The following is a 57671-nucleotide window of genomic DNA, read 5'->3' as shown; positions in this document are numbered from 1 at the left end:
GAGCAGCATCATTCTCCCGCAATTCACACCGGTTGGTCTCGTTTTCTGGATACCGGTGACCACGCCCGATCACGGCGGACCCAGTACCCCCACACCGACCAGGATTGCGCTGTTCTTCTGGATCGAACTGCCCGCGGACGGCTGCTGGCTGAGTATGCGTCCGACATTGCCCGCGTCGAAGGTTCCCTGCGGTGACTGGCTGATCTGGCTGGTGCTGCCAGTCCAACCTTCCGCGCGCAGCTTCTCCACCGCCTGCGAGACGGTGAGACCGACCAGCGACGGCATCTTCAGATCGCCCGCGGACACCTGGACGGTAACCGTGGAGCCCTTCTCCGCGTTGCTGCCGCCGGCCGGGCTGGAGGCGACCACCTCGCCCTTCGGCTTCGAGGACTGCACCTCTTGCACGACGACCTTGAAACCGTTGCCCTCGATATTCGGCTGAGCCACGTCGATCGTCTGGCCGACGACGTAGGGGACGCGAACCGCTTCCGGGCCGGTGCCGATCGTGACGACGACTTCCCAGTCCACGTCGACCTTCGAACCCGGCGACGGATTCTGCTCGATCACCTGATCCTTCTCGGCGGTGCTCGACGGTTTGCGCTCGATGTTCGAGTTGATCCGCAGGCCTTTGGAATTCAACACCTGCTCGGCCTGCTCCTGGGTCAGCCCCGTGAGCTTCGGCACCTGCACTTGGGCGGGCCCGGAGGACACCTGAACCGTGACGGTGCTTCCCTCGTCGATCCGCGAGCCGCCCAAAGGTTGGGTCGCGATGACGTTGCCCGTGGCGACCTTGCCGTCGGGCTTCTGCTGGATCGCCACCGTGAAGCCGAGCTTCTGCAGCGCGTCCTGCGCCTGTTGCGAGGACTTGTTGGACAGATCGGGAACGGCTACCTGGTCCGGCCTGCTGCCAGGCCCGAGCAGCACCCAGAACAAAGCGAACGCCACGGCGACGGCCGCGACTGCGCCGAGCGCGATGTAGGCGGTTCGGCGCTGGCCGTTCGGTTCGGCCGGGTCCTGCTCTGCGGTGTCGTCGTGGCGTTCGACGGTGCGGTAGTTCCGCGGCGGAGGCTCGTCCGCGCTCATGAAGGTGGTGCGGTCCTCGTCGGTCATCACCATGGGGGCGCTGGGCTTCTGGCCGCCGAGTACCCGGATCAGGTCGGCGCGCATCTCGGCGGCGGACTGGTACCGGTTGGCCGGGTTCTTGCTCATCGCCTTGAGCACGACCGAGTCCAGCTCGCGGGGCACCCCCGCGTGCACGTGCGAGGGCAGCCGCGGATCTTCCCGGACGTGCTGGTAGGCGACGGCGACCGGGGAGTCACCCGTGAAAGGCGGCTCCCCGGTGAGGATTTCGAACAGCACACAACCCACGGAGTAGACGTCCGAGCGGGCGTCCACCGTCTCTCCGCGCGCCTGTTCCGGCGAGAGGTACTGCGCGGTGCCGATCACCGCCGCGGTCTGCGTCATCGGGTTGGAGCTGTCGGCGATCGCGCGCGCGATGCCGAAGTCCATCACCTTCACCGCGCCGGACCGATTGATCATGATGTTGGCGGGCTTCATGTCGCGGTGCACGATCCCGGCCTTGTGGCTGAAATCCAAGGCGGCGCAGACGTCAGCGACGACTTCCATCGCTCGGCGCGGCGGCAGCGGCCCCTTGCCGCGCACGATGTCACGCAGTGTGTCGCCGTCGACGTACTCCATCACGATGTACGGCAGCGGGCCGCCGTCCACCTCGGCCTCACCGGTGTCGTAGACCGCGACGATGGCCGGATGATTGAGTGCGGCGGCATTCTGCGCTTCGCGCTTGAACCGCAGGTAGAACGTGGGATCGCGGGCGAGGTCCGCCCGCAGCACCTTGATCGCCACGTCGCGGCTCAGCCGGATGTCGCGGGCCTTGTGCACCTCGGACATACCGCCGAACCCGATGATCTCGCCCAGCTCGTAGCGAGACGAGAGATTCTTCGGGGTCGTCATGGCAGTCCTTGCGAAGAAGTGGCGGATCCGCTGCGAGTGGCCGAGGGCCCCCGGGCACCGGGAATCTCCGGGAATGGTAGGTCGAGAGTCGGGATGCGCGGGCGCGTTGCGGTGGCAGTGGGCGCGGTGGTCGTCGGCTTCGTCGTGCTCGGTGCCGTGGTGGTGGGCGGCGCGGTGGTCGTCGTCGGCTCCGGTGTCGTGGTCTTCGGCTCGGTGGTGGTCGGTTCGTAGGTCTCGGTTTCCACCGGCGCGGGCGCGGGCTTGGGGGTGGTCGTGGTGGCCACCGGCGGGACCGGCTTCGGGTTCGGTGCGACCGTCGCGGTCGGCGACGGCGTGGAATCCGGATTGGTGTCGCCACCGAAGAGCAGGTAGGCCGTGAGCGCGGCGAGCAGGACGGCGCCGATGCCGAGCCCGGTCAGCCATTTCTGGGCAGTGGTGAACCGCTTGTCGCCACCGGGCGGTCGATCGCCCGCCGTGCCACGGCTCAGCACGGTGGCCGGAGCCGCGATCGTGCCCCCGCGATTCGCCGCGCCCACCGCGCCGGCCGCGGGCGTCGAGTAGCGCACCGTCGCCCCGTCGAAGTCGGGTGGCGTGGAGGGGATCACGGCGGTCGGGCCCGGCGGGAGCACCCGCGTGGCGCCGGTCAAGGGCGCGGCGGGATGGGTACCACTCGGCGGCGGCGGACGCCGGCCCGCGCGCACCGCGGCGACCGCGTCGGCGAACTCGCCGCCACTGGCGTAGCGGCGCGCCGGGTCCTTCTCCATCGTGATCTCGACCAGTTCGCGCACGTTGCCGGGCAGATCGGCCGGCATCGGGGGCGGCGTCTCACGCACGTGCTTCATGGCGACGGTGAGCGCGCCGTCGCCGGTGAACGGCCGCTGGCCTGCCAGCACTTCGTAGCCGACCACGGCGAGGGAGTAGACGTCGCTGGCCGCGGTGGCGTCCTCGCCGACCGCCTGTTCCGGTGCGATGTACTGCGCGGTGCCCATCACCATGCCGGTCTTGGTCACCGGGGAGGCGTCCACCGCCTTGGCGATACCGAAGTCGGTGATCTTCGCCTGACCGGTCGGGGTGACCAGGATGTTGCCCGGCTTCACGTCGCGGTGCACCACGCCCGCGCGGTGCGCCACCTCCAGGGCACGGCCGGTCTGCTCGAGCAGGTCGAGGCCCTGGGCGACCGATAGCCTGCCCAGGCGGTTGAGCACCGTGTTCAGCGGCTCACCCTGGACGAATTCCATGACCAGGTAGGCGATCTCGCTGCCCTGCGGGTCGATCGTCTCGCCGTAGTCGTAGATGCCCGCGATGCCGGGGTGATTCAGCTGGGCGGTGGTCTTCGCCTCGGTGCGGAATCGATGCCGGAACGTCGGGTCGGCCGAGAACTCCGACTTCAGCACCTTGACCGCGACCCTGCGGTCCAACCTGGTGTCCAGCGCTTCCCAGACCTGGCCCATGCCGCCGGTCGCGATCAGTCGCTGCAGCCGGTACCGGTCGGCGATCATCGCACCGTTGTTCAGCATCGAGGTCCCCGTACCTTCACTCGCACATCCATATCGTTCAGCCCCCTCGAAGACCGGCGTCGAGAACCGCGCGAGCCACCGGCGCGGCGACCGAGCCACCGGTCGCGGCAAGCGCCCGGTCCCCACCGTTCTCCACGATCACCGCGATGGCGATCTTCGGGTTCTGCGCGGGGGCGAACGCGATGTACCAAGCATGCGGCGGCGTGTTGCGCGGGTTGCTCCCGTGCTCCGCGGTGCCGGTCTTGGACGCGATCTGATAACGGGTCTGGTTACCTCCAGAGGTGTTGCCCTCCGACGCGATCATCAGGTTGGTCACGGTCGACGCTACATCGGCGCTGACGGCTTGGCCGACCGAGACCGGCTTGGTCTTCGACAGCTCGCTCAGATCCGGGCCCTGCAACTGATCCACCAGGTAGGGCTCCATCCGGACGCCGCCGTTGGCGATGGTCGCCGCGACGACCGCGTTCTGCAGCGGGGTCAACGCCACGTCGCGCTGCCCGATGCTGCTCTGGGCCAGGGCGGCGTCGTCGGAGATGGTGCCGACGGTGCTCTCCGCCACCGGCATCGGGATCCCTCGGTGCGGGCCGATGCCGAACGCGGCCGCCTCGTCCTTGAGATTCGCGGCACCCACCTTGACGCCGAGTTCGGCGAACGCGGTGTTGCACGAGCGACGGAACGCTTCGAACAGCGAAGCTGTCGGGTTGGGACCGCACGTGGAGCCGTTGTAGTTCTCCAGCGTGGTGCTGGTGCCGGGCAGCGTGATGTTCGGCGCGGCGGTGAACTGGTCGTCGGGAGTCGCGGCGCCGTTGGACAGCGCGGCGGCGGTGACCACGACTTTGAACGTGGATCCGGGCGGATAGGTCTGCGAGATGGCGCGATTCAGCATGGGGTGGCGCGGATCCGCGCTCAGCGTTTCCCACGCCTGGGTGCCGCGCGCACCGTCGTGCCCGGACAGCAGGTTCGGGTCGTAGCTGGGCGTGGAGACCATGGTCAGGATCTTGCCGGTGCTCGGCTCGATCGCCACCACCGAACCGGTGTAGCCCTTGCTGGTCATCTGGTCGTAGGCCACCTGCTGCATCAGCGGGTTGAGCGTGGTGACCACGTTGCCGCCGCGCGGGTCGCGGCCGGAGATGAGGTCGACGAGGCGGCTGCCGAACAGTTGACTGTCGGACCCGTTGAGCACCGAGTCCTCAGCACGTTCCAGTCCGGTGCTGCCGTACTGCATCGAGTAGAAACCGGTGGCGGGTGCGTACGCCTCCGGCTCGCTCGGGTACGTGCGCAAGTACTTGTAGCGGTCATCGGTCGCGACCGAGCCGGCCAGCACGGTGCCGCCTGCCGAGATCTGCCCGCGCTGGCGGGCGTACTCGTCCAGCAGAACCCGGGAGTTGCGCGGATCGGAGCGCAGGTCGTCGGCCTTGATCACTTGGACGTAGGTGGCGTTCGCCAGCAGTGCGACGACCATCACCATCACCGCGATCGCGACTCGGCGTAGTGGAGTGTTCATGTCAGCGGCCCCGCCTCCGGTCGCCCGCCATCGCGCCGCAGCAGTTCGGTCTGCGCGTCGGCGATCGGCGCCGGTTCCTTCTTGCGCACCGGGGCGGGTGCGCGGGCGGCGTCGGAGATCTTGATCAGCAACGCCAGCAACGCGTAGTTGGCCAGCAGCGAAGACCCGCCGTAGGACATGAACGGGGTGGTGAGACCGGTCAGCGGAATCAGCTTGGTCACACCCCCGACCACGACGAACAGCTGGATCGCGATGGTGAACGACAGGCCGGCCGCGAGCAATTTGCCGAAGCTGTCGCGCACCGCGAGTGCGGTGCGCAGCCCGCGCACGACGAATACCAGGAACAGCGCCAGCACCGCGGCGAGCCCGATCAGGCCGAGTTCCTCGCCGATGGTGGTGACGATGAAGTCGGTCTTGGCGAACGGCACCTGGTTCGGCCTGCCGCTGCCGAGGCCGGTCCCGGCGAGACCGCCGGTGGCCAGGCCGAACAGCGACTGCGAGATCTGATAGCCGGTGTTGTTGTAGTCGTCGAACGGGTGCAGCCAGGTCTCCACCCGGACCCGCACGTGGCCGAACAATTGATAGGCGAAGACGAATCCGAGCGCGAGCAGTCCGCCGCCGATGACCAGCCAGCCGACCCGTTCGGTGGCGATGTAGAGCATCACGAGCACCGTGCTGAAGATCAGCAGCGAGGTGCCGAGATCCTTCTCGAACACGAGCACGCCGATGCAGACGACCCAGACGGCCAGGATCGGTCCGAGGTCGCGGCCGCGCGGGAACTCCATGCCGAGCACATGGCGACCGGCGGCGGTGAAGATCTCGCGCTTGGCCACCAGGACCGAGGCGAAGAAGATGATCAGCAGGATCTTCGCGAACTCACCCGGCTGGACACTGAACCCGGGCAGCCGGATCCAGATCTTCGCGCCGTTGGTCTCGGAGAACGCGCTCGGCAGCAGAGCCGGAATGGCCAGCGCGACAAGGCCGATGAGGCCGAGGGTGTAGCTGTAGCGGGCCAGGGTGCGGTAGTCGCGCAGCGCGATCAGCAGCGTGATGAACACGAGCGTGCCCAGCGCGGTCCACAGGATCTGCTGATTGGCGTCGGGGGAGGGGGTCGCCCACGAGTTGTAGGCGGCGGTCTGCTGGTCGGCCAAGTCGAGCCGGTGGATCAGCACGAGACCGAGTCCGTTGAGCAACGCCACGATCGGCAACAGCAGGGGGTCGGCGAACGGGGCGAACCGCCGCACGGCCAGGTGCGCCACCGCGAACAACGCCAGGTAGGCCAAGCCGTATTTGGCGATATCCAAGGTGATCGACTGTTCCTGACTGGCCTCGACCAGGAACAGGGACACCGTGGTGATCACCGCCGCCGCCCCGAGCAGCAGAAGTTCGACGTTGCGTCTGGTGCTCGGCGGTGGCGCGGGAGCGAAGCCGCCCGGGGGACTGGGAAAAGCCCCAGCCGACGGCGGTGCCGGCGCGGACATCAGTCCGTCACCCGGCAGTTCTCCCCCGCGGTCTGGGGGGCGGGCGACGCGCTCGACGGCGGGACAGGAGCCTCCGACTTCGTCGGTGTCTTGATTTCGGTGCCCCTGGCGTCGCCCTGTTCCGGCGCCGGCGCCGGAGCCGGCGCGGGCGCGGGCGCGGCGGTGGCCGGAGCGGGCTGAGCGCCGTTGGGCGCGGGGGCCGGGGTTTCGGCAGGCGACGGGACGACACCCGGCTGCGGCGCCGATTCCTTGACCGGGCACGGCGGCAGCAGTTCTCGCTGGGCGAGGTAGGTCATCGAGTCCCTGGCCTTGTCCAGCGAGCCCGGCGGCAAGCCCTTGTCCACCTGCTCGCGGCCGGTCTGCTTCAGATCGGTGACCTTCAGCGGCTTGCACGCCGACGGCAGACTCTCGCCGGGGTCGGTCAGGGTGAGTTCCCCGTTGCGGGTCACACATCCGACGAGATTCACGTCGTGGATCGAGTAACCGAGGATCGAACCGGGCAGCCCGCGCAGGATCACCACCGAACCGTCGTCGGCGCCGACGTAGTAGTTGCTGCGGATCATCTTGTAGCCGACCACGAGCCCCACGCAGACCGCGACGATGAGCGCCAGCGCGAGCACGATCCAGCGCAACCGGTGCGACTTCTTCGCGGGCGGCTCGGGCGCGGCGGCGGCCCGGCGCGGCGCGGCGCGCGGCGGGCGCAACGCGGAGGCCCGGCCTGCGGCGGTGTTCGGCGGCGGCGTGTCCTCGTCGACGCCGGAGGCGGCGCCCGCGACGATCGGGTGGCTCTGGCCGTAGTCCAGGTCGATGACATCGGCGACGACGACGGTCACGTTGTCCGGACCGCCGCTGCGCAACGCCAGCTCGATGAGCCGGTCGGCGCACTCGTCGGTGCTGCCCTCGCGCATCGTGTTCGCGATGGTCTCGTCGCTGACCACGTCGGAGAGACCGTCGGAACACAGCAGGTAGCGGTCACCGGCGCGCGCTTCGCGCATGATCAGCGTCGGCTCGATCTCGTTGCCGGTGAGCGCGCGCATGATCAGCGAGCGCTGCGGGTGCGTGTGCGCCTGCTCCGGTGTGATCCTGCCCTCGTCGACCAGCGATTGGACGAAGGTGTCGTCCCGGGTGATCTGGCCGAGCTCGCCGCCGCGCAGCAGGTAGGCGCGCGAGTCGCCGATGTGCACGAGGCCGAGTTTCTTGCCCGCGAACAGGATCGCGGTGAGCGTGGTGCCCATGCCGTCGAGCTCGGGCTCCTCCTCGACCTGATCGGCGATGGCGGCGTTGCCTTCTCGGGTGGCCGCGTCGAGCTTGCCGAGCAGATCGTCGCCGGGCTCGTCGTCGTCGAGGTGGGCGAGCGCGGCGATCATCAACTGGGACGCGACTTCTCCCGCGGCATGGCCGCCCATGCCGTCGGCGAGTGCGAGCAGCCGGGCGCCCGCGTACACGGAATCTTCGTTGTTGCCTCGGACGAGACCGCGGTCGCTGCGCGCTGCGTAGCGGAGAACAAGTGTCACGATCGCAGCTCGATCACTGTTTTGCCGACACGGACAGGCGTGCCGAGTGGAACACGGACGGCGGTGGTGACTTTCGCGCGATCGAGGTAGGTGCCGTTCGTCGAGCCGAGGTCCTCGACGTACCAGTCGTCACCACGCGGAGACAGTCGCGCATGCCTGGTCGAGGCGTAGTCATCGGTGAGTACCAGCGTGGAGTCGTCCGCACGCCCGATCAGCACCGGTTGGGTGCCGAGCGAGATGCGAGTGCCGGCGAGTGAACCCTGAGTCACCACAAGAAATTTGGCGCCCTTCTGGCCCCGGCTGAAGGAAGGCAGCACCGCGGAACCGCGTGCGGCCCTGGGCTGGATCCGAATGCCGGATGCCGCGTAGATGTCGCTGCGCAACGTGCGCAGCACAGCCCACACGAACAACCACAACAGCAGAAGGAACCCCGCACGGGTCAGTTGCAGGATCAGTCCCTGCACGGCGCTCCACCTCCTGTTCGACCGTGTACGTCGGTGCCGTAGGTGCGGTTCGACCACCCCCACCAGCCTGCTGGTCTTGCCGGCCCCGGTGTCGGCGCCGCGCGTGTGTTGGCAGCATCATAGGGCCGTCGGTCGATTTCGATCACGATACGACCGACGATTCCCTCGAGAGCCATGTCGTGACCTGCACCGCGAGCTTACGGGATCAGACGATACGGATCAGGATCTCGGAGTGCCCGGCACGGATGACGTCACCGTCGGCGAGCTGCCAATCCTGCACGGGGGAGCCGTTCACCAGGGTGCCGTTGGTGGAGCCGAGGTCGGACAACATCGCGGTCTGCCCGTCCCAGCGCACCTCGATGTGCCTGCGAGAGACGCCTGTGTCGGGCAGCCGGAAGTGCGCGTCCTGGCCGCGGCCGATGATGTTGCTGCCTTCCCGCAGCTGGTAAGTGCGGCCGCTGCCGTCGTCCAGCTGAAGCGTCGCCGAATAGCCCGAACCGGCCTGCGGGGCGGCGCCGTAGCCTTGCCCGCCCGCGTAGCCCTGCTGCGCGCCGTACCCCGGTTGCTGCGAGTATGCCTGACCGTAGCCGCCCTGGTCGTCCTGAGCGTAGCCGCCTTGGTCGGCGTAGTTCTGATCGCCGTAGCTCGGATCGGTGTACCCCGACTGCCCGTAGCCGGGCTGACCGTACCCTTGCTGGCCGTAGCCTTGGTCGGCGTAGCCCTGCTGGCCGTAGCCCTGGTCGCTGTAGCCCTGCTGGCCGTAGGCCTGGTCGCTGTAGCCCTGCTGGCCGTAGGCCTGGTCGCCGTAGCCTTGCTGGCCGTACCCGCGCTCGCCGTAGCCGCTCTGCTGGCCGTAGCCGGACTCGCCGTAGCCGCCCTGCTGGCCGCCGTAGCCGGACTCGCCGTAACCACCCTGCTGCCCGTAGCCCTGGCCACCCTGCGGGTAGTCGTAGCCGTTCTGATAGTCGCCGTAACCCTGCTGCGCGTCCGGAGCCTGGTAATCCGCCCCGTATGCGCCGCCACGGCCGTAGTCGTCGCGGTACGCGCCGTTCTGCGGGCCGCCGCGTCCGGCAGGCGGTGGAGCGTACCCGCGGTTGCGTGGATCGGACTCCGCGGGCTCACGGCTCGGGTCGTAGCCTGAGTTCTGCGTCATGGGGCCAGCTCCTGGTTGCGGGTGTGCAGGTCGTTGTGGCGGTGATTCGGGGCCGCGAGCCGCGCTGGCTCTGTGTCCGGCGTCGGGATCGACGCGGCCACTCGCCCTGAACTGTCCGGTGTGCAGCGTAGGTGATGCCTCGAACGCCACGTGTACTTCGCCGTAGGTCTGCCAGCCTTGCTCGCGGATGTAGTCCTGTAGATGTTTGGCGAATGCGCGGGTGGTGAGGTCGTGGTCGGCATCCAACTGCTGGTGATCGGAGGTGTTGATCGTGATCACATAGCTGTTGGGTGCCAGCAGGTGCCCGCCGCCCAGGTCCTGGACATGATCGGCGGCCTCGCGTTGCAGCGCCGCCTCCACCTCCTGGGGTACGACACTGCCGCCGAAGACTCTGGCGAACACGTCACCGACGGCGCCTTGCAGGCGACGCTCGAATCGCGAAACGATGCCCATCTCGGCCTCCCTTCGGTGCGCGTCTCTTCCTGATTCGTAACAACGACACGCGTGTATGGCGTGTCGTTAATCGACCACGTTCATTGCATGATATCCACGATCGTCCACACCTGTAACTCTTGGCGACGGCCCCAGGTTCCCGGACCCGTTCAGCCCCCCGGTCAGGCCTCTGAAATGGCGATTTCGTATCCAGCGCGCGGCCGTGATACTGTCTCCCAGTCGCTCGGGCGAGTGGCGGAATGGCAGACGCGCTGGCTTCAGGTGCCAGTGTCCTTCGGGACGTGGGGGTTCAAGTCCCCCTTCGCCCACAATTTCGACGCAGGTCGGGGGCATAACCAACAGGTTATGCCCCTTCTGCGTCCACACAGCGGTCCACAGGGAATCTGAGGGGATTCGGCCTGAGTGCAAGGGACCCGTGCTTCGTGGCGACTACACCCCGCATTCGCGTCCGCAGGATGGCTCTACCTACTCGCAGGTGCGCTACCGCATCATCCGTGACAGCAAAGCGGTACAGACGTCCCAGAGTTTCGACGATCATGCTGCCGCTATTCGATGGGCGCGGCTGCTCGACCGCGTCGGCCCGGCCGAGGCCGAGCGCGTCCTCGCCGCCCAACTCGGCGCCGTGCTCGACACCATCACATTGAAGGTATGGCTTCACCGATACGTCGACAGCCTCGGTAAGAGTGTGGACGAGGAGACCAGGCGCAAATACCGGCGCATGATCGACCGCGACATCGTTCCCTTCTTCAACGGGGAGCACCTGACCGTTGAAGGTGTGACCCCCGAGCTCGATGCCGCGTGGGTCGAGTGGCTCGAAACCGAGTTCGACAATGCGCCGAAGGCCATCCGTAATAAGCACGGCCTGCTGTGCGCGGCGATGGGTGCGGCGGCCCGGCAGCGGCCGACTCCTTTTATCCCGTGGAATCCGTGTGCCGAGACCAAGTTGCCGAAGTGCTTCGGCGCGCGAGGTCGACCACCTGAGCGAGGACGAATACGAGCTCATCGAGCAGCTGCTCGCGCCGTTCTGGCGCCCGTGGTGGGAGTTCGACGTGCTGAGCATTGCCCGGCCCGGCGAGCAGGGGGCGCTCACTGTCGGCGACATCGACCGCAACACCGGCGGCGTCTCGATCACGAGAGCGTGGAAGTGGGCCAACGGCCGGATGCGCCTAGGCGACCCGAAGACCGAGCGCGGCGGTCGCACGACGTTCGTTCCGCTCGAAACGGTCGCGCAGCTCGACCTCGACCGCCCGGCCGACGCCTTCCTGTTCCTGACGCCGAGCGGATTACCGGTGACCTCGGCGCGGTTCTGGCAGCAAGGCTGAGCTCCGGCGGTCGCCCGTCTCGAGGCGCTCGCCGCGGGCGACCGCGCACCGTTCACCGGCGCGGCCGGTTGGGAAGGGCTGTCGTTCGACGAGCTGCGCCGCCGCTACGGGCACCTCGTCGGCCGCCTCATGTCCAAGCGCCTCACCCCGTATTGCACGAGGCATAAGGGGATTTCGTGGCGTCTGCAGGACGGCGAGCCGATCTGGGTCGTATCGCGCGACGCGGGCACTCGTCGATCGCGATCACCGATAAGCGGTACGGGCGCATCTCGGCGGTGGCATCCGCGGCGAGCGCGCAGGCCGTCGCAGACAGGCTGGCCCGGCTGCGCGGCCGGGTCCTCGATATGGAGCAGGCGCGCCACCGCCGTCTCGTCCGGCTCGGCCAGATCGGCGAGATCGAGCGCGTCGCGACGGGTTTCGAGGCGGTGTGGATGGACGCACGCGGGCTCGTGCAGTCGCAGGTGTTCGACGCCTCCGTGGGCGGAGGGGAGCCATCTGGTCGAGGTTGCGCGCCTCGAGTGGTAGTTGTAACCAAACAGAGGGGCTACCAAAAGCACGGTTTACGCGCGAATTGCCGGGGTAACAGTGACCGTGAGCGAGTACCACCTGATCGTTAGAAGCAGCGGCGACACCCGACGACGAGGAAGAACCGAAGCGAGGCGGGAGAGGGAAAGCTTCGCCGAAGATGTCCGGCACAGCAACCAGTGGTCTCCACCGAAAGAGGCGGCATGGGAAACGTGACTCCGGCGCCAAGGGAACCGAAACACAGCTTTTGGACGTCAGTCCCCGGTATCCTCACCGGAATCGCAGCGGTCATTACGGCCGTCGGGGCGATTATCGGCATCTATGTCGGTACGAAGTCCACACCGCCGGCTCAGCCGCCCACGACGGCCGCACCGACGTCCGCCCCATACGGCGGCGCGTACGCCGATCCAGCGGCGACGATCTATTTGCAGTACCGAGGCGACTCAAACCAGTGCGCCTTGCAGTTGACGACGAAGATCGCAGGAAAGACCGTCTCGATACCGAATGCCGCATCCACCATATCCGTGAGCGGGGTGCCTCAAGGCGCACAGAAGTACGAGGTCGCGGGCCAGATCGCATGCCCGACCCTTGGAACGTTCGATGCTTACGGCTCCGGGACGATCAATGTCACCAGCGGTAATACATATTACTACTGGTGGTCGCAATCCCCAGGTACCAAGAATGCCACCGTCACAATCGGAACTCAGTGAAATCCCATGTGGACCACGTCCACAAATCGGGCTGTTCTTGCCCCGACCAATCCCGGTGAATCCCGATGAAACCCAAGGTCACACGCTGCTAGCTGGGCGATACGGCGGTTCAAGTCCCCCTTCTCGCACAGACGAAAGCCGCGCATCAACTGTTGATGCGCGGCTTTCTCTTTGTAGCCGGAAGGGCGCGTCGATCGTGTGACGGATGTCCCGACCCGGCCGGTCAGTGTCTTCCCACCGCGGGTAGCACTCCCAACTGTTGCAAGAACCCGAGCACGTCCTTGTCGGACCACTTCTCGGCGAGCTTGCCGTCGGCGATCCGGTGGATCGCGGTACCCGTCACCGTCAGTTCGCGCCCGGTCGCCGGTATGCCGGGCAGGTCCCTGGTGTGACGCCCGTACGCGGTCAGCCGCGTGACGACCCGGTCGCCTTCCGCGACTTGGTCCTCGATCTCGTGCCGCCCTGGAGTGGCGGCCCAGAACATGCGAAAGGCCTGCTTCAGGCCTTCTCGGCCGGGGCCGAGGCCGGGAAACGGCGGCGGCGAGTGATCGATGTAGTCCTCCGCGACGAGGTCGTCCATGGCGTCGATGTTTCCCGCGTCGATCTCCCGATAGAACCTGCGGACCAGTGCCTTGTTGGTTTCCAGCGACATGATCGGGCCTCCTCCTCGCGGGTCGAGCGAACCGTCGAGGCGGTTCGCCGAGTCTCGCGTCGCGTGGCAGCAACCTATCTCATTCGAGATGGTCATACCCAACAAGATTTATGGCGAACTATCAGCAAATGCAGTGCACCGCGTCAGACCACCAGCCCGTGGCGGTCGAGGAAGCGCTGTTCGAACGCGGCGACGAATTGCCCATGGTCGATGGCCGACGACGAGTGCACGAATTCGCCGTCGTCGGCGATATAGAACACCGCTCGGTGGGCTGGTGTGTTCTCGGGAGCGGGCACGTGCACCATCCAGCCGAAGCGCAAGCGGTCGGCGGTCAGCTGCGCCAGCGGGTATCCGGTGGTGTCCAGCTGCCGACCGGTGATGTAGTCCCGTACCCGGCTGATCGCCTGTTCGGCGGGCATCGGCTCGGGCGCCGTGGACAGCAGTCCTGCGGCCGAGAATTGATAGAGCGCGCCGTCGATGTCGAAACGGCTGTCATCGCCGAAGACTGCGATCAGCGCCGCTCGCGTCACCCCTCCCGTCTCGGCGGCGGACAGTAAGGCTCCGATGGCCTCCGACGCGTCCTGATCCGGGAGCAGGTCCGCCACGATCTTGATGGTCGTTTCCCGCGTCCACACGCCCGGCACCGCGGGCGCGCATTCCTGCGCGGACGGTGACTGCCCGCGGTACCAGCGCCCCGCTTCCCACCAGTAGCAGAAGGACAGCAGGCCCGAAGCAGCCCGCGGATTCAAAACCGGGTCGGCGACCCAATCCGGCGCGCCGCCGTACAGCTCCGGCATCGGTGCGCCCGCGTTGTACACGGCGTCCAAGGTCGGCGCATTCCATACTCCGCCGGACAACACGGCTCGCCCGGCCGGAAGCGCGTGCAACGTCGATCCACCGCGTGCGGTGCCTTCGAACACGCCGACCCAGGGCAGCATCTGCGGACCCCATTCCGACTTCGCGGCCACGATGGCCGCACGCTCTTCGTCGGTGAGCGGCGTGTCCAGTACCCGGACCTGGCGAGCCCCCGGTTGCCCGGCTACCGCTGGATCCAGTACCACCCCGTATTCGCCGGATGTGAAAGGGCCGGGCACATAGGTCAACAGCGGATTCTCGTCGAGCGCGGCGATCTCGTACTCGGTCAACGGGCCGGACAATATGCCCCAATGCTTGTTCTTCGCGCTGTGGAACCTTCCGCGTGATCCGGCGCCGTCCGCCGCGCCAACCTCCGGTGCAATTCGAGAATGAACGACACGCTCACGGCCTGTGTCTACGACACCGAGAGAGAACATTGTCCTCTGGGATCCTCCTCGTCACCGTCTCTTCTGTTCTCTAAGTGAAGAATTGACCGGAGGATGGAATCAGTTGTCGCCGGAAGCGGTCAGGCGGGCAGGGGCGTGTGCGCGCGGCAGGAAGCTTCGGCGTCGCGTTCGGTGATGCGGATGTACAAGCGGATCAGCACGTCACGCAGAGTGACGCCCAGTTCGGCCGCGTGGATGGCGGCCAGTTCGAGTGCGAGGTCGTTGGTGAGCGTGCCGGGATCGCTGAGGATCTCGTCGAGCACCATCCCGCTCATGGCCTGCTCGCGGGTGAGACTGACGGAGGGCAGCCAACTGAGTTCCCAGGCGGCGCCGGAGGGCAAGGGAAGCAGCCACGCTTTTTCCGGAGTGATATCGCTGGTGATGATCGAATCGGTGATGTCGAGTGCCATGATTCGCTCTCATTCACTCTGTTTCGGGAGGACGCGGAGGCGCCGCTCGCTTGAAGGGCGGTGACCGTGCTCGGCCACGGCCCGAACGCGGTGGTTTCGTCCGTGCCTGAATTACTGGGTGCCCGATTGCTTTCGGAGAACAGGCGCGAGCGCTGCGGGCGGGGTGGTCATGTCCGGCCACGGGTGCGGCCTGCTCGAATCGGCTCGCGCGGTAACGAGGTATCCGTATCCGGCACCTCCTAGAGTTGTCGAGCCGCCGAGCCGTGCCAGTGGGAAAACCCTTGCGCCGATGTCGAATTGCGGTGGCTTCGAGAACCAGGCTAGGTAGTGACACGTCGTGCTGTCAACGAAGCTTTAGCGCTTCGTGACGATATTTGATACGCGTTGATGCCTTGAAGTAGACGTATAGCCCAATATGTGTCGACGATCGACGGAAATGTTCCTTATCTCTGCTGGCTGGAGCCCGAAAAGCCTGTTTGTGAGCGCATGTGGCAACCTTCGATCGTGCGGCGGCGGGCGAACGAGCGCGCGGCTGGATTGCTGGTTGACAACGAAATTCGGCGAACGCGATACATCCGACACCGCTTGACACTTGGTGACTAAAATGTCGCATCGTGATACTCCGTGAGCATGCGTATGCAAGGCGCAGAATGGGAGGCGCGGAATGGCTGACTCGGGCTCGGACGAGCAGGTCGGCAACCTGGTCCGCAGGCTACGACTGGAGCGCGGCTACACCCAAGCGTCGCTCGCCACCAGAGCGGGCTGCTCCCGCAGCCTGATTCAGCAGATCGAGAACGGCAGCAGGATTCCGCCGCTGGCGCTGCGCGAACGTCTGAGTCTGGCGCTCGGCGCGGAGTTGCCGACCGATGGCAGCGCCGATCCCGCGACCGATCCGACCAGCAGCGCCTACTACGACCTGCGGATGCGATTCAACGTCCTGCTCGGCAAGGACCCTCAATTGGTCTCGCGCGCACTGAGTATCGCGCAGAGCCTGATCGATGCCTCCGGAGCGCGGGCGGAGATCGAGCCGCTGCGCCTGGTCGCCGATCGGCAATTGGAGCGCGCCGAGGAGATCCTCGCGCAGATTCCCTCGCGCAGCGCGACGGTATGGGAATGGAATACCGTCACCGACTGGCTGACGATCCTGGAGCAGGCCACCACGTCGGTGCGCGCGATTCACACCGCGGACCTGGGCACGATCGGCGGCGACGTCGGCGACGACTATCACGCGGCGATTCTGCGCCTGGCCGACACGACCCATCCACCGAAGATCGATGTACGGCGGATGTATGTGCTCGACGACATCTCGGACGTCTGGCCCTACGACGACAAACTGTGGAAGCAAGCCCGATCGGGCGTGGAAAGCGTGCTGGTCAAGCGCGAATATGCGCGCAACGCGCAGAGCATGCTCGTAGTCGATGATCGCTACGTCGCGGTGGGCGAGTACGACTACTCGCGTCAGGCTCGGGTCGCGACGCGCTTCTCCGCGCTGAAGCACGATGTCGCGTTCGCGGTCCGGCGGTTCGAGAAACTCTACGACCTCCGGCGCGCCGGTTCGGCCATCGTGGTGGACCAGATCGTCGCGCAGCCGCCGCTGGCGGAGTTCGAACGACTCACCGAGGGCAACTGCCGGAGCCTGTTCCGCGCCGCACTCCAGGAGAAATGGAACACCATGCCCGCACCGGGAGACTCTTCAGAAGGCGAGGTTCCGTGACTCAGAGCCAGGTGCTCACCGATCCGCTCGCCGACCTGGCGAGGCTGACCAATCGCTCCGAGGCCAGGAAACGTGAAGTGCGCGGCCACCTTTCGAGAGACACCTGGTTCGCCGGGACCGGTGGCCGCCGCTACTCGGGCGTCATCGACGCCTACCACGGCGAAACCGGCCGGGCTCCGGACGCGCATGCGGTCGCGGCGCTGGACCGGGCATGGCGCGAAAGCCTGCACATCGCACCCCCGGCGGACTACCTCGACGGCAGGCTCTACGACAAGCGGCAGCCGCTGATTCTGCGGGAACTCGCGGCCCGCAAGCTGTTCGAGCGCCTGTCGCATCCGGTGGAAGGGGTGCCCGGCGTCCGGGTGCGCCCGGAGGAGGTGATCGTCTGCCCGTACTCGAGCACGATGTTGCTCGAGGAGGCGGTGGCCACCCTCGCCAGGCCGGGCGGGGTGATCGTGTGCCCGGAGGGCTTCTACAAGAGTTCCAGCATCCACGTGGAGAAATTCGGCTTGCGAATCGTCTCGTGCCCGGTGGCTCCGGACGACGCGTTCAAGATCGATCCGGCACGGCTGGCCCGCTGCCTCGCGGAACTGCGGGCGACGGGCGAACTGTGCGGCGTGCTGCTCACGCTGCCGGGCAACCCTGTCGTCGCGGATTACACGGCCACGGAGCTGGCGGAACTCGGGCGGGTGCTGCTCGACTGCGGTGTTCCGGTGATCTGCGACATGGCCTTCGACCGGCTGGTGGCCTCGCACATCCCGATCGCGGCACTGCACGTGGAGACCGAGCAGGGCATCCGGCGGCTGTACGACGTGGTGCTGACCATCACGGGGAACTCGAAGGGCTACAACGCCTTCGGCCCGTGCAAAATGGGTGCCGCCTGCACCGGCGACGGCGCGTGGCTGGCGCGGATCAGGGAACGGCTCACGATTTCGTTCCAGCGCGAGACCACCCATCTGGCCCGCGCCATCCTGGAGCACACCTCTGAGGACTACTTCGACCGCAATCACGCGCTGATGCGCGCGCAGATCGATCGGACATGCGGCCGGATCGCCGCGATCAACACCCGGCTGGGAACCGACGTGCTGCGACCGTTGGGCAACCCGGAAGGCATGTTCGTCTCGGTGGTTTTCGACCCCGCGCTGCTCGACAAGGCGGGTGTGCACACGAGTGCGCAGGTGGAGGACCTGTTGCTCGCCGTGGCCGGCGTCGACAGCGTCGCGCTGGACCGGACCGGCTCGCTGCGTCCCGGTGTCCGGTTGAACGTCCTCGCTCCGCGCAAGGCGCCGCGACACGAGTCGCCCGCTTTGATCGAGGAACTCTTCGACCGGCTGGAGCAATTGATTCGCGACATCGTCGGCGGGCTCACCTATCGCGACGCGCTCGCCGATCGCGGCCTGACCGCTCTGGTGGCGGAGCCCGGGGCCGCGCGATGATCGTCGGAGTGCTGCGCGAGACCGCGTCGCGGGAGACTCGCGTGGCGCTCACCCCGGACGAGGTGCGCACGCTGTCGGCAGCGGGACTCCGCGTTCTCGTGCAGGAAGGCGCGGGACAAGGCGCGGGTTTCGCGGACGAGGACTACAGCGCGTCCGGGGCGGTCGTCCTCGAGGATCGCGCGGCGGTGTTCGAGCGCGCGGGCATCGTCGTCTGGGTGAAACCGCCCGCGTTCGAACTCGACTCGATGCCGCTGCGCGCGGGGACGACGCTGCTCGGCTTCCAGGATCCGCACCACCGGCGCGACGAGATCGACCGGTTGCGCCGCCGCGGCATCGAATCGGTCGCCTTCGACGCGGTGCCACGCGACGACACGACCACCGAGTTCGACGCGCTGTCCACCATGAGCCGGATCGCGGGCGCGGTGGGTTACGCCGAAGGCAGGCGGCTGCTCGCTCCCGGGCGGCTGGCCGGCCCGGTCCGTGCCTTCGTGCTGGGGTGCGGGGCCGCCGGTCTCGCCGCCATCGCGGCCGCGCGCACGTTCGGCGACGAGCGGCCGACGGCGGTCGGCAACCGCATCGAACAACGAGTGGCCGCGATCGGGGCGGGCGCGGGGAAATTCGTGCCGAACCGGGACGACAACGCGGCACTGCTGGACACGCTCGCCGCGACGCCGCCCGATCTGGTCGTCTGCACGGCCGTGCACCGCGGATCCCCGGCGCCTCGCCTGCTCGGACCGGCGGCGCTGGACCTGCTCGGCTCGGGAACCGTGATCGTCGACCTGGTGGCCAAGGCGGGCGGCAACTGCGTCGCGACCGTGCCGGACGAGACGGTCACCCTGCCCAACGGCGTCGTCGTCACGCATCGCTCCAACTATCCGGCGGATCGGCCGGGCTCGGCCAGCCGTGCGTACGGCGCCGCGACGGCGGCGATGGTGCTGCGAATAGCCGGGGAGCGCGGCGAAGTCCCTTGACGCTCGATGAGAACGTGTTCTAATTTTTGGCATGCGCAGATTTGACGGCCGCCGCGTGGTGGTGACGGGAGCGGGATCCGGCATCGGTCAGGGCATCGCCCTGCGGCTGCTGGACGAGGGGGCGCAGTTGGTCGCCGCCGACATCGACGCGGCGGGTCTGGCGGCCACCGCGGAGAAGGCGGGCGACGGCGCGGAACGACTGCGAACGGTAGCGGTCGACACCGCCGACCCGGAGTCGGTGCGCACCGCGATCGCAGCGGCGCTGGAGTTCCTCGGCGGACTGGACGTGCTGGTCAACGCGGCGGGCATCCTGCGGCCCGCGCGCACCCACGAGATGCCGCTCGAGGTGTGGGACCAGGTGATCCGGGTGAATCTCACCGGCACCTTCCTCATGACCCAGGCCGCGCTGCCCGCTCTGCTGGACACCGGACGCGGCGTGGTGGTCAACATCTCCTCTACCGCGGCCTTCAGCGCGGCGCCCTACCTCGCCTCCTACGCGGCGTCCAAGGGCGGCGTGAACGCCTTCACACACGCGATCGCCCTGGAGTACGCCAAGCAGGGCTTGCGCGCGGTGAACATCGTTCCGGCAGGCATCACCAGCGGTATCACGACGAAGTCCATCCTGGATCAGCCCGAGGGTTTCGATCCGCAGCTGTTCTCCCGGATGACCGGATGGCTCAACGGGGGAGCGCTCGGCAGCCCGGAGGACATCGCCGGGGTGGTCGCGATGGTCGCCTCCGACGACGGCAAATACATGACCGGCACCGAGATCCGGGTCGACGGCGGCGCGCTGATGTAGTCAGCGGGGCATCGCCACCAGCAAATGGTGCGGAATCGGCGTGCTCGCGAGCCTTCGTTGCTCGACGGTGCAGCCCGCCTGTTCCAGCGCCGCGACCACCTCCGGGACCGGGCGCAGGGTGAACCCGTACGACGTGAACGGAAGCTTTGCCATCGCGTCCGGATCGCCGATGCCGATCACCAGACGGCCGCCCGGCCGGACCACCCTGGCGAGTTCGGCGCAGGCCACAGCCAGGTCCGGCACGAAGTACACGGTGTTGACGGTGATCGCGGCATCGAGGCTGTCGTCCGGCAGCGGCAGCGCGGTGAGCGAGCCCTCCACCAGCCGCAGACGACCGGCATCGATGTCGCTGCCATGACCCGAGCGGGCGCGTGCCAGCATGTCGGCGGAGATCTCCACGCCGTGCACGACGCCTCCCGCGCCGACCCGCTCGAGCAACAGGGAAAGCCCCGCTCCACCACCGAACCCGACGTCGGCCACGGTGCCGCCCGGCGCGACGGCGGCGGCCTCCACCGCCCCCGTAATGGCGGGCTTGTTGCTGCGATTGAGTACGAAGGCGACACCTTTGCCGAGCACGCCGTGGGGATTCCCGAGTTGACCGGCGAGTGTGGACAACAGACGGCCCCGAACCGAGTTCATGCGCGTCATCGTATCGGCCCCCGTTGTGCCGGGTGGCGCGGCGAATACCCGAATACTGTTCTCTCCGGCATCCGTTCGGATACCGCGTTGCCCAGCGAAAGAGGACCGCGATGCGTCGGCCGATGACCCTCCTCGCCGCCTGCGTGCTGGCATTGCTGGCGGCTCAGCCCGCGTCGGCGGCTGGGCCATGGGGTCCGCTCGCGCCGCCGAATCCTTTCCTGGGGCCGACCGGCACCGCCACCATGCACGGTGACGCGGGGTCCTCGGACGCGACACCGCTCGCCGGTCCGGACGCCCGCGCCGCGGCGATCGGCGCGTACCCGCTGGCCTCGGCGTGCCCCACCCTGCTGGAGGGATCGGACCGACTCGTGGTCGCCCTGTGCACCGCGATCGCGGGACAGACCCCGACGGTGCATTTGCTCGATCCGGCGGCGCCGGGCCTGTTGGCGCCATCGCTCGCCGCGCTGCCGTTGACCAAGGGCAGTCTGCTCGGCGGTGTGTACGCCTACCTCGATCAGGACGACCGTCTGGTGGTCGTGGACGGCACCGACCGGTTGCTCCGGGTGCGGCACGAGCGTGACGCGGCGGGAGCGTGGCGGCTGATCAGCGAAGAGTCCGCCGACCTCGGGTCGGTGATCCCGTCGGGGGACAACGTGACGGGACTCGTTCCGGACTGGTCGGGCAACGTGTGGTTCGCGACCGGCCGGGGAGTGGTCGGATTCGTCACCCCGGCCGGGCTGGTCACCGCGTTGACGCTGCCCGCGGGGGAGCAGGTGGCGAACAGCATCTCGGCGGCTCCGCGTGGACAGGTCGCGGTGGCGACGACGCACGCGCTGTACGAACTGCGCGTCGGCCCATCCGGCGCTCCGGAGATCGCGTGGCGCGCGGCCTACGACCGGGGATCGGCGCGCAAGCCGGGACAGCTCAGCTGGGGCACCGGGTCGACGCCCACCTACTTCGGTCCCGAGACCGGTGCGGACTATCTGACCATCGTCGACAACGCCGACGGGCAGGTGCATGCCTTGGTATTCCGTTCCGGAACAGGCGAATTGATGTGCACAGTTCCGGTGCTCGGCGAAGGTGGGGCCGGCAGCGAGAATTCACCCGTCGGCATCGGCCGCTCGATCTTCGTGGCGAGCACATACGGCTACCCGTATCCGGCGCTGCCCGAAGGGGCGGGGCCCGCGTCGCCGCCGAACGCTCCTTTTACCGGGGGGATGACGCGAGTCGACGTCTCCGCTGACGGATGCCACGTGATGTGGGAGAACAAGGTTCGGAGTGCCGCCGTTCCGCGGCTGTCCACCACCGACGGCGCGCTCTACACGGTCGCTCGCGTCGGTTCCGATCACGCCACGCCCGTGGACGGGTACGCGTTCACCGTTCTCGACCCCGAAACCGGTGCGGTCACCGCATCGCATCCGCTGCCCGGCACCATCGTCGACGATCCGCTGGAGACCGCACCGTTGATCACACACGACGGCCGTCTGTTGCAAGGCACGGTCACCGGGATACTGCGCGTCGGTTGAGCCCCCTATCACCCTCAAGGTGATTCAGGTCACTTTCGCGGAGTGATTCGAGTCGCGGACTGCCGTTGCGACGGTCCGGTTCGGGCGTTGGAGTGCGGCATGGCCGTGCGTCGACAGTGACGTGGGTCACTCCAAGTCGGGTGTCACGGCGTCGATTTCGCGCGGTTCGACGCTCGGTAACGGCAGGTGAGGCGAAGATCACATGCCTCGTTATGGTTGCGGCTCCGGTGCTGAATCGGACGTGCCGAGTGGGTGAACTGGATCCTTTTCACTCACTGGTTAATGCGGAGCCTGTCGGGGAACTGCCCGGTCTTCCCGGCGTGCCGCTATGTCTTTACCCGGTTTATTACCGCGTAAACAAACTTCTGGTCTCTTTCCATTGGACGGTGACCAGCAACTGTCCTTTCGCGCAAATGAACGTGCAGGTGGGAAGGGGTGTCAGCAACCATGGAGGGGTCTATCGAAACGCTCCGCTAACGCCCGAGGCGAGTTCCGATTCATTGCCGTGACGTATTCCCCGTGACTATTCCGGCGGAGTCGCCGGAGCGGTGCCCGGTCGCCGAAATCATGGTCGCCCTAGTCGCATGCGGTTAGCTGGCACGGGGCGAAAAGGTGCTGCCGCAAGGGTTTGCTGGGGTGCTGCTTTATACGCTTGACCTCGACAGGCAGGGTTGCGTAGGGATAACGGTTGTGTAGAGTTGACGGTAACGCTGGCCGCAGCTAGAGCAGCGACTCGCTGCGGCCAGCGGAACTCAAATGGGGGACTTCCGAACCGATCTGGCGCCGCTTAGCTGCCGATTGTCCCAGTCACTTCACCCAGCGTGTGCTGAATGTTGGCTGCGTCACAGTGGTCAGATGATCGTCCGATGACTCGGCACCGGGCTTCGCCTGCTCCGTGACCGCGCGGCGTCCCACCCCGAACACGTACACCAGGAACAACGCCTCGGCAGTGAATCCGATCGCGATGCGAATCGGTGTGGGTAACGGGCTCGGCGTCACGAAACCTTCGATGAAGCCACAGATCAGCAACACTCCGACCAGGCCGAGCGCTACGGTCGCGGTCGCCCGGCCCTGCCTGGCCACCGCCTCCACCCGGCTGAGCCGACCCGGATCGATCAGCGTCCAACCGAGTTTCAGGCCGACGCCGCCCGCGACGAACACCGCGGTCAGCTCCAGCGTGCCGTGCGGAAGGATGAAGCCGAAGAACGAATCCAGCCGCCCCGCATCAGCCATCAGGCCCGCGCTGACACCCAGGTTGAGCGCGTTCATGAACAGCAGGTAGACCGCGGGCAGGATCAAGACGCCGGTGAACAAGGCGATCGCCGTCACCCATGCGTTGTTCGTCCATACCTGCGCGGCGAAGGCCTCCTGCGGATGCTCCGAGTAGTACGTCTCGAACGCGCCGCCCGGCGCGGTGAGGCTCCTTGTGTCCTCGGGAATTCCGAGCACCTCGCGGGCCGAATCGAACCGGTCCACCCAGACTGCCAACCCGGCCGACACCGACAGGAACACCGCGGCGACGCCGACCCACCACGGCCATGCCCGATAGAGCGCCGCCGGGAAACGGTGACTGAAGAACCGTCCGATCTCCTGCCAAGTGTCGGCTCGCGTGCCCAGCACCCGGCCGCGCGCACATGCCAGCAGCGCGCTCAGCCCGGCGATCAGCTCCGGGTCCGGGCTGTGTGACTGCAGCCGCGCCAGCTGCTGGGAGGTGCGGCGGTAGAGCATGACGAGTTCGTCCGCCTCCGCGCCGGTGAGCTTGCTCCGGGTGGACAGGTAGTCGAGCCGGTCCCACGCCCTGCGGTGCGCCAGGCTGTATGCGTCCACGTCCATTCGGTTGCCTCCCACTCCCGCCGGTCGCAAGAATGCTATCGACATGGCTGAGTTCACCACCGGCGAAGCAGTGGCCCTGGAACTGCCGATCGCCCGCATCCCCACCAGGGCCACCGCGTTCCTGATCGACGTGCTGGCCCAGTGCACGCTCGGGTTCGTGCTGTTGTTCGCGATCGTCACGTTGCTGCTGCCTGCGGGCGTCGACTCGGCCTGGTTGGACGTGGTCGCACTGGTGACCATCGTGACCGTGCTGGTCGGGTACCCCGTGACCTGTGAGACCGCTTGGCGGGGACGAACACTGGGCAAGCTGATGCTCGGGCTGCGGGTGGTGCGCGAGGACGGCGGGCCGATCGATTTCCGGCACGCGCTCACCCGCGGCCTGGCGGGCGCGATCGTCGATTTCTGGATGCTGGGCGGGTTCGGCGCCATCGCGGTGCTCACCTCGATGTGCTCGCCGCATGCGCGGCGGGTCGGTGACGTGCTCGCCGGCACCGTGGTCGTGCACGCGCAGCGCCCGCTGCCGCCGCCCGCGCTCGCGATCGCGCCGCCGTGGCTGACCGGCTGGAGCGCGCAGCTCGAGCTGTCCGGACTACCGGAAGATCTGGCGCTGGCGGTGCGGCAGTACCTGACCCGCTTGCGCACCCTCACGCCCGCGGCGCAACACCAGCTGGGGACGGCGCTCGTTGCCGAAGTGTGCGGCCGGCTGCGCGTCGCGCCACCGGCCGGTTGTCCGCCGTCGCAGATTCTCGGCGCGGTCATCGCCGAACGGCAGCGCCGAGTGCTGCCGTGGCCGCTGTACCCGGTCTTCCCGCCGCGCGCCGGTCAGCCGTTCGCCGCCACGTAGTCGTCGATCTCGCGCAGATAGGCGTCCTGCCGTGCGGGCGTGATCCACGAGGCACGGAAGGAGTTCCGGGCCAACTCGACCATCTGCTCGGTCCCGAGACCACCTTGCTCGGCGAGCGCGAGGTAGTTGTCGGCAACGTAGGCGGCGAAGTACGCGGGGTCGTCGCTGTTGACCGTCACCGTCAGCCCACGGCTCAGTAGACCGACGATCTCCTCGGCTTTCATCTGCGCCGTGACGAAGGAGTTCGACACCGGACAGCAGGTGAGCGCGATCCCCTTGGAGCAGGCCAGTTCGACCAGACGGTCGTCCTCCACGATGTTGGTGCCGTGGTCGATGCGGTCGACGGCGATGTCCTCCAGCGCCTGGCGGATGTGCTCGATCGAATCCGGCTGGTCGATGTCGCAGTGCATCGTCAGGAGGAACCCTTCCGCGCGGGCCCGCTCGAAGACGGCGGCGAACTTGCTCGGCGGGTTGCCCCGCTCGTCGGAATCCAGCCCCACACCGAGGATCCAGCTCTTGTACGGCAGCGCTTCCAGCAGCGTCGCCATGGCGTACTCCGCGGAATGGTCGCGCAGGAAGCACAAAATCAGTTCGGCGGATATCCCCAGTTCCCGCCGCGCCCGTGCGATCGCCGACCGGTATCCGCTGATCACCGTGGGGAACGGGACTCCGCGCCCGGTGTGCGCCTGCGGATCGAAGAACAACTCGGCGTGACGCACGCCTTGGCCGTGCGCTCGGCGCAGATAGTCGAAGGCGAGGTCGTGGAAGTCCTCCGGGCGCTGTAGCACGCGCATCGCGGGGTAGTAGACCTGGAGGAATGACGTCAGGTCATGGAATCGGTAGGTCTGCTTGACCTCTTCCACGCTCTTCTCCGGCAGCTCGATGCCGTTGCGCCGGGCGAGGCGGAACTTCAGCTCCGGCTCCAGCGTCCCTTCCAGATGCAGGTGCAGTTCCGCTTTGGGCAATCCGCGGACGAAGGCGGCGAGATCTGAGGCCATGGGGTCATGATCCTCCTCGGCGGGCGCGCGAGGACGCGCTTCGACGAGACCGCGGCGCCCGGCGGAAAAGACTCAAAGGGCTCCGGATTGTTTCAGCTCCAGATATTCGTCCGCCAGGGCCTCCGGCAGTCGTTCCGGAGACGCCGCGACGACCGCGATCCCGGTGCGCCGCAGCGATTCCTGGACCAGCGCGCGTTCGGCGAGCACGGATTCGGCCGCGGCCGCGGCGTACAGGTCGGACAGGTTGTCGCGCCGGGTGGCCGCCGCGGCGACATCGGGGTCGGTCACCGAGACGATGAGCACGCGGTGCCGTTGCGCCAGGACCGGCAGCACAGGCAACAGGTTCTCCTCCACCGCGGCGCCGTCCAAGCTGGTGAACCAGACGACCAGGCTGCGCCTGCGAGTGCGCTGAATGGCCGCTCGCACCAGTCCGGCGCTGTCGGTGTCGACGAGGGCGGGAGTGATTCCGGCCATCGCGTGCATCAACTTCAGCTGGAGACCCTTTCCGCCGACACCTCGGACCTCGGCGCGCGCTCGGCGGTCGAAGGCGAGCAGGTCGACCGAATCCCCCGCGGCGGCGGCGAGACCGCCGAGCAGCAGGGCCGCCTCGATGCTCGCGTCCAAGCGCGTACCGTCGCCGACCCGGCCCGCGCTGACCCGGCCGGTGTCCAGCAGCATCAGCACGTGCCGGTTGCGCTCCGGCCGCCAGGTGCGGACCAGGACGTCGGTGGCGCGGGCGGTGGCGCGCCAGTCGATCGCGCGCACGTCGTCACCGGCGACGTACTCGCGGAACGAGTCGAATTCGGTGCCCTGCCCGCGCAGGTTGGCCAGATTGCGGCCGTCGAGGTGCTGCAACCTTCTGACTTTCGACCGCAGCAGCCGTTCGGCGCGGAACGCGGGCAGCGCCCGCACCCGGGCGGGCACGTCCCGCCTCGTCTGCCTGCCCGCCAGTCCGAGCGGGCCGATCAGTCGCACCGTGATCCGGCCCGCGACCCGATCGCCGCGGTAGGTGGGCGTGAGCACGGTGCGGAAACGGACCTTGGTACCAGGGGCGAGATCCAGTACGTGCGCGCCGTTCTCGGCGCGTGCGCTGTCGGGCCAGTCGTCCCACACCGTCCCGCGCAGCCTGCGGGCTCCGGTGTTGACCGCGACGAGTTCCACCTCGGCGGAGCGGCCGAGCCGCACCGTGGTCAATGCCTCGCGGGACAGCGACAGGTCGCGCGCCCGCCCCACAGCGCCGAGATCGACGAGCAGCCCGGCGGCCAGGACGCAGGTCACCACGACCACGCCGACCACCGAGGGCAGGACCAGGGTGACGAACAGGGCCGCCACGCCTGCCGCGGCGGCCAGCCGACCGGTGACGACCATCGGCTACACCGGGACCGGGACCGAGAGCAGCAGCGACGACAGCACGCCTTCGGTGGTCACACCGTCCAGTTCGGCCTCCGGGCGCAGGTGCAGGCGGTGCCGCAGCACGGCGACGGCGACGGTCTTCACATCGTCCGGCGTGACGAACCCGCGCCCGTTGAGCCAGGCGAACGCGCGGGCGGCCGCCATCAGGGCGGTCGCGCCACGGGTCGACGCGCCGTGCTGTACGGCGGGCGAGATGCGGGTGGCCCGGCACACGTCGACGGTGTAGGCGAGCACCTCGGGGCTGATCGTGGTCTGCGCGATCGCGGTGCGGGCGGCGGCGATGTGCGCCGGGCCCGCGACCGGACGCAGTCCCGCGGCGGTGAGGTCGCGCGGATCGAAACCCGAGGCGTGGCGTTGCAGGATGCGGAACTCGTCGTCGCGACCGGGCAGGTGGATGTCCACCTTGAACAGGAACCGGTCCAGCTGCGCCTCCGGCAGCGGATAGGTGCCCTCCTGTTCGATCGGATTCTGGGTGGCGACGACGACGAACGGATCGGGCAGCGGCCGTGGTTTCCCGTCCACCGAGACCTGGCGCTCCTCCATCGACTCGAGCAGGGCCGACTGGGTCTTCGGCGGCGTGCGGTTGATCTCGTCGGCGAGCAGCAGGTTGGTGAACACCGGGCCGTGCCGGAAGGTGAACTCGGCGGAGTGCGGATCGTAGATCTGCGACCCGGTGACGTCGCCGGGCATCAGGTCGGGGGTGAACTGCACCCGCGCGTGCTCCAGGTCCAGCGCCGTGGCCAGCGCCCGCACCAGTAGCGTCTTGGCCACCCCCGGCACGCCTTCGAGCAGGACGTGGCCGCGGCACAGCAGCGCGAGCACCAGGTACATGACCGCGTTGTCGTTGCCGACCACCGCCTTGCCGATCTCGGCGCGCAGAGCATGGAACGCGGCGCTCGCCTGCTCGGCCGTCGGGGTGGTCTCGGTGCTGGTCATTCCATCTCCTGTGGTTCGCGGGCGTTCCCGCAGGCGGTGAGCCGGGCGAGGACCGGGCGAGGGCTTCTCATCCGACCTCCGATTCGATCCATTCGAGCTGAGCGGCGACCACCCGGAGGGCCTCGGGATCGGGAACCGGGCCGAACAGGGCGGCGCCGATCTGGGCCGGGTCGGCGCCGACGCGCGCGGCGATCACGGCGACGATCCGGTCCGGCGGGGTGTCGGCCGTGATGCCGAGAGGGGTGCGGATGCGGCGCAGCGCGGCCGCCCGCAGCTTTCCGGCGACGTGCTCGTGATCCTTCGAGCGGCGATACAGCGCGGCCTGGCCGCCGAGCAGTTCGTTCGCGGCCACTTCGACGGGGCGGGGTTCGCGCACCAGAGCGCCCCGTCTGCGGGCACGCCACCACACCACCAGCGCGGCGGCGATCAGGAACTGCACGCCGCCGTAGAAGACCGGTGCTGGCAGCCGGTCCCAGATCGCGTCGTCACCCGCCCCGAAGCCGGGGCGGTCCGGCGGAGGGACGTCGGGCAGATCCGGCGGCGGTTGCGGCGGCGGGGCGGTAGGCGCGATCGGCGCGCCGCAGGACTGCGCGACGCCGTAGACCAGCAGCAACAACGCGGCCGTCGCGGCGAGCACCGCCCAGAACCTGGGATCGCGCATCAGGTTCGGCAGCGGCGGCAGTTTTCGCCTGGTGCGCGGCTCCTGCTCGACCGCCTCGATCTCGACCGGTTCCGGTGCGGGGGGCGGCGCGGACCCGGAGAACCGGTCGGCGTATTCCAGCCTGCGATATTCGTCCTCGGTGGCGCGGCGTCCGCCGTAGACCACCTCGTCGAAGCTTCGTGCGGCGGGCTGGAACTCGGTGGCGGTCTCGAGCGGCAACGCGGTCGTCACGTCGTCGGCGGTCTCCCGCGCGGTCCGCGACCGCCGCACCTCCAGCACACCGCCTTGTTCCAGGCCGCGCAGCACGGCGCGGAAACGTTCCCGCAGGGCGCGGTCGAAATCCCGCTGCGTGGCGGCTGTTTCGGCGGCGGCGCGATGATCGGCGGCGGCGCCGAGCCGCGGGGTGCTGGGCGCGGGGTCGGCCGTTCGCGGCTCCATCGGCACGGGATCGCTCATCGCGCCTCCCGCCTCGGAATGCGAATGTCCAAACCCTCTCTGCGGCAGCGGCGATTGATGTAGCACACCACCCGCGACGAAGCCTCGACCACTTCGCCGAATGCCGTCAGCAGCAGCACCGCCGACGTGGTCAGCACGATCACCGGCCACCGGTGCGTGCCGGAGAAGTCCGAGACGAACAGCGGGATGCCGAGCAGTGGGACGGCGAGCAGCGTGAACAGGGCCCGCTGGGCGATCCAGAGCCCGGTGGTCGGCCACTCCGCGCCTTCGGCGAGCAGTTTCGCGCGCGCGACGCCGTCGCGATGCGTCGTGCGTTCGACCAACAGCACCGGCACCGCGACCCAGCGGCGGGCGCGCAGCCGGCCCAGCCAGATCGCCGCGAGCGGCAGCGTCACGATCAGCAGGCCGCCCACCGCGAGCACGCCGACGCCCACCATGGTGAACAGCAGTTGGAAGACCAGCAACGGACCGAGCGTCCCACCGAATCGGCGCAGCGCGGTCCGTCGGCCGATCGGGGTTCCGTCGACGGTCGCGAGCCCCAGGGCCACGGTCGTGCCGCGTAACGCGAACCGCAGCAGCCACGCGCAGGCCGCGGTGGACAGGATCGCCGCCCAGGCGGTGCCGGGGTCGGAGCCGTCGGTGAGCGCGGAGGCGCCCGCGGTCACCGCGACGACCACGGCTTCGGCGAGCAGCAGGCCCGTCGCGCTCAACCCGGCCAGGGCGCGGATGTTCGCCTGGATCAGCGCGAACGGCACATCGAGCAGTTCGCGGAAACTCAGCGGTCGGATCGGCACCGTCGCTCCAGGAGACCCCGGTACCGGATCTGTTCCCGCCCCGACGGCGCCGGCCGGTTCGGCGGCTGGCAGCACGGGCCGAGTCTAACCGTCAGCGCCGCAGTAAGCGGTCCACCACGTGCCGGTAGCGAACGGGATCGATGGGCGGAAGACCGAGCAGCGCGCGCAGGTACACGCCGTCGCCGACCAGCCGGATGAGGTCGGCCTGAACCGGGTCGGCGACCTCCTCGTCCAGACCGTCCGACCAGGAATTCATCAGGTCCACCAACGCCTGCTGCACCTCGTCCGGCTCGGGCGTGGCGTCGATGGTGCGCATGGTCGCGAGCATGGACCGGTAGAGCTCCAACTCCACCGCCTCCGCCTCGACGGCCGGGTTCGGCGTCTGCAGGTACCACTCGGCTACCGAGCCGCCTTTGGCGACCGAGTTGTCCAACTGCTGGCCCGCACGGTCGGCCAGTCTGCGGACCAAGCCCGCGAGCAGCGCGTCCTTGCTCTTGAAGTGATAGAGCAAGCCGCCTTTGGAGACGCCCGCGGTGGCCGCGACATTCTCCAGAGTCACGTGCGACATGCCTTTTTCCAGGAGCAAGGTCTCGAGCGCATCCAGGATTCGGTCGCGGGTGTCAGCCGTCACCCGGCTGACTATACCGTCCGGACGGTTATGTGAGTACTATACCGTCTGGACGGTAAGAAACAGACGACGGAAGTCGAGAAAGTCATGACCACCCAGACCGCGCAACCCGCCGAACGATCGACCAACGCCCCACCTCGAGCGGGGACACGCGAGTGGGTGGGGTTGTCCGTGCTGGCGCTCGCGCTACTGCTGCTGGCCGTCGACGCGACGGTGCTCGATCTGGCCGTGCCCGCGATCAGCGCCGATCTCGCGCCGACCACGCCGCAACTGCTGTGGATCATCGACGTCTACTCGTTCGTGCTCGCCGGATTGCTCGTCGTCATGGGCAACCTCGGCGACCGGATCGGGCGGCGCAAATTGCTGCTGTTCGGCGCGGCGGGATTCGGTGTCGCATCGATACTCGCGGCGTGGTCCCTGACGCCGGAAATGCTCATCGCGGCGCGCGTACTGCAGGGTGTCGCCGGTGCGACGCTGATGCCCGCGACGCTGGCACTGATCAGGTCGATGTTCCTCGATCCGCGGCAGCGAACCGTCGCGATCGCGGTGTGGAGCGCGATGGCGGGCGGTGGCGCCGCGGCGGGACCGCTGCTGGGCGGCTGGCTGCTCGAGCACTACTGGTGGGGGTCGGTCTTCCTGGTGAACCTGCCGGTCATGCTGGTGCTGATCGGGCTCGGTCCGCTGCTGATCCCGGAGTCGTGTGATCCGCGGCCCGGTCGTTTCGACCTGCTCAGCGCCGTGCTGTCGATGCTCGCGCTGGTGCCGGTGGTGTACGCGGTGAAGGAATTCGCGGCGCACGGGCCGAGTGTCCGGGTCGCGGTGATCAGTCTGATCGGCCTGCTTGCCGGGGCGTGGTTCGTGCGCAGGCAGCGACGATTGGAGCAACCGATGCTGGACCTGGCGCTGTTCGCGCTGCCGAAGTTCCGTACGGCGGTGCTGACCAATCTGCTCGCGGTGTTCGCGCTGGCCGGTGTGCTCTTCTTCGGCTCGCAGTACCTCCAGTTGGTGCTGGGACGCTCCCCACTGCAAGCGGGATTGCTGTTGCTGCCCGGTTTGTCGGCCGGGATGATCGCCTCGCTCGCCGCGGCCTGGCTGGTGCGGCGGCTGCGGCCGGGCACGGTGCTGGGCGGCGCGCTGATCACGGCGGCGGTGGGCGCGGCGCTGTTCGGCCTGCTCGGCCCCGACGCGGCCACCAGTACCACGCCGTTCGTACTCGGTTTCCTGTTCATCGGGGCAGGCGTGGGCGTCGCGCTCACCGTGTCCTCCGACCTGGTGGTCGGCTCGGCGCCGCCGGAGCGCGCGGGCGCGGCCGCCGCCGTGTCGGAGACCGCGTACGAGACCGGCGTCGCGCTGGGCGTCGCGATCCTCGGCAGCGTGGTCATGGCGATCTTCCGCAACGGTCTCGATCCGACGCACGTGCCGGGCGACCGGATGGCTGCCGCCTCGGAATCCTTGGGCGCCGCCACGGCTTTCGCACGTGAATTGCCGGAGGCCGCCGGGCGCGCGTTCCTCGCCTCGGTGCACGAGTCCTTCGTCTCGGGCATCCACTTCGCGGCCCTCGGTACCACCGCGATCTTGTTGATCGCGGCCGCGGTGGCGTTCCGTTTGCGCCATGCGCGCGGGTGATTTCGCGGGCCGGATTGCGCGGCGCTGCCCACGCCGGTGTTCGAGGCCGCGGCCGACCCGCCGGCTGCGGAACCACCACTGCCCGGTCGGCGGCGGTGAGCCCGCTGAAGACGATCATGAGGGTTCACCGCGCGACATCGGACCGACTGCGGTGCCGATCAAGCCGGCCGTCGCCGTGATGCGCGGGATGCGCTGCGCCCATGCAATACCCGGACCTGGGTGTCGGGCGCGTCCGCTCGTATGAAGTCGAGGTAGTCGCTGCGTTCGAATCGCACAACATTTGGTTGTGGATCATCGCTGATTCGGTTGTTTGATCACACCTCCGCGCCTTGCTTTGATCCATGGCGGTCAACAGTGAGTTGTGCGATCGAGAGGTGCGAAGCTTGGGGACCGGACGATCTCTCGGTCGGCAGTTCGGATGGTTGTGGGCGGCCTACGCGGTCAGCGCCTACGGGTCGGGTCTTGGGTTCGGTGCGTTGCCGCTGATCGCCGTGCTGGTGCTGCACGCAGGCCCCGGACAAGTGTCCGCGCTGTCGGCGGTGGGGCCGGCGGTGGGCGCGCTGATCGCGTTGCCGCTCGGGCCGTGGGTGGAATATCGCCGCAAGCGACCGGTGATGATCGCGATGGACCTCACCCGGTTCGCGGTCATGATGACGATCCCGCTCGCCTATGCCTTCGGCCGACTCGGTTTCGTCCAGCTGCTGGTCGTCTCGGCCGTGGTCGCCGCGGCCAAGATCGCCTTCAACGCGGCGAGCGGCGCCTATCTCAAAGCCCTTGTGCGGCCCGACGACCTGCTCGTGGCCAACGCGCGATTCGAGTCGACGACGTGGAGTTCCACCGCCGTAGGGCCGCCGCTGGGCGGAGCGGCGATCGGTTTGTTCGGGCCGGTCACCACCGTGGTGGCCGACGCGCTGAGTTACCTGCTCTCCGCGCTGGCGGTCACGGCGATTCGCGGCAGGGAAGAACCTCCGCGGCGGACCGGCAAGACCCGGCTGCGGGCCGGTGAGTTGCTCGAAGGCTGGCGGTACCTGCTGGCTCATCCGGGATTACGGGCGCTTTACCTCAACCAGCTGCTCGTGGGCGGACTGATCATGGCCACCGAACCGCTCCTGGCCGTACTGCTGCTCCGCGAGCTCGGATTCCCACCCTGGCAGTACGGCCTCGCCTTCGCCGCCCCCTGCGTCGGCGGACTCATCGGCTCACGCCTTGCCGGCCGTGTCGTGGAGCGATACGGCAGGCACCGGGTCCTGCGCACCGTCGGCACGCTGCGCGCGATCTGGCTGATCGGCCTCGCGTTCGTCCAGCCCGGTGTCGCAGGCCTCGCGACGGTGATCGCTGTCGAGCTCGCGATCATCATCAGCATGAGCCTGTACAACCCGGTACTGGCCACCTATCGACTCGAGCACACACCCGAAGACCGCGTCGCCCGCACCCTGTCGGCCTGGTCGATCAGCAGCAGCGCTTCCATCGCAGTGCTCAGCGCGCTCGGCGGACTGCTCGCCGACGTGACCAGCCCGCGCACGGCTATCACGGTCGCGGGACTGCTGATCCTCGTCAGCCCGCTGCTGCTACCCCGTCGCCAGGAATCCGCACCTGCACCCGACCTTGCGGTGGCGACAACCCTTCAACCACAAACGGCAAGCGTTTCGCAGGAAGCCAGGCAAAATTCATGACTGTCACCGCACTCGACCCGTCCAGCGCGCTGGTCCTCGTCGACTTGCAGAACGCCCTCATCGACGCGCCGACCGTCCCCTATACCGGTCGAGAAGTGGTCGCCCGGGCGGTCGAGCTGGCCCGTGCTTTCCACGAGCACAGCGCCCCGGTCGTCCTGGTGCGGATGACGGCCCGTGCGGACGGAGCGGATGCCGCTCCAGGTCGCAGCGACATCTCGAGCCCACCAGGTTCATTGCCCGACGGCTGGGATGTCATCGTCGACGACCTCGCCGGTCACCCTGACGACATCACGGTGACCAAGCGCACTTGGGGTGCCTTCCACGGAACCGACCTCGATCTGCAACTGCGCCGCCGCCGCGTCACACAGATCGTGCTGGCCGGGCTCACCACCAGCATCGGCGTGGAGTCGACCGCTCGCGCCGCCTTCGAACACGGCTACCACGTCACGCTCGCGACGGACGCCATGGCCGATCTGAACGTGGAGGCGCACCGCAACAGCATCGAACGGATCTTCCCCCTCCTCGGCGAAACCGGTTGCACCGCCGAGATCGTCGAAAATCTTGCCAAGACCCGCGCCTGACACCTCGGTCGTCAGGCCGGGCTGGCGAGCCGGGTCGGCGCGAGGCGGCCGCGAAGGGTGACGGATTCACCGAGCCGCCAGTGTCCGGCTTCGGACTCGGCGGACGCCGCGACGGTTGCGCCTGAGGCGAGCAGCAGGCCCTGCTGCTTGGCGAGTTCGCACAGGCGAGCCGCTTCGTTGACGGCGTCGCCGATGACGGTGAACTCGTAGCGCTGATGCGCGCCGACATTGCCCGCGACCACCCGGCCCGCGGCCACGCCGATGGCCGCGACGAAATCGGTCGCGGTGCTGTCGAGCCGAGCCAGGATCGCGCGGGCGGTGGCCAGCGCCGCGCCCGGGGCGTCGGCCAGCGGAGCGGGCGTGCCGAAGACGGCCAGGGCCGCGTCACCCTCGAACTTGTTGACCAGCCCGCCGTGGCGCTCTACCTCGTCGACCACGATGCCGAAGAACCGATTGAGAATGGCGACCATCTCCGGCGCGGGAATGGTCGCGGCCATGGTCGTCGAGCCGACGATGTCGATGAACAGGGCCGCGGCGTCGGTCTCCACACCGCCGAGCGCCGGGTCGCCCGCCAACGCGGCCGCGGCGACCTCACGGCCGACATGCCTGCCGAACAGGTCCCTGATCTGCTCGCGCTCGCGCAGTCCCTCCACCATGTGGTTGAAACCGCTCTGCAGCTCACCCAGCTCGGTGCCGTCGTAAACGGCCAGCGCGACATCGAGATCGCCGTCCTCCACCTGACGCATCGCGCGGCGCACGCCGAGGATGGGCGCGACGGTCGCGGCCAAGGTCTGCGTCATCAGCAGGAGACCGAAGACCAGTGTCGCGCCGCCGAGCGACAGCACGCAGACCGCCAGTCGCGCCTTGGTGACGTCATCCATCGTGAGCGCCAGCACCGCGAGCACCATCATTCCGGCCACCGGCACGCCGGAGCCGACCACCCAGACGACGAGCGAGCGTCCGAAGACGCCGATGCCGCGGCGCCGACCGGAATCCGCGGCTTCCAGCACCCGGGCGGTGACGGGCCGCAGCGCGAACTCGATGATCAGGTAGCTGTTCGCGCACACCACGATGGCGCTGATCGCGATGCCGAAGGCCACCTTCGGGATCAGTTGGGGTTCGGCCAGCCCGTACAGCGTGGTCAGCAGCACGAGCCCGCCGAACCACAGCAGCGCTTGGTCGCGCACCAGCCTGCGCGGCACCGCCGTGGCCGCGGCCATCTCCTCCTCGGTCGGCACGCGGTCCGGATCGGTGGCCCACCGCAGCGCGCGCAATTCGCGGGTGGTGCCCCACCACAGGCCGAGCAACAGCGCGCAGGTCGCGTACAGCGGTGCGGCGAGCACGTCGAGCAGCAGGAGATCCCGGGTGAACACCGACGGGCCCGGCAAGACGAAGCCGACCAGGACGATCGACACGACCATGCCCGTCAGATTGCCCAACAGCGTGGGCACGGTGAGCAACAGCTGGACGCGAATGCGTCGTAGCCCTGACGACTCCTCGGCGGACCCGAGCAATCGCGACCCCCACGGCGCCGCGGCGAGCGTCACCTCCCTGTGTTGCATGGGTGCAGCGTAAGCCGCGGAGCGCCCCAGCGCCGTAGGTCGCACTCGGCCGGATCCGGCGCCGGGTGGGCCGTGGGTGGCAGTGGTGCGGTCAGCGACCCGGCGGCAGTTCGCGGCGGCCGGGCTCGGGGAGTTCGGGGCGGTGGTGGCCCGGCAGTTCGTCACGGTGGGCGCCGGTGGGCAGACCGTAACCCGCTGCGCCGGTGGGCGGAAGCGAGGAATAGCGCGGGGCGTGCGGCGCGGAGTACGCGGCGTCCACGACGGTGGCGGCGATGTGCTGGGCGTGCGCGATCTCGGGCGCGCCGGGCGGCAACTGGTAGCCGACCGCCTGCGGATGCGAGGTCTGGCCGTCGACGGTGACCTTGCGGGTGCGCCGCAGCGTGAAGGTGATCTCCTCGACCTCCTCGAACGCCTGCCGCGCCGTGCGCAACGGATGCGTGGCCGTATCGATCGCGTTGGCGACGAAGGACGGAACGAGCGGCCGGATGAAACGCGCCGCGGTGTCGGTGAACGGGACCGTGCCGATAAGCGGCAGCTCGAGACCGCCGCCGCTCGGCGCTGCCGGTGCGGATGCGACGGCGGGCACCTGCGGGTGCACGCCGGTGGGCGCGGGTAGGTTCGGCGTCGCCTCGTCGGGCATGGCGCTGTCCTTTCGGTCGTCCGCCGTGGCGGCGGGAAGTTCGGGGCGGCGCGGCGGCTCGGTGATGCCGATCTCGATGCCGCCGATGGCCGCGATGATGCGGGTGCGCTGCCGTTCCCGATCGATGGCGGTGTCCGCCTCGACGGCGAGACGAGCGGCGGTGAGCTGCTGCTCGGCGCGCAGGGTCTCGGCCTCGGCGCGTACCTCGGCCTGCTTGACCGCGATCACCGCGTCGGCTTCCCGCTCGGCGCGGTCGTGGACGGTGCGCGCCGCGTTGTGCCGGTCGAACGAGGTCTCGCCACGCCACCAGCGCAGCACCAGCGGCAGCAGCGCGAAGGCGACGAACGCCAGGATGGTGAGAATGCGCAGCGGCAGCGCGTCGTGCACGGTGTAGTCGTTCATCGCCTGCCAGCGCGCGCCGAGCCCACGGTCGGCGTCGTCGAAGGCGGCGGTGCGCGCGGCCGACAGGGCGGCCTGGTCGGCGTCGATCCGGCGATCGGCCGCGTCCACTCGGTCCTGCGCGGTGGCGAGATGCTTGCGGGCGTCGTCGAGCATGGCGTTGGCCGTCTGCGCTTCCGGCCCACGGCCCGGCACGCCGGTGATCCTGGTCCGCGGGCACTCCGGGGTCGGATTGAATTCGCAGCGTGCGATCACCAGGGCGTGGTCGATATCGTTCTGGGCCATCGCGATCGCCTGTTCGAGCGCGGCCCGGTCGGCTTTCGCCCGGTCCAGTTCCGCCTGCGCCGCGACGACCCGCGGCGCGGAATCGAGCGAGCGCTGCGCCTTCTCCGCCAGCACCCGGTCGACGGACCCGCTGAACAGCACAATCGCGGCCAGTTCCGCGAGTAGCCCACCGGCCAGCACGGCGACCGCGATGCGCGCGACCAGCCCGAGCCGATCCGGTCCGCCGCTCGGCCGCGCGGTCGCCAGTGCCCTGGCGAGCGCGCCGGTGAGCGCGGCGACCACGATGCCCGAGGCCAGCGCGGCCGACCACGGCCACGCCGAGGCCGCGGCCAGGGCGGCGACCACACCGGAGATCGTGGCGAACAACAGCACCACAGCACCGGTGACGGCGTATCCGGCACGCTCGTGACGATCGCTGATCGCGCTGGTCCGGCCGCCGCCGAGCCAGGTGAACAAGCCGGTGACGGTCATCGGAATGCACATCCTCTACGTCCCAGGCGCTTTCACGGGCGCGACGAAACTGTCACGGATTCGTTGTGACAGCGTGACAGGCTCGCCCGGTTCGCAGCGAGCAGGGACGGTCGGATGTGGCAAGGCTCACAGATCATCCGGTGCTTCGTATCCGGGGTGGGTGATTCCAGGAGGTCACAACGTGCGCGGAGTCTGGTTGACGCTGTTGGCGGCAGCGCTTCTGATCTGGCCGGTCAGCGCGGGGGCCGCTCCGGCCGACCGGTCGCTCGACCGGCTGGTCGCCCTCGTGGTCGAGCGCTTGGACACCGCCGACGCGGTGGCCGCCGCGAAGTGGTCGACCGCGGGTGAGCGCGGCATCGAGCCGACCATCGACGATCCGGTCCGTGAGGCGGAGGTCTACGAGGTCATGATCCGGCTCGGCCACGACCGTGAGCTGTCGGAGAACTGGGTGCGGCAGGTTTTCCTCGGGCAGATCGAGGCCAGCAAGACGGTGCAGCGGGGGCTGATGACGAGGTGGCGCTTCGACCCAGCCGCGGCGCCCACCGCGCCGGTGGGACTCGACTCGGTGCGCCCGGTCATCGACCGGGTGAACGTCGAGATCCTCGATCAGCTCGCCGGGCGCCGAGCGGAGCTGACCGCGCCGGATTGCGCGGAACAGTTGGCGCGCAGCGTCTTCGGCGTGGTCGTCGCGGACCGCGCCGATGTCCTGCACCGAGCGGCGCTGGTGCGGGCCGCCGTGTCGCTCTGCGCGGCGTAGGGCGCGGCCGGGCCCGCCGGGCGACCCGCGCGGAAAGATGTGTCCAACACCACTTCCTGATATTTGCTGGTTATGTGCTGAACCCCACAGTGGGCAAAAGAGTCCGGACGGTCGGATCATATTCATTGCTTGTCACGCAGCTGTCGGAAATCTCTCATCGGTCACAGCGCCGAGTTAGCCGCCGCCACTTGGTTTGCCGGGCATCCCGCGGGGGAAATCCATTTCGACGCAGGTGAGGGCGGTTTCCGGGTCTCGTGAGGAAGGTCTCGGGTAGGTGTCGCGCGTCGGTTTTCCCAGCTGGCACCGGGTGCCATGGGGATCGATCGCATGGCGCTCGCTGCTTTACACTGGACGGCGCGCACACGTGGAGGACCCAATGCAGAAGCCCAGCTAAACCTGGTTATTAGCGCAACCTAAGTTGGTTGGGCCCTGGACCTGACTTATCGTTTGCTCTTACGCCGAACACAGAACGTTCGGCTACCTCGCCCGCTCGGGCAGCCCTAGCCAGGTGCTCAGCGTAGCGGTCGAGCACCCGCTCGGAGGTAAGGATCTTGTTAGGGATCCGTTACCGAAGGGCACCCACTACGTCACAGAAGCGGGTGGAAAAAACTGCAGACCTGACTGCACGCCGAAGACCATCAGCGCGGCTGGCTTCGGAACGTACGGGCGCAGTCTTGTACGGAGGCGTTCGACGAAAGGCCGTTTTCTTCGAAGGCCGACTTTCCTGAAGGCAGAGGCATGACGCAACTTCCTGGCCACCGGTCACCTGGACCCATCGGGCTCTACGACCCGGCGAACGAGCACGACGCCTGCGGCGTCGCATTCGTCGTCGACATGCACGGCCGCCGCAGCCGCGACATCGTCGACAAGGCTATTACGGCTCTGTTGAACCTGGAGCACCGTGGCGCCGCGGGCGCCGAGCCCAACAGCGGCGACGGTGCGGGCATCCTGATCCAGGTCCCGGACCGCTTCTTCCGCGCCATCGTGGACTTCGAGTTGCCGCCGGAGGGTTCCTACGCCACCGGTATCGCCTTCCTGCCGCAGGCCCGCCGCGAAGCCGCGCGCGCCGCCTACGGCGTGGAGAAGATCGTCAAGGAAGAGGGCCTCGACGTCCTCGGCTGGCGCGAGGTGCCGATCGACGAGTCGTCGCTGGGCGCGCTGGCGCGCGACGCCATGCCGAGCTTCCGGCAGATCTTCATCGCATCGCCGAAGAACGCCTCCGATCCGCTGTCGGATATGGATCTGGAGCGTCGCGCCTACGTGGTGCGCAAGCGCGTCGAGCGTGAGCTGGGGTCGGCCGGAGCCGGTGAGGGTGCGGTCGGCAGGGAGTCGGTCTACTTCCCGAGCCTGTCGGGGCAGACCTTCGTCTATAAGGGCATGTTCACCACGCCGCAGCTGCGCGCGTTCTACCTGGATCTGCAGGACTCCCGGGTGGAGAGCGCCCTCGGCATCGTGCACTCCCGGTTCTCCACCAACACCTTCCCGTCCTGGCCGCTGGCGCACCCGTTCCGCCGGGTGGCGCACAACGGTGAGATCAACACCGTCACCGGCAACGAGAACTGGATGCGCGCCCGCGAGGCGCTGCTGCGCAGCGACGTCTTCGGCGTCGACTCGGCGGGCAAGAACCGGCTGGAGAAGATCTTCCCCGTCTGTACCCCGGGGGCGAGCGACACCGCCCGGTTCGACGAGGTGCTGGAACTGCTGCACCTCGGCGGCCGCAGCTTGCCCCACGCCGTGCTGATGATGATTCCCGAGGCCTGGGAACGCAACGAGAACATGAACCCGCAGCAGCGGGCCTTCTACGAGTACCACTCGATGCTGATGGAGCCGTGGGACGGCCCCGCGTCGGTGTGCTTCACCGACGGCACCGTCGTCGGCGCCGTGCTCGACCGCAACGGCCTGCGGCCGAGCCGCATCTGGGTGACCGACGACGGCCTGGTCGTGATGGCCTCCGAGGTCGGCGTCCTGGACATCGACCCGTCCAAGGTGGTCAAGAAGGCGCGCTTGCAGCCGGGCCGCATGTTCCTGGTCGACACCGCCCAGGGCCGCATCGTCGGTGACGAAGAGGTCAAGTCCCTGCTCGCCGCCGAGCAGCCCTACCAGGAGTGGCTGGACGCGGGCGTCTCCCGCCTGGCCGACCTGCCCGACCGCCCGCACGTGCACATGTCGCACGACCGCGTGCTGATTCGCCAGCAGATCTTCGGATACACCACCGAGGAGCTCAACCTGCTGATCTCGCCGATGGCCAAGACCGGAGGCGAAGCGCTCGGCTCGATGGGCACCGACACCCCGATCGCGGTGCTCTCGGCCCGTCCGCGCCTGCTGTTCGACTACTTCTCCCAGCTGTTCGCGCAGGTCACCAACCCGCCGCTGGACGCGATCCGGGAAGAGGTGGTCACCAGCCTCAAGCGCAACATCGGCCCGGAGGCCGACCTGCTGCACCCGGGACCGGAGTCCTGCAACATGATCGCGCTCGAGCAGCCGATCCTGGACAACGACGAGCTGGCCAAGCTCGTGCACATCAACGACGACGGATCGCACCCCGAGCTGCGCTCGGTGGTCGTGCGCGGCCTGTACCCCGTGAAGAAGGGCGGCAAGGGCCTGCGCAGGGCGCTGGAGGCGATCAACACCCAGGTGTCGGCCGCCATCGACGGCGGCGCGCGGATCATCGTGCTGTCCGACCGCGAGTCCAACGAGAAGCTGGCGCCGATCCCTTCGCTGCTGCTGACCTCGTCGGTGCACCACCACCTGGTGCGCGAGCGCACCCGTACCAAGGTCGGCCTGGTCGTGGAGGCCGGTGACGCCCGCGAGGTGCACCACATGGCCACCCTGGTCGGCTTCGGCGCCGCCGCGATCAACCCCTACATGGCCTTCGAGAGCATCGAGGACATGCTCGAGCGCGGCGCGCTCGAGGTACCGGGCAGCACCGGCGACCTGGCCGCCGACTACCGCAAGGCGGTCGCGAACTACAACAAGGCCGCGGGCAAGGGTGTGCTGAAGGTGATGTCCAAGATGGGCATCTCCACGCTGGCCTCCTACAACGGCGCCCAGCTGTTCCAGGTGATCGGCCTGTCGCAGGACCTGGTGGACGAGTACTTCACCGGCCTGCGCTCGCACTTGGACGGCATCGGCCTGGACGAGATCGCCGACGACGTCGCGCAGCGGCACCGCATCGCGTTCCTGGAGAACCGCAACGAGCGCGCGCACCGCGAGCTCGAGGTCGGCGGCGAGTACCAGTGGCGGCGCGAGGGCGAATACCACCTGTTCAACCCGGACACGGTGTTCAAACTGCAGCACGCCACCCGGTCCGGCCAGTACTCGATCTTCAAGGAGTACACCAAGCTGGTCGACGACCAGTCCGAGCGGCTGGCATCGCTGCGCGGTCTGTTCAAGTTCAAGCACAACGCGCGTTCCCCGATCTCCATCGACGAGGTCGAGCCGGTATCGGCGATCGTGAAGCGGTTCTCCACCGGCGCGATGAGCTACGGCTCCATCTCGGCGGAGGCGCACGAAACCCTGGCGATCGCGATGAACCGTCTCGGCGGCCGGTCGAACTCGGGCGAGGGCGGCGAGTCCCCGGCGCGCTTCGAGCCGGAGGAGAACGGCGACTGGCGGCGCAGCGCGATCAAGCAGGTGGCCTCCGGCCGCTTCGGCGTGACCGCGCACTACCTGACCAACTGCACCGACATCCAGATCAAGATGGCGCAGGGCGCGAAGCCCGGTGAGGGCGGCCAGCTTCCGGCGCACAAGGTGTACCCGTGGGTCGCCGAGGTGCGGCACTCGACGCCGGGCGTCGGCCTGATCTCGCCGCCGCCGCACCACGACATCTACTCGATCGAGGATCTGGCGCAGCTGATCCACGACCTGAAGAACGCGAACCCGCAGGCGCGCATCCACGTGAAGCTGGTCGCCGAGCCGGGCGTCGGCACCGTCGCGGCGGGCGTCTCCAAGGCGCACGCCGATGTCGTGCTGATCTCGGGCCACGACGGCGGCACCGGTGCTTCGCCGTTGACCTCGCTGAAGCACGCGGGCGGCCCCTGGGAGCTCGGCTTGGCCGAGACCCAGCAGACGCTGCTGCTCAACGGGCTGCGTGACCGCATCGTCGTGCAGGTCGACGGCCAGATGAAGACCGGCCGCGATGTGATGATCGCCGCGCTGCTCGGCGCCGAGGAGTACGGCTTCGCCACCGCACCGCTGGTGGTGTCGGGCTGCATCATGATGCGCGTCTGCCACCTGGACACCTGCCCGGTCGGCGTCGCGACGCAGAACCCGGTGCTGCGCGAGCGGTTCACCGGCAAGCCGGAATTCGTCGAGAACTTCTTCCGGTTCATCGCGGAAGAGGTCAGGGAACTGCTGGCGCAGTTGGGCTTCCGCTCGCTGGACGAGGCGATCGGCCGGGTGGACCTGCTCGACACCTCGCGCGCCAAGCAGCACTGGAAGGCCAGCAAGCTGGACCTCTCGCCGATCCTGGACGACGTCGAGACGGCGTTCATGTACCAGGACCGCCGCTGCACCAAGGCGCAGGACCACGGCCTGGACAAGGCGCTGGACCAGCAGCTGATCGTGCAGAGCCGCGACGCGCTCGAGCGCGGTCAGGCGGTGAAGTTCGAGACCAAGATCACGAACGTGAACCGCACCGTCGGCACCATGCTCGGCCACGAGGTGACCAAGCTCTACGGTGGCGCGGGCCTGCCCGACGACACCATCGACATCACCTTCACCGGGTCGGCGGGCAACAGCTTCGGCGCCTTCGTGCCCGCCGGCATCACGCTGCGCGTGCAGGGTGACGCGAACGACTATGTCGGCAAGGGTCTTTCCGGCGGCCGCCTGGTGGTGCGCCCGTCGCTGAACGCGCCCGGCGAGTTCGTCGCCGAGCAGAACATCATCGCGGGCAACGTGATCCTGTTCGGCGCCACCAGCGGCCAGGTCTTCCTCAGCGGTGTGGTCGGCGAGCGGTTCGCCGTGCGCAACTCCGGCGCCACCGCGGTGGTCGAGGGCGTGGGCGACCACGGCTGTGAGTACATGACCGGCGGCCGGGTGGTCATCCTGGGTGAGACCGGACGCAACTTCGGCGCCGGTATGTCCGGCGGCGTGGCGTTCGTCTTCGACCCGAACGGCACCTTCGCGTCCAAGCTCAACCCCGAGCAGGCCGACGCCGTCGAGCAGCTGGCCGGTGACGATTTCACCTGGCTGCACGACATCATCACCCAGCACCGTGACCAGACCGGTTCCCCGGTGGCCGAGCGCATTCTGAGCGACTGGTCGCAGCAGGTGAACCATTTCGTGAAGGTCATGCCGCGCGAATACAAGAAGGTTTTGCTCGCCATCTCCGAAGCTGAGAAGAGCGGCAAGGACGTGGACGAAGCGATTATGGAGGCCGCTCGTGGCTGACCCCCAGGGTTTTCTGAAGCACACCGCACGGGAACTGCCCAAGCGGCGCCCGGTGCCGCTGCGCCTGATGGACTGGAAAGAGGTCTACGAGGAGAACTTCTCCCACCAGACCTTGCAGACCCAGGCCAGCCGGTGCATGGACTGCGGTATCCCGTTCTGCCACAACGGCTGTCCGCTGGGGAACCTGATCCCCGAGTGGAACGACCTGGTCTACAAGGACCGCTGGCGCGAAGGCATCGACCGGCTGCACGCGACCAACAACTTCCCGGAGTTCACCGGGCGGTTGTGTCCCGCGCCGTGTGAGGCGTCCTGCGTGCTCGGCATCAACCAGGATCCGGTCACGATCAAGCAGGTCGAGGTCGAGATCATCGAGAACGCCTTCGACGAGGGCTGGGTGACCCCGGTCTACCCGACCCGCCTCACCGGCAAGAAGGTCGCCGTCGTCGGTTCCGGCCCGGCCGGTCTGGCCGCGGCGCAGCAGCTGACCCGCGCCGGGCACACCGTGACCGTGTTCGAGCGGGCCGACCGCATCGGCGGTCTGCTGCGCTACGGCATCCCGGAATTCAAGATGGAGAAGCGCTTCATCGATCGCCGTCTCGCGCAGATGGAGGCCGAGGGCACCATCTTCAAGACCGGTGTGAACGTGGGCGTCGACATCACCGCCGAGCAGTTGCGCGAGCAGTACGACGCGATCGTGCTGGCCGGCGGCGCCACGCTGGCGCGTGACCTGCCGATCCCGGGCCGCGATCTGGACGGCATCCACCAGGCCATGGAGTTCCTGCCCTGGGCCAACCGGGTGCAGCTCGGCGACGACGTCACCGACGAAGCGGGCCTGCCGCCCATCCACGCGAAGGACAAGAAGGTCGTCATCATCGGCGGTGGCGACACCGGCGCCGACTGCCTCGGCACCTCGCACCGGCAGGGCGCGGCGAGCATCCACCAGTTCGAGATCATGCCGCGTCCCCCGGAGGAGCGGGCCGCGTCCACCCCGTGGCCGACCTACCCGCTGATGTACCGGGTCTCCTCGGCGCACGAGGAGGGCGGCGAGCGCGTGTTCTCGGTGAACACCGAGCGCTTCGTCGGCGCGGACGGCAAGGTGACCGGCCTGGAGGCGCACGAGGTCAAGATGGTCAACGGCCGGTTCGAGAAGGTGGAGGGCACCGACTTCACGCTCGAGGCCGACCTGGTGCTGCTGGCCATGGGCTTCGTCGGTCCCGAGAAGCCGGGCCTGCTCAGCGATCTCGGCGTCGGCTACGACCAGCGCGGCAACGTGCAGCGCGACAAGAACTGGGCGACCAACGTTCCCGGCGTCTTCGTCGCGGGTGACATGGGCCGCGGCCAGTCGCTCATCGTCTGGGCCATCGCCGAAGGCCGCGCCGCGGCCGCGGGCGTGGACCGGTACCTGGAAGGCGAGACCGCCCTCCCGGCGCCGATCACCCCCACCATGGTGGCTCAGCGCTAGGTCCCCTCTCTTACCGGAGCGGAAACGAAAGGCGCCTGTGGACAACTCGTCCGCAGGCGCCTTTTCGCGTGCGATTTCCCGGCTTCGAGTCGCCCCGGCCACGGAAATCCGACACACTGCGGGGTTCGAATGGCATTGCGGCGGGCGTGGCCTTATTGTGATCTCCGGCGTACTGCTGATCTTGGGATGTGGTTATGAGCGCACCTCATCCGGTCGGGTGACTTCTGTTCACCCGGCGTGCACTGGAACGACATCCAGTGCGTTCAGCATTGACGCGGCAACTCGGCGGGAAGTCGACGAGGGCGAGGTTTGGAGCGGTATGCAGTGGAAGAAGGTCGTCGCGGCTCTGGGTGCGTCCGCGACCGTGATGTCCGGATTGGTTCTCGGTAGCGGTTCGGCGAACGCCGCCCCCGGCTGCCCGAGCCTGTACGTGGTGGCGATCCCGGGTACCTGGGAGACCGGGCACGAAAAGAACCCGCAGCCGGGCATGCTGTCCGGCGTCACCCGTGGCCTACCGTCCTCCGCGGAGGTCGACTACGTGACCTATGCCGCGACCGCCTTTCCCTGGGAGGGCGAGGTTTACGGCAACTCCAAGAAGGAAGCGGTCGACAACGCGCGTGGCCTGATCGCGAACATGGCGCAGCAGTGCGGTGCGACCAAGATCGCGCTGGTCGGCTACAGCCAGGGCGCGGACGCCGCCGGTGACCTCGCCGCCGAGATCGGCACCGGCCTCGGTGTCGTGCCGCCCGACCGCATCGCCGGCGTGGGCCTGATCTCCGATCCGCGTCGTTCGCCCACCGACATCCAGGTCGGCCCGGTCGCGCCGGGAGCGGGCGCCGGTGGTCCCCGTGTCGGCGGCTTCGGCTGGATCAGTGACCGCACCCGCACCATCTGCGCGCTCGACGACCTCTACTGCGCCACCGCGACCGAGGACTTCGTCACACGGTTCGCCGGTTTCCTCGCCCAGGCGTCGGACGCCAATCCGGCCAACATGTGGCGCTACCAGATCGAGGCGGGCAACATCTTCGGCGATCTGATGAGTTCGGGCGGTGTCCCGGTCCTGCAGGCGCAGCTGACCGACTCGGCCAACGAGCAGCGAGTCAAGGACCTGGAGCGTTTCTACAAGTCGCAGGCGCATACCCTGTACGGCAGCTACCCGGTGGGTGGCGGCCAGACGGCCATCTCCTGGATGCACAACTGGATCGCGGGCATGGCCTGACCTGGCACCGAAACCACAGGGCCCACCTCCGAAACTCGGAAGTGGGCCCTTTTCGATGCGGCCGGAGGGTCTAACTGGACCCGGTGGGCGGAAGCACATGGAAGAAGTGCTTCTGCCGCGGGCCATCCCGCCACGGGCCGTTGTCCGGCCCACAGTCCGGCCCGTCGTGCCGTTCGAAACGTTCGAAATGACGAGGGCCGCCGTCGATGTCGGTGCCCTGCTGCGGCGCGTCCACTAGCTGGATCTGCGCCTGGTCGGCGGTGGTTTCGGCGGACGCGGTCGCCGCGAGGGCCGCGAGCGGGACGGTGATCAGCGCACCGGCCGCGGCGACCCCGGCCAGACGCCGCAGCGGCGTAGCGGTTTTGGAGAGCGACACGGAATTCCTTTCTCTCGAACCGTGAGTCGCCGTTCGGCAGCGGCTCACCGGTCCTATCGAAGGTTCGGTCACTGGGACATCGGTGCGACGGGCCTGGCAATCGGCTGTGAATAACTCAGCGCGTGGCGATCAGCGGATCGCCGGCATGGTCTGAGCAGGCACCGAAAACGTAGGGACCTCCCGTGACTGGGACACCGGTGCGGTCGGCCTGGCAATCCTCTGTGAGTGCTCAGCTCGAGGCGATATTGCGGGGCAACAGGTCCCAGACGTGCCCGTTCTCGTTGACGGTGGCGGCCGTGCGGCGCCCCGTGCGGGAGAACAGGATGCGGGTGATCGAGCAGTAGTCGATGGGGAAGGTCAGCGGCCTCTCCAGCTCGAGGACCTCTTGCAGCAGCACGTTGATCACACCGCCGTGCGCGAACGCGACGACAGTGTCGGCCGGATCGGTGGCCGCGACGATATCGGCGACCGCGGCGTACACCCTGGCCTTGAATGCCGCACCGTCCACCTGCACCGGAAGATGCCCGGCCTTGATCCGGTCATAGGCGTCGCGGAATTCGACCTTCGCGTCCTCGATGGGAATGTAGGCCGGTAGATCGCGATCGTATTCGGCGAGGTCGTCGACGACATCGACACCGAGCCCCAGTTTCGTGGCGGTCGGCGCCGCCGTCTCCCGAGCCCGGCGCTGCGGGCTGCTCACCACCCGAGAGATCCGGTAATGGCCGAGCGCCGCGGGCACCCGCTCGGCCTGCTCCAGCCCTACCGGGGCCAACTCCGGATCGGCGGGCCCACCCGAAGTCAGCATCCGGACCGGCTGGGCATGGCGAACGAGAATCAACTGCACCCACCCCACTCTGCCGCATACCCTTGGCCCACTCCATCCGGCCCCATCGACCCTTCGTCCGGCCCACCAGGGGTGACATACTCGAACCATGACCGTCGAGCCGTTTCCGCAGTGGCTGCGCCCGCCGCCGGGCGGGTTCGTCGCCGAGGATCTCGATCGCCTGCCAGACCTTCCCCCGCACACCGAGCTGATCGACGGGAGTCTCGTCTTCGTGAGTCCGCAGGCGAAGTTCCACATGTTGGTGATCACGCTGCTCGACTCCGTGCTCCGCCATTTCGCCCCGGCGCACCTTCGGGTGCGGCGGGAAATGACAGTGACGCTCGGGCGGGACCAGCGTCCGGAACCCGACCTGGTCGTCATCCACGCCGACCGTGACGGCGGTCCCGAACTCACCTCCTATCTCGCCGATGACGTCGTCTTGGCAGTCGAGGTGGTGTCGGCGGAATCCCGCACCCGGGATCGCGAGCGGAAGCCGCAACTCTATGCCCGCGCGGGCATCGCTCACTTCTGGCGAGTGGAGAACGTGGATGGCCGCCCCGTCGTCTACGTGTACGAACTGGATCCGGCCACGAAGACGTACGCGCTTACCGGAATTCACCACGATCGCCTGAAGCTGACCGTGCCGTTCGATCTGGATATCGATCTCACCGAGACCGATCGGTTGTAGAAAAGGTCGGTACGGCTCGGTTGGCCGACCCGGCCAAGAGCCGCCAGTGGCGACGGAATCGGCATCCGAGCGCGCCTGAGACCACAGCGACGACGGCACGGTTCGTATCGCGAAGCCGGGCCGTCGGTGTCTGTCGTTAGTTGTTCTTCCTGCGCTTGGTCAGCAGGTAGATGCCGCCGATGATCAGGGCGACCACCAGCAGGCAGCAGAGTGCGCCGATGATCAGGCCGCCGCCGCCCCTGCTCTTCTTCTTTTTGGCGGCCAACTCGAGCGCGGAGTTCCAGGTGTCGGGGCTGGCCCATACGGTGTGGTCCAGCAGACTCGCGTTCGTCAGCAGATCAAGGTACATATCCGAACCCCTTCGGTGTCGCGGCCTCCTCCCGGGGCCGAACCTCCAAGGGTAGCGGTCCGATTCGTTCGATGAGGATCCTTCCAGGACGAAGGCTCGGTCAGCGTGGTTTCACCAAGGGGAACGGCAGTGTCTCGCGGATGCTGCGTCCGGTGATCAGCATGACGATCCGGTCCACGCCCATGCCGAGCCCGCCGGTCGGCGGCATGGCGTGCTCGAGCGCCTGTAAGAAGTCCTCGTCGAGCTCCATCGCCTCGGGATCACCGTTGGCCGCGAGCAGTGACTGCTCGGTGAGCCTGCGGCGCTGCTCCACGGGATCGGTGAGTTCGCTGTAGGCGGTGCCGAGTTCGACACCCCAGGCGACCAGGTCCCAGCGCTCGGTCACGCCCGGGATGCTGCGGTGCTGTCTGGTCAACGGGGACACCGAAGTCGGGAAGTTTATGTAGAAAGTCGGCTCCTGGGTGTGGGATTCGACCAAGTGCTCGTACATCTCCAGCACCACCTGTCCGGCGTCCCAGCCGTGCTGACAGGGCACCTCGGCCTTTTCGCACAGTTGGCGCAACTCCTCGACCTCGGTCTCGGGTGTGATCTCCGTACCGATCGCCTCCGACACCGCGCCGTGCACCGTCCGCACCCGCCACTCGCCGGAGATGTCCACCTCCTCGAAGGTCCCGTCGCCACGGGGCCGCAGGGCCACCATGGCGCCGTTGGCCGCGATCGCGGCGTTCTGGATCAGCCGTCGGCAGGTGTGCATCATGCGCTCGTAGTCGCTGTGCGCCTCATAGGCCTCGAGAATGGTGAACTCGGGATTGTGGCTGAAGTCGACGCCCTCGTTGCGGAAGGTGCGCCCGATCTCGAACACCTTCTCCATTCCGCCGACGCACAGCCGCTTCAGATACAGCTCGGGGGCGATGCGCAGGTACAGGTCGAGGTCGTAGGCGTTGATGTGGGTGAGGAACGGCGTGGCGTTGGCGCCGCCGTGCACCTGTTGCAGGATCGGCGTCTCCACTTCCAGGTAACCCAGGGAGTTCAGCGAGTCCCGCAGCGAGCGCATCACCGCGCTCCGTTTGGCCAGCACCTCGCGGATCTCGGTGTTGATCGCCATGTCGACGTAGCGCTGCCGCACCCTGGCCTCGGGATCGGCCAGTCCCTTCCACTTGTCCGGTAGCGGGTGCAGGCATTTGCCCAGCATCCGCCAGTCCGCCGCGAGCAGCGACAGCTCACCGCGCCTGCTGGCCCCGATCTGACCGCTCACCTCGATCAGGTCGCCCAGATCGAAGAACTCGCCGAACTCGGCGCTTCGGGAGGCGCCGACCCGGTCGCGATCGATGACGAGTTGGATGTCGTCGGTCCAGTCGCGGACCACCGCGAAGATCACGCCGCCGTAGTCGCGGATGCGCAGCAACCTGCCGCAGACCCGGACCGTGGTGCCGCGCGGGGAACGCCGCGCATCGGCGACGGTGTGCGTCGGCGGGTAGGCGACGGGATAGGGATCTATGCCGGAATCCGTCAGCCGCGCCAGTTTGTCCATGCGCACGCGAACCTGTTCAGGTCTGCGTGGCAACTGCTCCGCACTCTCGTGCTCGGGGATATCCGGCGCGCTGCCGTCGGTGTGCAGGCCCGTCACGGTGGCGGGCACCGCGACATGTTCGCCGGTGTGGATCGCGGTGTCCGGCTCCTTGCCGAACCGGGGCAGGAAGCCCTCCGCCAGCGCGCTGGCCATCGCGACGCGGGGGAGGTGCCTGCGATCTTCGAACAGGAAGAACCGGGGCACCCAGTGCGGCTGATACTTCACATTCGAGCGATACAGCGCCTCCAACTGCCACCAGCGGGAGAAGAACAGCAGCACGCCGCGCCACAAGCGCAGCACGGGACCGGCTCCGATCCGGCCGCCCTCCTCGAACACCGAGCGGAACACCGCGAAGTTCAGCGATACCTTGGTGATGCCGTACAGCTCGGAATGCAGCGCGAGCTGCGAGATCATCAGCTCCATCACGCCGTTGGGACCCCCGGGGTCGCGGCGCATCAGCTCCAGCGAGACGCCGGTGCGGCCCCACGGCACCAGCGACAGCATGCCGAGCACCCGGTCCTGCGGATTGACGGCCTCGACCAGCAAGCAGTCGCCGTCCAGCGCATCGCCCAGCCTGCCCAGCGCCATGGAGAACCCGCGCTCGGTCTCGGTGTCGCGCCAGGCATCGGCGCGGGCGATGATCCTGCGGAACTCTTCGGCGGGGATATCGCGATGCCTGCGGATGCGGACCACGACACCGTGCTTGCGCAGCCGGTTGGCGGCCTGACGCACCGGCTTCATCTCGGGTCCGGCCAGTGAGAAGTTCCTGGTATCCAGAATGGCTTCGTCACCGAGGCGCAGCGCGGAAAGACCCGCCCGCCGGTACGCCGTCGCCCCGACCTCGCTCGCGCCCATCACCGCGGGCGCCCAACCGAACTGATCGGCCTCCCGCAGCCAGGCATCGATGGCCTGCGGCCATGCCTCGCGGATGCCGATCGGGTCACCACTGGCCAGGGAGACGCCCAGTTCCACCCGATAGGTCACCGCCGCCTTGCCGCTCGGCGCGAACACCACCCCCTTGTCCCGGCGGGTGGCGAAGTAGCCGAGCGAATCCTCCACGTCCGAGCGCTCCAGCAGTCCGCGCAGCGCCGACTCGTCGGTGCCGGTCATCGCGTTCGCCGCCCGCTGCGAGCGCAGCAGGATGACCACCGCGGCCAGCAGCGCGACAGCGCCGAACAGGCCGAGCAGGAAGTTGACGAACGGTCGTGGATGTCCGTCGAAGTGCTCGTTGTCCGCCAGCACCGCCGCGGTCACCCGGTAGATCGCCCACCCAGGCCGCTGCAGGCCCGGCGGAAGACTGCCGGGGAACATTTCCACGAGTCCCCACCCCAGCAGCGCGCCGATCGCCAGTCCACCGACCAGCACGCCGAGCGCTTTCCACCCGGCGCCGCGGCGCACCTTGGTGTAGAACTCCGGCCATGCCGCGATGAGCACGCCGATCACGGCTAGGTGCACCACCATCGCCACCAGCGCGTGAATACTGCCGCGCTCGGCGAAGGCCATGGCGTTGACCACCGTGTAGATCGCGAGATAGCCGATCAGCAACCACCAGGCGATCCGTTTGCGGCTGGTGATCGCGCCGGCCGTCAGCCCGACCACCAGCGCCCACATCAGGTTCGTGTCCGGCGCGTCGAAGTAATAGGTATCGATATAGCGGCGCGGCACCTGGGTCAGGAAACGCAGCGCGGGCGAGAGGCTCCACAGGAAGCACAGCACCGCGAATACACCGAGCGTCAAACCCGCGATATGCGGCACTTCCGAAAGTCGGCCATGACCACGGTGTGGAACCGGCGGAGTCGGTTTATCCGCCGGTGGTGCGGTGTCGAGGTGTTGCTGGGCTTGCGTGGAGGTCACGGAACCAGTGTGTACGTGAGTGTGTCGGATTTGCCAAGCCTGCGGCGCGCGTGTTTGTGCGGTGTTTGTACGGTCCGGACTCGAGCGCGGCGTGTTCGCCGCCGAGAAGGCTCGACGACGAACTTTTGTGATTCCGCGCTGACCTGGGCGGAGCGGCCGACCAAATCGGTGTGAATTCGTTGCATACGGTAGAGACGTTCCGATTTCTGCGCGGAGCGGGAGTGCGGCATAGTTGCCCGGAGATCGCTGGGGACCTGGGGCGGTGTTCGGCGAGTTCGGATGGGGTAGTAAGTATTTACCCCATGTCGGAACCAGTCGAAGTACCGATCGATGACGACGTTATTCGGCTCGGCCAGTTTCTGAAGCTGGCCAACCTGATCGATTCGGGTTCGGAGGCGAAGACGGTGATCGCCGCCGGATTGGTGCGGGTGAACGACGAGGTGGAACTGCGGCGCGGGCGGCAACTGCACATCGGTGATGTGGTCGCGCTCGCCGGTCACAAGGCGATCGTGTCCGCCTGATCGCCGCCGGGTCGCGGCGAACGGGCGGATTCGGGCGCGCCGCCGCACCGGCTCAATCCTCGGCGCGTACCACGATGCCGTCGTGGTCGCTGTAGAGCATGTCGCCGGGGACGAAGGTGACCCCGCCGAACTCGACCGGTACATCGCGGTCGCCGCTGCCGGTCTGGGTGCTCTTGCGTGGGTTGGTGCCCAGCGCCTTGATGCCGATGTCCAGGGTGCGCAGGATGGCGGAGTCGCGAACGGCGCCGTTGACGATGACGCCCGCCCAGCCGTTCTCCACGCCGCGCCCGGCGATGATGTCGCCGACCAGCGCCGTGTGCACGCTCGCACCGCCGTCCACCACCAGTACCTTGCCGTCGCCCGGCTCGCCGAGCGTCTGCTTGACCAGCAGATTGTCCTGGAAGCAACGGATCGTGGTGATGCGTCCGGAGAATGCCGCCCGCCCGCCGAACTGGATGAACTGCGTGTCGCAGCTGCGGATCTCCGGGCCGATCTCGTCGGCCAGATCTGCGGTGGCGATTACATTCTGCGATTCCGTCATGGCGTTCATTTTCCAGCGCCTGCGGCGCTGGGTGTTTGCGGCCCCCCTATGGCTCGCGTCCGAGCGTCAGGCTTCGGTCGATGGGCGTCGGCTGCCCTAGCGCGTGGTCGATCGGCGCGTTACTTCTGGGGGCGGCGGCGTTATCTGTGGCCGTAGCGCAGTTCGTACAGGTCGCGGTCGTGTTCGGTGCACTTTCCGTGGTCGACCAGGTCGGGGTTCAGGCCGTGCTGGACCAAGCGGAAGCGGCGCCAGACGTAACTCAGCGCGACCGTGAAGACGATCAGCGGAACGATCATCATCACGATCAAGCCGATCTTCAGCGGCATCGGCCCGGGGAACAGCAGTACCAGGGCGAAGAACGGGATGATCGGCCCGATGAAGCGGACGAGATAGCGTTCCATGGCCCCGTGTCCGACGAGGTCGTGGGTAACCCACTCGTGCAGCTCCTCGGGGAGCTCGCGGCCGAGATCGTAGGCGATCCGCTGCGTCAACGTGGGGGTTTTCATGCCTCCAGGCTATGCCTGTGGTATAAGGCACCGCCAGGTCTCGATGCGGGTCATCCACGTCCGTGTCGGCGCTCGTACTCCAGCCGCTCACGCTCGCCCCGGCGGCGGGCGTCGGCATCCGCGAGCGCGGGGTCGAGACCGTGCTTGATCAGCCGATGGCGCCGGTAGACGTACAGCAGCGCCACGGTGAAGTAGATCAGCGGGATGTACAACAGCGCCATCATCGCCAGACCCATCCACAGGGGGCCGGGCAGCAACAGGAACAGCATGAGCACCGGAAGCACCGGCACCAGAAACCGCAGCAGGTAACGCCGCGTAGCGCCCGGCCCGACCAGATCCTCCCGCACCCAATCGGACATCGATTCCGGCAGGGTCCTGCCGAAGATATAACCGATCCGCTGTCCGACCGAGGGTGTAGCACTCACCCCTCCAGCATGACAGCCCGAGCCCCACCTACGGTCCGACAACCGGTGGCAGCCCGAGCCGAAGTCGCGGCAAATCAAACAGAGCGCGCGTGGAACGCCGCTATCTGGGTGACGAGGTTGTGGGTGGTGTGCTGCACGGCGATCTTGACGAACGGCTCGATGGTCTTGCCGAGGGCCCGTCCCGCCAAGCCGCCTGGCACCCGGAAGTCCACGATCGCGTCGACCGTGCACAACCTGTCGCCCTTGGCGTGGAACAAGAAGGTGGATTCGACGTCGAAACCCTTGATGGACTCGACGCCGATGGCGAAGTCCCTCTCCCAGCGGATCACTCGGATCCGCGACTTCAGCGAGGCGGGCCCCAGTTTCATGTGCCCGTCGAAGGTGGCGCCGACGCCTTCGGTCTGCTCCCCGACCGGGGTGAAGGACTGGATACCGTGCAGGAACCGCGACAGGTTCCGGTAGTCGTTCACGTAGGCGAACGCGGACTCCGCCGAGGCCACGCAATCCTCGACGATCTTCACTTCGGTCATGCGCAGACCTTAACGGGTGCGGTCGGACGCAGTCCGCCCTCGGCCCGCGCAGGGCCGGAGCGACGGCGGAGGTACGCGTAACTCGGGACGCGGAGCCGCGGCTCAGGCTGTTACCGCGAGAGTCGCGGCGAGGCCGAAGGCGAGCGCCATCACGACCACCTCGGCTACCGCGCGGCGCAGCGAGTCCTTCGCGTCCATCCGGTGGTCCGCCGCCTTCGGCACCCAACTGCGCCGCCACCACCAGCCGAGCGCCAGCAAGCCGAGCAGCACCACGGTCTTGGCGAGCAGAATCCGGCCGTAACCGGTGCTGACGAACGGAGCCACCCCACCGACCCGGATCAGCCCGTTGAGCAGCCCCGTCACCGCCACGACCGCCACCAGGGGCAGCGCCACCGCCGAATACCTGGGCAGCACGGCCGCCCACTCGCCGCGGGTCCGCACGACCAGCGCCAGCGCGACCAGCAACCCGAACCAGGCGCCCGCCGCCAACGCGTGCACCGCGGCGAGAACCGACCCGAACGCCTGTTGCGACATGTGCCCGGTGATCGGCCGCAACGCCAGCGCGACCGCCGCGAACACCAGCACCAGATCGGCGGAGGCCGACTCGGGCCGCCGGAAGGCCAGCGCCGATCCACCGGCCACCGTCGCGACGCCGACCAGGATCGCGATCCCGACCTGCCCGCCGCTGACGTCGACCAGATAGGTGCCGAACTCTCCGGCGCCGAGTCGGCTCACCGGAACGCCGACCACCTCCGCGGCCTCGAAGACCAGCACGGCGAATTCGGCCACCGCCCAGATGCCGGCGAGCACCGCGAGCAGCCGCCACGGTGTCCGCGAGCGCGGCGCCACTCTGGGCAGCGCGGCCAACCCGAGCGCGGTGGCCCCGACACCGTCCGCGACCACCCGGACCACGGCCTCCCCCGGCAGCGGTCCAGGAAGGATCAGGACCCAGGCGAGTACGACGCCAAGCAGCCCGGCCGGGAAGGTCAGCAACACCGCGGGCCACGGCATCCGGCCGGGGGCGCGCCGAGCGCCGTCCCGGCCGCCGGTCTTCACGTCGCTCACCGCTTCTGGTCGCGGCTCCTGCCGCCGAACAAGGCGAACGCGAGCCCGCCGCCGAACAACACGACCGCGCCGACGACGAACACCCACAGCGGGATCCCGTCCGAGCCGTCCGAGCTGTCGTTCGCCTTCGCGTTCGGCTTCGGCCCCGGCGTGCCGTTGCCCGGCTTGCCCAGCGTGAAGTGCCGTTTGCCGCTGACCGGGTGGCCGTCGGCCGAGGTCACCCGATAGGCGATGGTGTATTCGCCGACCGGGCCCAGCTCGCCTACGGCGACGCTTACCGTCTTGCCCTCGACCACCGGATCGCCCTTGGACCACAGATTGCCGTCCGGTCCGACGACGGTGAGCGACGGGAAGCTGGGCTGGAGTTCCTCGTTGAACGTGACGCTGGCGCGGACTGGGCCCGCCTCTACGGTCGCGTTGTCCTCCGGGACGCTGCCGGTCGCGGCGGAGTGCGCGGCGGCGACTCCCGTTGCGGCGATGCCGAACCCGAGCAGAAACAGTCCCGCCACGAGGGCGGCGAGGAGGCGGCGGCTCATGCGCGCCGCCCGCGGATCACGTTGCCGACGCCGAGCGCGACACCGAGCAAGCCGAGGGCCAGACCGATCCCGCCGAGCCAGCGGGCCGTCTGGTCCTCGTGGTCGGCGTCTTCGTCTTCGGCTTCGCTGCTCACCGCGTGCCCGTCCGCGTGGTCTTTCGCGGCGGCCAGGGTGATCGACGGGGCCGGATGTTCCGGTTCGTCGCCGTTCTTCTGGACCGGTTGATCCCAGTTGACCACCTTGCCGTCGGAATAGGTCTGCTTGGCGGGGAAGCTCACCGAGTCCAGGGCGGGCAGTGGGCCGACGGACAGCGCGAAACGCTGGAACTGTCCGGGCGGAATGCCCGGTGCGCCGGGATCGGCGGTCCAGGTGATCGCGGTGATCTCCTTCTTGTCGTTGCGTTCGACCTTGGCCGACCATCCCGGAATCGGTTCGTTCCGAGCGGATTTCAAGTTGGGCAGGGTGACGGTGAGCGCGGTGGTGCTGGCGGTGTCCGATTCGGTGGGCACCCGGAAGGTGGCGACGGCGTATCCGCCTTGCGCCGCGCCGGGCGCGTCCACCGTGACGTGTGCCGCGGCGGCGCCGCCCGCGAGCAGAACGAGTGCCGTTGTGGCGACCGTCGTCGTGACGGCGCGCGAAATCGAGCTGGGCATGCTGAGGTCTCCTGTGCGAGAGGAATGGGTGTCGAAGGATCAGACCGACACCGGCGGCGCGCGAGGACCGAGCGCACCCAGCGGAGCACAGCGATAGGGCGGTAGGCCGGGATCAGCCCAGAGCGGCGCGCCGGCGATTCGCATCCGCCGCGGCGGAGCGAGAATCACGCGCAGTGCACCGGAGGCGGCGGCCAGAAGTCGCTCAGCGAGGACGATCAGTGCCGCGCAACCGATCGTCGCGACGGTGTGCGCGAGCAGCATCCATCCGGTCGGCAGCGGGAAAATCGTTGTGGCGTCCGTGGTTCCGGAATGGTCGTGGTCGACCAGCACCGACAGCGCGGCGTGGCTCAGCAGCTGGCCCGCGCCGAGCAGCCCGGCCACGACGGACGGGCGCGGGCATGCTCGCGGGGTTCCCGCGGCCGAGCCGACTCCGGTGGCGATCAGCAACAGCAGCGTCAGCTCGGTGGAGCCCGGCGCACCGCCACCCGCCGCACCGTGTGCGGCGACGGCGAGCACGCCGACCAGCACGCCGACCAGGCCGCC

The 57671-nt window shown here is 68.3% G+C and carries 49 protein-coding genes and 1 tRNA gene (1 of these 50 only partly in view); 18 read left to right on the top strand and 32 right to left on the bottom strand.

Translation table 11 applies throughout. The features are described from left to right. Nucleotides 1–69: 69 nt before the first annotated feature. The 7 genes from pknB to ABZW96_RS10690 form a co-directional block, all read right to left on the bottom strand. Nucleotides 70–1971 (bottom strand): Stk1 family PASTA domain-containing Ser/Thr kinase, encoded by a 1902-nt coding sequence (gene pknB, locus ABZW96_RS10720; protein ID WP_355073387.1) that lies wholly within the window; start codon nucleotides 1969–1971, stop codon nucleotides 70–72. After that, complete coding sequence (locus tag ABZW96_RS10715; RefSeq protein ID WP_355073386.1) at nucleotides 1968–3488, bottom strand: protein kinase; 1521 nt, start codon at nucleotides 3486–3488, stop codon at nucleotides 1968–1970. The genes pknB and ABZW96_RS10715 overlap by 4 nt, the downstream gene beginning before the upstream one ends. 37 nt (nucleotides 3489–3525) lie before the next feature. Further along, the gene (locus tag ABZW96_RS10710) at nucleotides 3526–4992 is read right to left on the bottom strand and encodes a penicillin-binding protein 2 (protein ID WP_355073384.1); all 1467 of its coding nucleotides are present in this window, start codon (nucleotides 4990–4992) and stop codon (nucleotides 3526–3528) included. Further along, a complete protein-coding gene (locus tag ABZW96_RS10705; RefSeq protein WP_355073382.1) occupies nucleotides 4989–6473 on the bottom strand; it encodes an FtsW/RodA/SpoVE family cell cycle protein in 1485 nt (494 codons plus the stop codon). The genes ABZW96_RS10710 and ABZW96_RS10705 overlap by 4 nt, the downstream gene beginning before the upstream one ends. Next, nucleotides 6473–7987: a PP2C family serine/threonine-protein phosphatase gene (locus tag ABZW96_RS10700; RefSeq protein ID WP_355073380.1), complete on the bottom strand. Its 1515-nt coding sequence runs from the start codon at nucleotides 7985–7987 to the stop codon at nucleotides 6473–6475. Before ABZW96_RS10700 ends, ABZW96_RS10705 begins: the two co-directional genes overlap by 1 nt. Further along, entirely contained in the window at nucleotides 7984–8451 is a 468-nt protein-coding gene (locus tag ABZW96_RS10695; RefSeq protein WP_014980860.1) for an FHA domain-containing protein, read from the bottom strand. Before ABZW96_RS10695 ends, ABZW96_RS10700 begins: the two co-directional genes overlap by 4 nt. A gap of 205 nt (nucleotides 8452–8656) precedes the next feature. Further along, complete coding sequence (locus tag ABZW96_RS10690) at nucleotides 8657–10057, bottom strand: FhaA domain-containing protein (RefSeq protein ID WP_355073378.1); 1401 nt, start codon at nucleotides 10055–10057, stop codon at nucleotides 8657–8659. Nucleotides 10058–10282: 225 nt separating this feature from the next. Here ABZW96_RS10690 and ABZW96_RS10685 point away from each other — a divergent pair. The 3 genes from ABZW96_RS10685 (at nucleotide 10283) to ABZW96_RS10675 (ending at nucleotide 12614) form a co-directional block, all read left to right on the top strand. Further along, nucleotides 10283–10365 (top strand) — tRNA-Leu (locus ABZW96_RS10685). A 621-nt stretch (nucleotides 10366–10986) separates the two neighbouring features. Next, a complete protein-coding gene (locus ABZW96_RS10680) occupies nucleotides 10987–11379 on the top strand; it encodes a hypothetical protein (protein ID WP_355073377.1) in 393 nt (130 codons plus the stop codon). Nucleotides 11380–12107: 728 nt separating this feature from the next. Continuing rightward, complete coding sequence (locus ABZW96_RS10675; RefSeq protein WP_355073376.1) at nucleotides 12108–12614, top strand: hypothetical protein; 507 nt, start codon at nucleotides 12108–12110, stop codon at nucleotides 12612–12614. 223 nt (nucleotides 12615–12837) lie between these two features. On the opposite strand, the gene ABZW96_RS10670 is transcribed toward ABZW96_RS10675, so the two are convergent. The 3 genes from ABZW96_RS10670 to ABZW96_RS10660 all read right to left on the bottom strand — a co-directional run bounded on the left by ABZW96_RS10670 (nucleotide 12838) and on the right by ABZW96_RS10660 (nucleotide 14977). Continuing rightward, nucleotides 12838–13266 carry an ester cyclase gene (locus tag ABZW96_RS10670; protein ID WP_355073374.1) on the bottom strand — a complete coding sequence of 143 codons (429 nt, stop codon included), beginning with the start codon at nucleotides 13264–13266 and terminating at the stop codon, nucleotides 12838–12840. A 143-nt stretch (nucleotides 13267–13409) separates the two neighbouring features. Next, nucleotides 13410–14411 carry a hypothetical protein gene (locus tag ABZW96_RS10665; RefSeq protein ID WP_355073372.1) on the bottom strand — a complete coding sequence of 334 codons (1002 nt, stop codon included), beginning with the start codon at nucleotides 14409–14411 and terminating at the stop codon, nucleotides 13410–13412. Between the two features lie 236 nt (nucleotides 14412–14647). Continuing rightward, nucleotides 14648–14977, bottom strand: a complete 330-nt coding sequence (locus ABZW96_RS10660; RefSeq protein ID WP_355073370.1) for a hypothetical protein — start codon at nucleotides 14975–14977, stop codon at nucleotides 14648–14650. Between the two features lie 664 nt (nucleotides 14978–15641). On the opposite strand from ABZW96_RS10660, the gene ABZW96_RS10655 reads away from it, so the two are divergent. From ABZW96_RS10655 to ABZW96_RS10640, 4 genes are read left to right on the top strand one after another with little or no spacing between them, the layout of a single operon-like run. Next, nucleotides 15642–16691 carry a helix-turn-helix transcriptional regulator gene (locus tag ABZW96_RS10655; protein WP_355073368.1) on the top strand — a complete coding sequence of 350 codons (1050 nt, stop codon included), beginning with the start codon at nucleotides 15642–15644 and terminating at the stop codon, nucleotides 16689–16691. Next, nucleotides 16688–18127: a pyridoxal phosphate-dependent aminotransferase gene (locus ABZW96_RS10650; protein ID WP_355073367.1), complete on the top strand. Its 1440-nt coding sequence runs from the start codon at nucleotides 16688–16690 to the stop codon at nucleotides 18125–18127. The genes ABZW96_RS10655 and ABZW96_RS10650 overlap by 4 nt, the downstream gene beginning before the upstream one ends. After that, nucleotides 18124–19098: a hypothetical protein gene (locus ABZW96_RS10645; protein WP_355073365.1), complete on the top strand. Its 975-nt coding sequence runs from the start codon at nucleotides 18124–18126 to the stop codon at nucleotides 19096–19098. The genes ABZW96_RS10650 and ABZW96_RS10645 overlap by 4 nt, the downstream gene beginning before the upstream one ends. Nucleotides 19099–19129: 31 nt before the next feature. Next, a complete protein-coding gene (locus ABZW96_RS10640; protein WP_355073364.1) occupies nucleotides 19130–19897 on the top strand; it encodes an SDR family NAD(P)-dependent oxidoreductase in 768 nt (255 codons plus the stop codon). Here ABZW96_RS10640 and ABZW96_RS10635 read toward each other — a convergent pair whose 3' ends face one another. After that, on the bottom strand, nucleotides 19898–20536 hold the full coding sequence (locus tag ABZW96_RS10635; protein ID WP_355073362.1) for a methyltransferase domain-containing protein: 639 nt from the start codon (nucleotides 20534–20536) through the stop codon (nucleotides 19898–19900). Between the two features lie 110 nt (nucleotides 20537–20646). On the opposite strand from ABZW96_RS10635, the gene ABZW96_RS10630 reads away from it, so the two are divergent. Next, the gene (locus tag ABZW96_RS10630) at nucleotides 20647–22062 is read left to right on the top strand and encodes a hypothetical protein (protein ID WP_355073360.1); all 1416 of its coding nucleotides are present in this window, start codon (nucleotides 20647–20649) and stop codon (nucleotides 22060–22062) included. Between the two features lie 807 nt (nucleotides 22063–22869). Here ABZW96_RS10630 and ABZW96_RS10625 read toward each other — a convergent pair. Beyond that, on the bottom strand, nucleotides 22870–23895 hold the full coding sequence (locus ABZW96_RS10625) for a stage II sporulation protein M (RefSeq protein ID WP_355073358.1): 1026 nt from the start codon (nucleotides 23893–23895) through the stop codon (nucleotides 22870–22872). A 43-nt stretch (nucleotides 23896–23938) separates the two neighbouring features. On the opposite strand from ABZW96_RS10625, the gene ABZW96_RS10620 reads away from it, so the two are divergent. Continuing rightward, complete coding sequence (locus ABZW96_RS10620; RefSeq protein ID WP_355073357.1) at nucleotides 23939–24739, top strand: RDD family protein; 801 nt, start codon at nucleotides 23939–23941, stop codon at nucleotides 24737–24739. Here the strand turns inward: ABZW96_RS10620 and add are convergent. From add to ABZW96_RS10590, 6 genes are all read right to left on the bottom strand, one after another. Next, nucleotides 24718–25737, bottom strand: coding sequence for an adenosine deaminase (add, locus tag ABZW96_RS10615; RefSeq protein ID WP_355073355.1), 1020 nt, complete (start codon nucleotides 25735–25737; stop codon nucleotides 24718–24720). The two genes, ABZW96_RS10620 and add, sit on opposite strands and share 22 nt — an antisense overlap. Before the next feature lie 72 nt (nucleotides 25738–25809). Beyond that, complete coding sequence (locus ABZW96_RS10610; protein WP_355073353.1) at nucleotides 25810–27105, bottom strand: DUF58 domain-containing protein; 1296 nt, start codon at nucleotides 27103–27105, stop codon at nucleotides 25810–25812. Between the two features lie 3 nt (nucleotides 27106–27108). Continuing rightward, nucleotides 27109–28086 carry a MoxR family ATPase gene (locus ABZW96_RS10605; RefSeq protein WP_355073352.1) on the bottom strand — a complete coding sequence of 326 codons (978 nt, stop codon included), beginning with the start codon at nucleotides 28084–28086 and terminating at the stop codon, nucleotides 27109–27111. 67 nt (nucleotides 28087–28153) lie between these two features. Next, on the bottom strand, nucleotides 28154–29203 hold the full coding sequence (locus ABZW96_RS10600) for a DUF4129 domain-containing protein (RefSeq protein ID WP_355073350.1): 1050 nt from the start codon (nucleotides 29201–29203) through the stop codon (nucleotides 28154–28156). Further along, complete coding sequence (locus ABZW96_RS10595) at nucleotides 29200–29997, bottom strand: hypothetical protein (RefSeq protein WP_355073348.1); 798 nt, start codon at nucleotides 29995–29997, stop codon at nucleotides 29200–29202. Before ABZW96_RS10595 ends, ABZW96_RS10600 begins: the two co-directional genes overlap by 4 nt. Before the next feature lie 91 nt (nucleotides 29998–30088). Beyond that, nucleotides 30089–30628 (bottom strand): TetR/AcrR family transcriptional regulator, encoded by a 540-nt coding sequence (locus ABZW96_RS10590; RefSeq protein WP_355073346.1) that lies wholly within the window; start codon nucleotides 30626–30628, stop codon nucleotides 30089–30091. An 84-nt stretch (nucleotides 30629–30712) separates the two neighbouring features. On the opposite strand from ABZW96_RS10590, the gene ABZW96_RS10585 reads away from it, so the two are divergent. From ABZW96_RS10585 to ABZW96_RS10575, 3 genes are all read left to right on the top strand, one after another. Beyond that, nucleotides 30713–32251, top strand: a complete 1539-nt coding sequence (locus ABZW96_RS10585; protein WP_355073344.1) for an MFS transporter — start codon at nucleotides 30713–30715, stop codon at nucleotides 32249–32251. Nucleotides 32252–32634: 383 nt separating this feature from the next. Continuing rightward, complete coding sequence (locus ABZW96_RS10580) at nucleotides 32635–33924, top strand: MFS transporter (RefSeq protein WP_355073342.1); 1290 nt, start codon at nucleotides 32635–32637, stop codon at nucleotides 33922–33924. Beyond that, the gene (locus ABZW96_RS10575; RefSeq protein WP_355073340.1) at nucleotides 33921–34505 is read left to right on the top strand and encodes an isochorismatase family protein; all 585 of its coding nucleotides are present in this window, start codon (nucleotides 33921–33923) and stop codon (nucleotides 34503–34505) included. The genes ABZW96_RS10580 and ABZW96_RS10575 overlap by 4 nt, the downstream gene beginning before the upstream one ends. Nucleotides 34506–34516: 11 nt before the next feature. On the opposite strand, the gene ABZW96_RS10570 is transcribed toward ABZW96_RS10575, so the two are convergent. Together ABZW96_RS10570 and ABZW96_RS10565 are read right to left on the bottom strand one after the other, a co-directional pair. Then, on the bottom strand, nucleotides 34517–36067 hold the full coding sequence (locus ABZW96_RS10570; RefSeq protein ID WP_355073339.1) for an adenylate/guanylate cyclase domain-containing protein: 1551 nt from the start codon (nucleotides 36065–36067) through the stop codon (nucleotides 34517–34519). Between the two features lie 91 nt (nucleotides 36068–36158). Then, nucleotides 36159–37862, bottom strand: a complete 1704-nt coding sequence (locus ABZW96_RS10565; protein WP_355073337.1) for a DUF4407 domain-containing protein — start codon at nucleotides 37860–37862, stop codon at nucleotides 36159–36161. A gap of 181 nt (nucleotides 37863–38043) precedes the next feature. Between ABZW96_RS10565 and aroQ the strand changes: the two genes are divergently transcribed. The 4 genes from aroQ to ABZW96_RS10545 all read left to right on the top strand — a co-directional run bounded on the left by aroQ (nucleotide 38044) and on the right by ABZW96_RS10545 (nucleotide 46691). Beyond that, nucleotides 38044–38619 (top strand): gamma subclass chorismate mutase AroQ, encoded by a 576-nt coding sequence (gene aroQ, locus ABZW96_RS10560; RefSeq protein ID WP_355073335.1) that lies wholly within the window; start codon nucleotides 38044–38046, stop codon nucleotides 38617–38619. A 738-nt stretch (nucleotides 38620–39357) separates the two neighbouring features. Next, entirely contained in the window at nucleotides 39358–44010 is a 4653-nt protein-coding gene (gltB, locus tag ABZW96_RS10555; RefSeq protein ID WP_355073334.1) for a glutamate synthase large subunit, read from the top strand. Then, nucleotides 44003–45472 (top strand): glutamate synthase subunit beta, encoded by a 1470-nt coding sequence (locus ABZW96_RS10550; protein ID WP_355073333.1) that lies wholly within the window; start codon nucleotides 44003–44005, stop codon nucleotides 45470–45472. The genes gltB and ABZW96_RS10550 overlap by 8 nt, the downstream gene beginning before the upstream one ends. Nucleotides 45473–45791: 319 nt before the next feature. Then, nucleotides 45792–46691 carry a cutinase family protein gene (locus tag ABZW96_RS10545; protein WP_355073331.1) on the top strand — a complete coding sequence of 300 codons (900 nt, stop codon included), beginning with the start codon at nucleotides 45792–45794 and terminating at the stop codon, nucleotides 46689–46691. A gap of 70 nt (nucleotides 46692–46761) precedes the next feature. Here ABZW96_RS10545 and ABZW96_RS10540 read toward each other — a convergent pair whose 3' ends face one another. Beyond that, the gene (locus ABZW96_RS10540) at nucleotides 46762–47067 is read right to left on the bottom strand and encodes a hypothetical protein (protein ID WP_355073329.1); all 306 of its coding nucleotides are present in this window, start codon (nucleotides 47065–47067) and stop codon (nucleotides 46762–46764) included. Nucleotides 47068–47296: 229 nt separating this feature from the next. Continuing rightward, complete coding sequence (locus ABZW96_RS10535; RefSeq protein ID WP_355073328.1) at nucleotides 47297–47911, bottom strand: histidine phosphatase family protein; 615 nt, start codon at nucleotides 47909–47911, stop codon at nucleotides 47297–47299. An 88-nt stretch (nucleotides 47912–47999) separates the two neighbouring features. Here ABZW96_RS10535 and ABZW96_RS10530 point away from each other — a divergent pair, with 88 nt between their 5' ends. Next, the gene (locus tag ABZW96_RS10530) at nucleotides 48000–48578 is read left to right on the top strand and encodes a Uma2 family endonuclease (RefSeq protein ID WP_355073326.1); all 579 of its coding nucleotides are present in this window, start codon (nucleotides 48000–48002) and stop codon (nucleotides 48576–48578) included. Between the two features lie 136 nt (nucleotides 48579–48714). Here the strand turns inward: ABZW96_RS10530 and ABZW96_RS10525 are convergent, their stop codons facing one another. Next, nucleotides 48715–48927 carry a hypothetical protein gene (locus tag ABZW96_RS10525; RefSeq protein ID WP_355073325.1) on the bottom strand — a complete coding sequence of 71 codons (213 nt, stop codon included), beginning with the start codon at nucleotides 48925–48927 and terminating at the stop codon, nucleotides 48715–48717. 100 nt (nucleotides 48928–49027) lie between these two features. Continuing rightward, nucleotides 49028–52351: a bifunctional lysylphosphatidylglycerol synthetase/lysine--tRNA ligase LysX gene (gene lysX / locus ABZW96_RS10520; protein ID WP_355073323.1), complete on the bottom strand. Its 3324-nt coding sequence runs from the start codon at nucleotides 52349–52351 to the stop codon at nucleotides 49028–49030. Nucleotides 52352–52653: 302 nt separating this feature from the next. Between lysX and ABZW96_RS10515 the strand changes: the two genes are divergently transcribed. Continuing rightward, a complete protein-coding gene (locus ABZW96_RS10515) occupies nucleotides 52654–52872 on the top strand; it encodes an RNA-binding S4 domain-containing protein (protein WP_039794186.1) in 219 nt (72 codons plus the stop codon). 52 nt (nucleotides 52873–52924) lie between these two features. Here the strand turns inward: ABZW96_RS10515 and rraA are convergent, their stop codons facing one another. The 8 genes from rraA to ABZW96_RS10475 form a co-directional block, all read right to left on the bottom strand. Beyond that, nucleotides 52925–53413, bottom strand: coding sequence for a ribonuclease E activity regulator RraA (gene rraA, locus ABZW96_RS10510; protein ID WP_355073321.1), 489 nt, complete (start codon nucleotides 53411–53413; stop codon nucleotides 52925–52927). A gap of 140 nt (nucleotides 53414–53553) precedes the next feature. Then, the gene (locus ABZW96_RS10505) at nucleotides 53554–53919 is read right to left on the bottom strand and encodes a DUF5313 family protein (protein WP_355073320.1); all 366 of its coding nucleotides are present in this window, start codon (nucleotides 53917–53919) and stop codon (nucleotides 53554–53556) included. Nucleotides 53920–53969: 50 nt separating this feature from the next. Continuing rightward, the gene (locus ABZW96_RS10500) at nucleotides 53970–54344 is read right to left on the bottom strand and encodes a DUF5313 family protein (RefSeq protein WP_355073318.1); all 375 of its coding nucleotides are present in this window, start codon (nucleotides 54342–54344) and stop codon (nucleotides 53970–53972) included. A gap of 74 nt (nucleotides 54345–54418) precedes the next feature. Next, nucleotides 54419–54874, bottom strand: a complete 456-nt coding sequence (locus ABZW96_RS10495) for an SRPBCC family protein (protein ID WP_355073317.1) — start codon at nucleotides 54872–54874, stop codon at nucleotides 54419–54421. 102 nt (nucleotides 54875–54976) lie between these two features. Next, a complete protein-coding gene (locus ABZW96_RS10490; RefSeq protein WP_355073316.1) occupies nucleotides 54977–55939 on the bottom strand; it encodes a CopD family protein in 963 nt (320 codons plus the stop codon). After that, nucleotides 55936–56475, bottom strand: a complete 540-nt coding sequence (locus tag ABZW96_RS10485; RefSeq protein ID WP_355073314.1) for a copper resistance CopC family protein — start codon at nucleotides 56473–56475, stop codon at nucleotides 55936–55938. Before ABZW96_RS10485 ends, ABZW96_RS10490 begins: the two co-directional genes overlap by 4 nt. Continuing rightward, nucleotides 56472–57128, bottom strand: a complete 657-nt coding sequence (locus ABZW96_RS10480; protein ID WP_355073313.1) for a YcnI family protein — start codon at nucleotides 57126–57128, stop codon at nucleotides 56472–56474. The genes ABZW96_RS10485 and ABZW96_RS10480 overlap by 4 nt, the downstream gene beginning before the upstream one ends. A 39-nt stretch (nucleotides 57129–57167) precedes the next feature. Further along, on the bottom strand, nucleotides 57168–57671 hold the 3' portion of the coding sequence (locus ABZW96_RS10475; RefSeq protein ID WP_355073311.1) for a hypothetical protein. 33 nt of this gene lie beyond the right edge of the window; 504 of the gene's 537 nt are visible here — the last part of the coding sequence; its start codon lies beyond the right edge, outside the window; its stop codon occupies nucleotides 57168–57170.

The sequence above is a fragment of the Nocardia sp. NPDC004168 genome (assembly GCF_040610355.1).
Lineage (GTDB): Bacteria > Actinomycetota > Actinomycetes > Mycobacteriales > Mycobacteriaceae > Nocardia > Nocardia sichangensis.
Note: the sequence above shows the minus strand (reverse complement) of the source record. Positions and strands in the feature narration are given on the sequence as shown.

Bases quoted from the DNA above. Each gene is read 5' to 3' on its own strand.
- pknB (WP_355073387.1), bottom strand. From the start codon at position 1,971: ATGACGACCCCGAAGAATCTCTCGTCTCGCTACGAGCTGGGCGAGATC.
- ABZW96_RS10715 (WP_355073386.1), bottom strand. From the start codon at position 3,488: ATGCTGAACAACGGTGCGATGATCGCCGACCGGTACCGGCTGCAGCGA.
- ABZW96_RS10710 (WP_355073384.1), bottom strand. From the start codon at position 4,992: ATGAACACTCCACTACGCCGAGTCGCGATCGCGGTGATGGTGATGGTC.
- ABZW96_RS10705 (WP_355073382.1), bottom strand. From the start codon at position 6,473: ATGTCCGCGCCGGCACCGCCGTCGGCTGGGGCTTTTCCCAGTCCCCCG.
- ABZW96_RS10690 (WP_355073378.1), bottom strand. From the start codon at position 10,057: ATGGGCATCGTTTCGCGATTCGAGCGTCGCCTGCAAGGCGCCGTCGGT.
- ABZW96_RS10675 (WP_355073376.1), top strand. From the start codon at position 12,108: ATGGGAAACGTGACTCCGGCGCCAAGGGAACCGAAACACAGCTTTTGG.
- ABZW96_RS10670 (WP_355073374.1), bottom strand. From the start codon at position 13,266: ATGTCGCTGGAAACCAACAAGGCACTGGTCCGCAGGTTCTATCGGGAG.
- ABZW96_RS10660 (WP_355073370.1), bottom strand. From the start codon at position 14,977: ATGGCACTCGACATCACCGATTCGATCATCACCAGCGATATCACTCCG.
- ABZW96_RS10655 (WP_355073368.1), top strand. From the start codon at position 15,642: ATGGCTGACTCGGGCTCGGACGAGCAGGTCGGCAACCTGGTCCGCAGG.
- ABZW96_RS10645 (WP_355073365.1), top strand. From the start codon at position 18,124: ATGATCGTCGGAGTGCTGCGCGAGACCGCGTCGCGGGAGACTCGCGTG.
- ABZW96_RS10640 (WP_355073364.1), top strand. From the start codon at position 19,130: ATGCGCAGATTTGACGGCCGCCGCGTGGTGGTGACGGGAGCGGGATCC.
- ABZW96_RS10635 (WP_355073362.1), bottom strand. From the start codon at position 20,536: ATGAACTCGGTTCGGGGCCGTCTGTTGTCCACACTCGCCGGTCAACTC.
- ABZW96_RS10630 (WP_355073360.1), top strand. From the start codon at position 20,647: ATGCGTCGGCCGATGACCCTCCTCGCCGCCTGCGTGCTGGCATTGCTG.
- ABZW96_RS10625 (WP_355073358.1), bottom strand. From the start codon at position 23,895: ATGGACGTGGACGCATACAGCCTGGCGCACCGCAGGGCGTGGGACCGG.
- ABZW96_RS10620 (WP_355073357.1), top strand. From the start codon at position 23,939: ATGGCTGAGTTCACCACCGGCGAAGCAGTGGCCCTGGAACTGCCGATC.
- add (WP_355073355.1), bottom strand. From the start codon at position 25,737: ATGGCCTCAGATCTCGCCGCCTTCGTCCGCGGATTGCCCAAAGCGGAA.
- ABZW96_RS10610 (WP_355073353.1), bottom strand. From the start codon at position 27,105: ATGGTCGTCACCGGTCGGCTGGCCGCCGCGGCAGGCGTGGCGGCCCTG.
- ABZW96_RS10605 (WP_355073352.1), bottom strand. From the start codon at position 28,086: ATGACCAGCACCGAGACCACCCCGACGGCCGAGCAGGCGAGCGCCGCG.
- ABZW96_RS10600 (WP_355073350.1), bottom strand. From the start codon at position 29,203: ATGAGCGATCCCGTGCCGATGGAGCCGCGAACGGCCGACCCCGCGCCC.
- ABZW96_RS10585 (WP_355073344.1), top strand. From the start codon at position 30,713: ATGACCACCCAGACCGCGCAACCCGCCGAACGATCGACCAACGCCCCA.
- ABZW96_RS10575 (WP_355073340.1), top strand. From the start codon at position 33,921: ATGACTGTCACCGCACTCGACCCGTCCAGCGCGCTGGTCCTCGTCGAC.
- ABZW96_RS10570 (WP_355073339.1), bottom strand. From the start codon at position 36,067: ATGCAACACAGGGAGGTGACGCTCGCCGCGGCGCCGTGGGGGTCGCGA.
- ABZW96_RS10565 (WP_355073337.1), bottom strand. From the start codon at position 37,862: ATGACCGTCACCGGCTTGTTCACCTGGCTCGGCGGCGGCCGGACCAGC.
- gltB (WP_355073334.1), top strand. From the start codon at position 39,358: ATGACGCAACTTCCTGGCCACCGGTCACCTGGACCCATCGGGCTCTAC.
- ABZW96_RS10545 (WP_355073331.1), top strand. From the start codon at position 45,792: ATGCAGTGGAAGAAGGTCGTCGCGGCTCTGGGTGCGTCCGCGACCGTG.
- ABZW96_RS10530 (WP_355073326.1), top strand. From the start codon at position 48,000: ATGACCGTCGAGCCGTTTCCGCAGTGGCTGCGCCCGCCGCCGGGCGGG.
- ABZW96_RS10525 (WP_355073325.1), bottom strand. From the start codon at position 48,927: ATGTACCTTGATCTGCTGACGAACGCGAGTCTGCTGGACCACACCGTA.
- ABZW96_RS10515 (WP_039794186.1), top strand. From the start codon at position 52,654: ATGTCGGAACCAGTCGAAGTACCGATCGATGACGACGTTATTCGGCTC.
- rraA (WP_355073321.1), bottom strand. From the start codon at position 53,413: ATGACGGAATCGCAGAATGTAATCGCCACCGCAGATCTGGCCGACGAG.
- ABZW96_RS10505 (WP_355073320.1), bottom strand. From the start codon at position 53,919: ATGAAAACCCCCACGTTGACGCAGCGGATCGCCTACGATCTCGGCCGC.
- ABZW96_RS10495 (WP_355073317.1), bottom strand. From the start codon at position 54,874: ATGACCGAAGTGAAGATCGTCGAGGATTGCGTGGCCTCGGCGGAGTCC.
- ABZW96_RS10485 (WP_355073314.1), bottom strand. From the start codon at position 56,475: ATGAGCCGCCGCCTCCTCGCCGCCCTCGTGGCGGGACTGTTTCTGCTC.
- ABZW96_RS10480 (WP_355073313.1), bottom strand. From the start codon at position 57,128: ATGCCCAGCTCGATTTCGCGCGCCGTCACGACGACGGTCGCCACAACG.